Annotated in this window: 51 protein-coding genes (1 of these 51 only partly in view); 24 read left to right on the top strand and 27 right to left on the bottom strand. The window is 64.1% G+C overall.

Annotation, left to right across the window (positions count from 1 at the left end; all coding sequences use genetic code 11):
* A protein-coding gene (locus tag DYI42_RS05745) for a helix-turn-helix domain-containing protein (RefSeq protein ID WP_213544971.1) crosses the window boundary here: on the bottom strand, window positions 1–175 show its 5' portion. The gene continues 1,133 nt to the left of window position 1, outside the view; the window shows 175 of its 1,308 coding nt (coding positions 1–175); the start codon lies at window positions 173–175; its stop codon lies beyond the left edge, outside the window.
* Between the two features lie 151 nt (window positions 176–326).
* On the opposite strand from DYI42_RS05745, the gene nqrM reads away from it, so the two are divergent.
* The gene (nqrM, locus tag DYI42_RS24635) at window positions 327–512 is read left to right on the top strand and encodes a (Na+)-NQR maturation NqrM (RefSeq protein ID WP_213544970.1); all 186 of its coding nucleotides are present in this window, start codon (window positions 327–329) and stop codon (window positions 510–512) included.
* Between the two features lie 1,084 nt (window positions 513–1,596).
* Here nqrM and DYI42_RS05735 read toward each other — a convergent pair.
* Window positions 1,597–2,757, bottom strand: a complete 1,161-nt coding sequence (locus tag DYI42_RS05735) for a tyrosine-type recombinase/integrase (protein ID WP_213545008.1) — start codon at window positions 2,755–2,757, stop codon at window positions 1,597–1,599.
* Between the two features lie 437 nt (window positions 2,758–3,194).
* The gene (locus DYI42_RS05730; RefSeq protein ID WP_213544969.1) at window positions 3,195–3,653 is read right to left on the bottom strand and encodes an Lrp/AsnC family transcriptional regulator; all 459 of its coding nucleotides are present in this window, start codon (window positions 3,651–3,653) and stop codon (window positions 3,195–3,197) included.
* 154 nt (window positions 3,654–3,807) lie between these two features.
* Between DYI42_RS05730 and DYI42_RS05725 the strand changes: the two genes are divergently transcribed.
* Both DYI42_RS05725 and DYI42_RS05720 read left to right on the top strand, forming a co-directional pair.
* Window positions 3,808–4,821, top strand: a complete 1,014-nt coding sequence (locus tag DYI42_RS05725) for a 1-aminocyclopropane-1-carboxylate deaminase (protein ID WP_213544968.1) — start codon at window positions 3,808–3,810, stop codon at window positions 4,819–4,821.
* Between the two features lie 60 nt (window positions 4,822–4,881).
* A complete protein-coding gene (locus DYI42_RS05720; protein WP_213544967.1) occupies window positions 4,882–7,278 on the top strand; it encodes a transketolase-like TK C-terminal-containing protein in 2,397 nt (798 codons plus the stop codon).
* 53 nt (window positions 7,279–7,331) lie between these two features.
* Here the strand turns inward: DYI42_RS05720 and DYI42_RS05715 are convergent, their stop codons facing one another.
* Window positions 7,332–8,093: an IclR family transcriptional regulator gene (locus DYI42_RS05715; protein WP_213544966.1), complete on the bottom strand. Its 762-nt coding sequence runs from the start codon at window positions 8,091–8,093 to the stop codon at window positions 7,332–7,334.
* Window positions 8,094–8,235: 142 nt separating this feature from the next.
* Here DYI42_RS05715 and DYI42_RS05710 point away from each other — a divergent pair, with 142 nt between their 5' ends.
* The 10 genes from DYI42_RS05710 (at window position 8,236) to DYI42_RS05665 (ending at window position 20,505) form a co-directional block, all read left to right on the top strand.
* Complete coding sequence (locus DYI42_RS05710; protein ID WP_213544965.1) at window positions 8,236–9,753, top strand: ABC transporter substrate-binding protein; 1,518 nt, start codon at window positions 8,236–8,238, stop codon at window positions 9,751–9,753.
* Window positions 9,754–9,853: 100 nt separating this feature from the next.
* A complete protein-coding gene (locus tag DYI42_RS05705; RefSeq protein WP_213544964.1) occupies window positions 9,854–10,771 on the top strand; it encodes an ABC transporter permease in 918 nt (305 codons plus the stop codon).
* Between the two features lies 1 nt (window position 10,772).
* Window positions 10,773–11,669, top strand: a complete 897-nt coding sequence (locus DYI42_RS05700; RefSeq protein ID WP_213544963.1) for an ABC transporter permease — start codon at window positions 10,773–10,775, stop codon at window positions 11,667–11,669.
* A gap of 3 nt (window positions 11,670–11,672) precedes the next feature.
* Window positions 11,673–12,668: an ABC transporter ATP-binding protein gene (locus DYI42_RS05695; RefSeq protein ID WP_213544962.1), complete on the top strand. Its 996-nt coding sequence runs from the start codon at window positions 11,673–11,675 to the stop codon at window positions 12,666–12,668.
* Window positions 12,665–13,648, top strand: coding sequence for an ABC transporter ATP-binding protein (locus tag DYI42_RS05690; protein WP_213544961.1), 984 nt, complete (start codon window positions 12,665–12,667; stop codon window positions 13,646–13,648). The genes DYI42_RS05695 and DYI42_RS05690 overlap by 4 nt, the downstream gene beginning before the upstream one ends.
* On the top strand, window positions 13,645–15,210 hold the full coding sequence (locus DYI42_RS05685; protein WP_213544960.1) for a gamma-glutamyltransferase: 1,566 nt from the start codon (window positions 13,645–13,647) through the stop codon (window positions 15,208–15,210). Before DYI42_RS05690 ends, DYI42_RS05685 begins: the two co-directional genes overlap by 4 nt.
* Entirely contained in the window at window positions 15,207–16,598 is a 1,392-nt protein-coding gene (locus DYI42_RS05680) for a M20 family metallopeptidase (protein ID WP_213544959.1), read from the top strand. The genes DYI42_RS05685 and DYI42_RS05680 overlap by 4 nt, the downstream gene beginning before the upstream one ends.
* A gap of 955 nt (window positions 16,599–17,553) precedes the next feature.
* The gene (locus DYI42_RS05675) at window positions 17,554–18,609 is read left to right on the top strand and encodes a pyridoxal-phosphate dependent enzyme (protein ID WP_213544958.1); all 1,056 of its coding nucleotides are present in this window, start codon (window positions 17,554–17,556) and stop codon (window positions 18,607–18,609) included.
* On the top strand, window positions 18,602–19,768 hold the full coding sequence (locus DYI42_RS05670) for a M24 family metallopeptidase (protein ID WP_213544957.1): 1,167 nt from the start codon (window positions 18,602–18,604) through the stop codon (window positions 19,766–19,768). Before DYI42_RS05675 ends, DYI42_RS05670 begins: the two co-directional genes overlap by 8 nt.
* A complete protein-coding gene (locus DYI42_RS05665) occupies window positions 19,765–20,505 on the top strand; it encodes a maleate cis-trans isomerase family protein (RefSeq protein WP_213544956.1) in 741 nt (246 codons plus the stop codon). The genes DYI42_RS05670 and DYI42_RS05665 overlap by 4 nt, the downstream gene beginning before the upstream one ends.
* Window positions 20,506–20,517: 12 nt before the next feature.
* Here DYI42_RS05665 and DYI42_RS05660 read toward each other — a convergent pair whose 3' ends face one another.
* Together DYI42_RS05660 and uxuA are read right to left on the bottom strand one after the other, a co-directional pair.
* Window positions 20,518–21,990, bottom strand: a complete 1,473-nt coding sequence (locus DYI42_RS05660) for a mannitol dehydrogenase family protein (protein ID WP_213544955.1) — start codon at window positions 21,988–21,990, stop codon at window positions 20,518–20,520.
* A complete protein-coding gene (gene uxuA / locus DYI42_RS05655) occupies window positions 21,987–23,198 on the bottom strand; it encodes a mannonate dehydratase (RefSeq protein WP_213544954.1) in 1,212 nt (403 codons plus the stop codon). The genes DYI42_RS05660 and uxuA overlap by 4 nt, the downstream gene beginning before the upstream one ends.
* 63 nt (window positions 23,199–23,261) lie before the next feature.
* Between uxuA and DYI42_RS05650 the strand changes: the two genes are divergently transcribed.
* The 4 genes from DYI42_RS05650 to DYI42_RS05635 all read left to right on the top strand — a co-directional run bounded on the left by DYI42_RS05650 (window position 23,262) and on the right by DYI42_RS05635 (window position 26,894).
* Complete coding sequence (locus tag DYI42_RS05650) at window positions 23,262–24,056, top strand: GntR family transcriptional regulator (protein WP_244867593.1); 795 nt, start codon at window positions 23,262–23,264, stop codon at window positions 24,054–24,056.
* On the top strand, window positions 24,053–25,024 hold the full coding sequence (locus DYI42_RS05645; RefSeq protein ID WP_213544953.1) for a TRAP transporter substrate-binding protein: 972 nt from the start codon (window positions 24,053–24,055) through the stop codon (window positions 25,022–25,024). Before DYI42_RS05650 ends, DYI42_RS05645 begins: the two co-directional genes overlap by 4 nt.
* Window positions 25,025–25,105: 81 nt before the next feature.
* Entirely contained in the window at window positions 25,106–25,612 is a 507-nt protein-coding gene (locus tag DYI42_RS05640) for a TRAP transporter small permease (RefSeq protein ID WP_213544952.1), read from the top strand.
* Between the two features lie 4 nt (window positions 25,613–25,616).
* Window positions 25,617–26,894 carry a TRAP transporter large permease gene (locus tag DYI42_RS05635; protein WP_213544951.1) on the top strand — a complete coding sequence of 426 codons (1,278 nt, stop codon included), beginning with the start codon at window positions 25,617–25,619 and terminating at the stop codon, window positions 26,892–26,894.
* Window positions 26,895–26,999: 105 nt separating this feature from the next.
* On the opposite strand, the gene DYI42_RS05630 is transcribed toward DYI42_RS05635, so the two are convergent.
* The 11 genes from DYI42_RS05630 to xylF all read right to left on the bottom strand — a co-directional run bounded on the left by DYI42_RS05630 (window position 27,000) and on the right by xylF (window position 38,185).
* Window positions 27,000–28,223 carry an NAD(P)/FAD-dependent oxidoreductase gene (locus DYI42_RS05630; protein WP_213544950.1) on the bottom strand — a complete coding sequence of 408 codons (1,224 nt, stop codon included), beginning with the start codon at window positions 28,221–28,223 and terminating at the stop codon, window positions 27,000–27,002.
* A 71-nt stretch (window positions 28,224–28,294) separates the two neighbouring features.
* Window positions 28,295–28,465, bottom strand: coding sequence for a hypothetical protein (locus DYI42_RS05625; protein ID WP_213544949.1), 171 nt, complete (start codon window positions 28,463–28,465; stop codon window positions 28,295–28,297).
* Between the two features lie 64 nt (window positions 28,466–28,529).
* Window positions 28,530–29,243 carry a GntR family transcriptional regulator gene (locus tag DYI42_RS05620; protein ID WP_213544948.1) on the bottom strand — a complete coding sequence of 238 codons (714 nt, stop codon included), beginning with the start codon at window positions 29,241–29,243 and terminating at the stop codon, window positions 28,530–28,532.
* A gap of 46 nt (window positions 29,244–29,289) precedes the next feature.
* The gene (locus DYI42_RS05615) at window positions 29,290–30,573 is read right to left on the bottom strand and encodes a TRAP transporter large permease (RefSeq protein WP_213544947.1); all 1,284 of its coding nucleotides are present in this window, start codon (window positions 30,571–30,573) and stop codon (window positions 29,290–29,292) included.
* On the bottom strand, window positions 30,573–31,016 hold the full coding sequence (locus DYI42_RS05610) for a TRAP transporter small permease (protein WP_213544946.1): 444 nt from the start codon (window positions 31,014–31,016) through the stop codon (window positions 30,573–30,575). The genes DYI42_RS05615 and DYI42_RS05610 overlap by 1 nt, the downstream gene beginning before the upstream one ends.
* A 72-nt stretch (window positions 31,017–31,088) precedes the next feature.
* Window positions 31,089–32,063 (bottom strand): C4-dicarboxylate TRAP transporter substrate-binding protein, encoded by a 975-nt coding sequence (locus DYI42_RS05605; protein ID WP_213544945.1) that lies wholly within the window; start codon window positions 32,061–32,063, stop codon window positions 31,089–31,091.
* A gap of 188 nt (window positions 32,064–32,251) precedes the next feature.
* A complete protein-coding gene (gene xylA / locus DYI42_RS05600) occupies window positions 32,252–33,556 on the bottom strand; it encodes a xylose isomerase (RefSeq protein ID WP_213545006.1) in 1,305 nt (434 codons plus the stop codon).
* Window positions 33,553–34,992, bottom strand: a complete 1,440-nt coding sequence (xylB, locus tag DYI42_RS05595) for a xylulokinase (RefSeq protein WP_213544944.1) — start codon at window positions 34,990–34,992, stop codon at window positions 33,553–33,555. Before xylB ends, xylA begins: the two co-directional genes overlap by 4 nt.
* Window positions 34,993–35,754 carry an ATP-binding cassette domain-containing protein gene (locus DYI42_RS05590; protein WP_213544943.1) on the bottom strand — a complete coding sequence of 254 codons (762 nt, stop codon included), beginning with the start codon at window positions 35,752–35,754 and terminating at the stop codon, window positions 34,993–34,995. It lies immediately after the preceding gene.
* Entirely contained in the window at window positions 35,754–37,049 is a 1,296-nt protein-coding gene (locus tag DYI42_RS05585; protein WP_440870626.1) for a sugar ABC transporter permease, read from the bottom strand. The genes DYI42_RS05590 and DYI42_RS05585 overlap by 1 nt, the downstream gene beginning before the upstream one ends.
* A gap of 104 nt (window positions 37,050–37,153) precedes the next feature.
* Window positions 37,154–38,185 carry a D-xylose ABC transporter substrate-binding protein gene (gene xylF, locus DYI42_RS05580; protein WP_213544942.1) on the bottom strand — a complete coding sequence of 344 codons (1,032 nt, stop codon included), beginning with the start codon at window positions 38,183–38,185 and terminating at the stop codon, window positions 37,154–37,156.
* A gap of 235 nt (window positions 38,186–38,420) precedes the next feature.
* Between xylF and DYI42_RS05575 the strand changes: the two genes are divergently transcribed.
* Both DYI42_RS05575 and DYI42_RS05570 read left to right on the top strand, forming a co-directional pair.
* On the top strand, window positions 38,421–39,692 hold the full coding sequence (locus DYI42_RS05575; RefSeq protein WP_213544941.1) for an ROK family protein: 1,272 nt from the start codon (window positions 38,421–38,423) through the stop codon (window positions 39,690–39,692).
* 77 nt (window positions 39,693–39,769) lie between these two features.
* Complete coding sequence (locus DYI42_RS05570; RefSeq protein WP_342344614.1) at window positions 39,770–41,194, top strand: CRTAC1 family protein; 1,425 nt, start codon at window positions 39,770–39,772, stop codon at window positions 41,192–41,194.
* A gap of 29 nt (window positions 41,195–41,223) precedes the next feature.
* Here the strand turns inward: DYI42_RS05570 and DYI42_RS05565 are convergent, their stop codons facing one another.
* From DYI42_RS05565 to paaG, 4 genes are read right to left on the bottom strand one after another with little or no spacing between them, the layout of a single operon-like run.
* Window positions 41,224–41,832, bottom strand: coding sequence for a TetR/AcrR family transcriptional regulator (locus tag DYI42_RS05565; protein ID WP_213544939.1), 609 nt, complete (start codon window positions 41,830–41,832; stop codon window positions 41,224–41,226).
* A 3-nt stretch (window positions 41,833–41,835) separates the two neighbouring features.
* Window positions 41,836–43,140 carry a phenylacetate--CoA ligase PaaK gene (gene paaK, locus DYI42_RS05560; RefSeq protein WP_213544938.1) on the bottom strand — a complete coding sequence of 435 codons (1,305 nt, stop codon included), beginning with the start codon at window positions 43,138–43,140 and terminating at the stop codon, window positions 41,836–41,838.
* The gene (paaI, locus tag DYI42_RS05555; protein ID WP_213544937.1) at window positions 43,137–43,574 is read right to left on the bottom strand and encodes a hydroxyphenylacetyl-CoA thioesterase PaaI; all 438 of its coding nucleotides are present in this window, start codon (window positions 43,572–43,574) and stop codon (window positions 43,137–43,139) included. The genes paaK and paaI overlap by 4 nt, the downstream gene beginning before the upstream one ends.
* Window positions 43,571–44,353, bottom strand: a complete 783-nt coding sequence (gene paaG, locus DYI42_RS05550; RefSeq protein ID WP_213544936.1) for a 2-(1,2-epoxy-1,2-dihydrophenyl)acetyl-CoA isomerase PaaG — start codon at window positions 44,351–44,353, stop codon at window positions 43,571–43,573. Before paaG ends, paaI begins: the two co-directional genes overlap by 4 nt.
* A gap of 79 nt (window positions 44,354–44,432) precedes the next feature.
* Between paaG and paaZ the strand changes: the two genes are divergently transcribed.
* Window positions 44,433–46,454 carry a phenylacetic acid degradation bifunctional protein PaaZ gene (paaZ, locus tag DYI42_RS05545; protein ID WP_213544935.1) on the top strand — a complete coding sequence of 674 codons (2,022 nt, stop codon included), beginning with the start codon at window positions 44,433–44,435 and terminating at the stop codon, window positions 46,452–46,454.
* Between the two features lie 380 nt (window positions 46,455–46,834).
* Here the strand turns inward: paaZ and DYI42_RS05540 are convergent, their stop codons facing one another.
* From DYI42_RS05540 to DYI42_RS05515, 6 genes are all read right to left on the bottom strand, one after another.
* On the bottom strand, window positions 46,835–47,692 hold the full coding sequence (locus DYI42_RS05540; protein ID WP_213544934.1) for a fumarylacetoacetate hydrolase family protein: 858 nt from the start codon (window positions 47,690–47,692) through the stop codon (window positions 46,835–46,837).
* An 85-nt stretch (window positions 47,693–47,777) separates the two neighbouring features.
* Entirely contained in the window at window positions 47,778–49,232 is a 1,455-nt protein-coding gene (locus tag DYI42_RS05535; protein ID WP_274608795.1) for an NAD-dependent succinate-semialdehyde dehydrogenase, read from the bottom strand.
* Between the two features lie 46 nt (window positions 49,233–49,278).
* The gene (hpaD, locus tag DYI42_RS05530) at window positions 49,279–50,259 is read right to left on the bottom strand and encodes a 3,4-dihydroxyphenylacetate 2,3-dioxygenase (protein WP_213544933.1); all 981 of its coding nucleotides are present in this window, start codon (window positions 50,257–50,259) and stop codon (window positions 49,279–49,281) included.
* 14 nt (window positions 50,260–50,273) lie between these two features.
* On the bottom strand, window positions 50,274–51,125 hold the full coding sequence (gene hpaD, locus DYI42_RS05525; RefSeq protein WP_213544932.1) for a 3,4-dihydroxyphenylacetate 2,3-dioxygenase: 852 nt from the start codon (window positions 51,123–51,125) through the stop codon (window positions 50,274–50,276).
* Window positions 51,126–51,164: 39 nt separating this feature from the next.
* The gene (gene hpaE, locus DYI42_RS05520) at window positions 51,165–52,667 is read right to left on the bottom strand and encodes a 5-carboxymethyl-2-hydroxymuconate semialdehyde dehydrogenase (protein WP_213544931.1); all 1,503 of its coding nucleotides are present in this window, start codon (window positions 52,665–52,667) and stop codon (window positions 51,165–51,167) included.
* On the bottom strand, window positions 52,664–53,059 hold the full coding sequence (locus DYI42_RS05515; RefSeq protein ID WP_213544930.1) for a 5-carboxymethyl-2-hydroxymuconate Delta-isomerase: 396 nt from the start codon (window positions 53,057–53,059) through the stop codon (window positions 52,664–52,666). Before DYI42_RS05515 ends, hpaE begins: the two co-directional genes overlap by 4 nt.
* A 129-nt stretch (window positions 53,060–53,188) precedes the next feature.
* On the opposite strand from DYI42_RS05515, the gene hpaR reads away from it, so the two are divergent.
* The 4 genes from hpaR (at window position 53,189) to DYI42_RS05495 (ending at window position 56,332) form a co-directional block, all read left to right on the top strand.
* On the top strand, window positions 53,189–53,665 hold the full coding sequence (gene hpaR, locus DYI42_RS05510; protein WP_213544929.1) for a homoprotocatechuate degradation operon regulator HpaR: 477 nt from the start codon (window positions 53,189–53,191) through the stop codon (window positions 53,663–53,665).
* Window positions 53,666–53,823: 158 nt separating this feature from the next.
* Window positions 53,824–54,459 (top strand): ATP-dependent Clp protease proteolytic subunit, encoded by a 636-nt coding sequence (locus DYI42_RS05505; RefSeq protein ID WP_213544928.1) that lies wholly within the window; start codon window positions 53,824–53,826, stop codon window positions 54,457–54,459.
* A gap of 135 nt (window positions 54,460–54,594) precedes the next feature.
* On the top strand, window positions 54,595–55,860 hold the full coding sequence (clpX, locus tag DYI42_RS05500) for an ATP-dependent Clp protease ATP-binding subunit ClpX (protein ID WP_213544927.1): 1,266 nt from the start codon (window positions 54,595–54,597) through the stop codon (window positions 55,858–55,860).
* A 91-nt stretch (window positions 55,861–55,951) separates the two neighbouring features.
* The gene (locus tag DYI42_RS05495; RefSeq protein ID WP_213544926.1) at window positions 55,952–56,332 is read left to right on the top strand and encodes a RidA family protein; all 381 of its coding nucleotides are present in this window, start codon (window positions 55,952–55,954) and stop codon (window positions 56,330–56,332) included.
* Window positions 56,333–56,388 lie beyond the last annotated feature (56 nt).

Here is a 56,388-nt window from a genome sequence, read left to right as displayed (position 1 = left end):
CTACAGACGATTTCAGCGCCTCGGCTATTTTTGCCACATTGCCGGGCTGCAACCGCTGACCGTTTTTGATGCGACTCAGAGTGCGCTCAGCAACGCCGCTCGTTCTGGCAAGCTTCCGTAGCGAGAGGTTCTCTCGCTTCAGCAGGTTGCGAAATTTATCTTGGATTATGAGCATCCTGTGGCCTCCGATGTGACTAAGCTGCCAAGAAATGTATATATGAATAGCAAGAGTAATAAGTATAGTAAGCTAATTGCCATACTGGAGGATTTCGTGCGCGACGTGATCCTCGTAGTTTGGCCGAGTCGGCAAAATAGTTGCCTGCAAGTTGCTTAGACCCTTCGTTCGGTTAGGAAATCGCCTCACACCGCAACAAAGTTGCCGATTTCTCCAGACGCCGCCGCCCCGAATCAGGCCAGGCTGTGGAGGAGTTTCTGCGTTCGGGCTCGCCAAGCGTTGCGAATGCCAAGACCCGTCGAAGGATGCAGCACAACTCATAGGCGCCTACCGGTGAGGTGAACGTCAAGCTTTCTGAGTTGCTGCGGCGGTGGAACCTCGGGTGTCGGAGCTGCCTGGCTATGAGGGTGGAGCGCTGGCACATGCTATGGCTTAATCAGCCCCGATTGTACGACAAGGAGTGAAACCGATGGGGACCATTGTCGCCGCACGCTGCGAGCAGTGTAATTTCCACCGGAACCTTGCGGTAGGGGCTGGCATGACGAACCACGGCAAGGTCGCGAAATGGCCTGTTTGGTGTACAAGGTGCAAAGCCCTGAGCCTGGCCAATCACAAGGCGGAAGAACTGAATTGCTCCGAGTGTGGATCCAGAGAGGTGAAGCGCGCCAGCGATCCAGCGGTCTGGTCGGGTGAAGGCAGGGTAACGGTCAAATGGCGCCTTCGGGTCGAGCGCGGAGAGCCTCGGGAAAGGACATGGCTGGAGCGGTTGCGTGGAAAAACACCTGAAGTGCCAACCAGAAGCGTAGATCTGGAGCTTACGGATGGCGATTACCTGTGCTCGGTTTGCGGCCAGTTCGGATTGAAGTTTTCCCCCATAGGGCTCTTCGACTAGGTTCGCCTTGAGGGCAATGTTGGTCTGACAAGGTTCGGTGCCGAAAAGTAAGGGGGCTGATTGAAAGCTGCACTACCCTAGTGGCTAATCTGGATTGCGGCCTTCCAGGCTCACGCGGCTGATATCTCAGGTCGTGCCTAGGTTCGCGACGCTGACGCAATCGTGGTCGCCGGGACGCTAGTGCGGCTCAACGGGATAGATGCGCCAGAAACTTCCAACCGTGCACTCGATTGCGCGCGTTTCTCGGGTGGCAGGCACCAATCGCTTGAGCCTGCGGGCACGCGCTCTCGCTTGCGGCAGGCGTCCTGTTGTTGGTAGCCCGTTATTGATCCTTCCCTCTGAAGCTGCCCGCCGAATTGTTCAGAGAAGGGACGATCAGAATAGCTACGAAGCGGCACTAGGTGGAGTGATCAGGAGTGCTTGGGAGTCTTCTTTTTTCCAAGATCCGAAAGTCTCGAAAATGCCCTTCTTGCAACATCAACCCGGACAACCGCTTGGGCGAAGCTGCAAAATGGGTCGTCAAAACAGCTCACTGGTCTACGTTTCTGGTACAGAACTGAGCCCAAGCGCTAAGTAGATCCCGCCGCTGATCTAGAAAATCTGTCTGGCGGTAGGTTCGCACAACCTTACTGTCGGACACATGCGCGAGCACGGCTTCGGCGACTTCGTGCGGCGCGTCGGTTTTTTCGGCAATCCAAGTGCGTAAGCTCGATCGGAATCCGTGTGGGCGGGCTGCGAGGCTTCGCCGCTCCATCAGTCGGGCCATCGTGGCGTCGCTGATCACACCCTTTCGAACAGATGGAAAGAGGTAGCCTTCGCGTTCAAAACGACTTGCGAGGTCGATCACTCGTTTGGCCTCATCTGAGAGAGGGATTCGGAAGTCACTCTCCGCGCCGACGCGCGCCTTCATATTGGCTGCCGGTATCGTCCATACATCGTCTTCGATTTCCTCAAAGCGGGCGAACCGCACGGGCTTGGAGCGCGCCCCGGTTAGGATAAGTAGGCGAAGCGCAAGGTGCGTCACCGTCGGTTCTTCGAGCGAGGCGTAGAACGCCGGCACATCGTGCCAGGGCATGCTTGGTATCGACGTCACTTCGTGGCGTTGGCGCCCCAGGAGCCGTTTGGCTTTGGCCACGGCCTGCAAATCAACGTCGAGGCCAAGTGCGGCTGCATGATCGATCACAAGCTTGAGGCGATCCGCGGCCTTTCTCGCTGTCGACGCTTTGGAATGCCATATCGGTTCGAGCGTCCGGCGAATGTCTTGCTGGTTGATCTCCATGATGGGCAGTTTGCCGAGTTCGGGTAGAATATGCAGTTCCAGAGGGCTAAACCAGCGACCGGCCACACCATCACCTTTCAGGCTAGCTTTTCGACTTTCGAAGGCATCTTGCGCGACATCCTTAAGGAGATGTTCGCTCTTCGCGGCTTCCCGTCTCAACTGATCGCGATGCTTGATTGGGTCGATCCCCTTGGCCACAAGAGTTCGATTCGATGCGGCCATCTCCCTTGCGTCTTTCAGGGAGATCGCTCCAAGGCCGCCGAGACCCATCTCCCTACGCCGACCACGCAGCATATAGCGATATACCCATTGACCACCGCCATCTGGGCGTTTGATCAATCGTAGGCCGTTGCCATCCTCGTGCTTCCCAGGCGGAGCGGTCCGCACGAACATCGAACTAAGCTTGGACATGTCATCCCCCAAAATATCCCCCAAAGTGTACGGGATATGATGGGACACGGCAAGACGCTCTGAAACTGAAAAATTGGCTAACACATTGCCATGCATAAGGATTTGGGTCGCGGTGGGACGCCTTGGAACAAGGCTGCCTTGCTTCTCGACCGCACCATAAACTCCCAGTACTTCATCGTTATGTGAGTAGGCCTCTCGGCGGACGTAGGATCTTTGAGACGTCAGCTTTCAAGCAGGCTTCACTGCGTTCGGTCAGGGCTACACTTCCTCAGGATGATTTGGCTCGCGGGCTGAGCGCTTTTGAAGTGACCTGTTCACTCGGCCTATCGCGGGATTTCACGCGCCAGCGTGCCTGTTCCTGCTCCAGATCGAACTGACCGAGAATGCGAAGTTGCGGTTTCCATACCACGCGTCAGCCCCAAGATCGCGCGGTGCCTTCAGAAGTTGAGGGCTGCCCCATCCTTCACTTCTTTCATCACGAAGAAGGTGCGCGCCTGTCTGACTTCGGGGAGGGCGATCAGAACCCCTCCGTGGAGCCGGCTGAAGTCGGCCATGTCGGCCACACGGATTTTCAGGAGATAGTCGAAGTCACCGGCGACCAGGTGGCAGTCGAGGATCATCGGCAAGGCAAGGATCGCGGCCTCGAACTTGGCGAAACTCTCCGGCGTCGAGCGGTCGAGCACGACTCCTACCATCGCAATCGCACCCAGGCCAACGCTTTGCGGGTTCACCACCGCGCGCACCGTTTCGATATGGCCCTCGTCAAACAGTCTCTGGGTGCGCCGGTGGCAGGTGGCGGGGCTGACATTCACTTTGGAAGCGAGGTCTGCATTGCTGATCCTGCCGTCCGTTTGCAGATGGCGGAGCATCAGCCTGTCGATTCGGTCCAGTGTCATTGGTGAAAGATTCTTCCGAAATTATTCAAAATTATGAAATCATCTTGGATGTATCTCAGTCAAGAACATCCGTTTAGCGCAAAAAGTCCTTAGCATTTGAAAGCACCCATCGCCTTGTTGTTGCTACCCTGCGCGCTAGCAAAAGGAACACGACATGCTGGAAAAATTCGAACGCTACCCGCTCACCTTCGGCAAGACGCCGATCGAGCATCTTCCCCGCCTGACCGAGACCCTTGGTGGCAAAGTCGAGATCTACGCCAAGCGCGAAGACTGCAACTCCGGCCTCGCCCAGGGTGGCAACAAGCTGCGCAAGCTCGAGTACATTGTGCCCGATGCGATTGCCTCGGGGGCCGATACGCTGGTCTCCATCGGCGGCGTGCAGTCCAACCACACCCGCATGGTTGCGGCGACGGCGGCGAAGATCGGCATGAAGTGCCGGCTGGTGCAGGAGGCCTGGGTGCCGCATGACGATGCGGTGTATGACCGCGTCGGCAACATCCTGATGACCCGCCTCATGGGCGCTGACAGCCGCCTGGTCGACGACGGCTTCGATATCGGCATTCGCACCAGCTATGAAGAGGCGATCAAGGATGTCGAAAAGGAGGGCGGCAAGCCCTATGGCATCCCCGCCGGGGCCTCGGTTCATCCCTATGGCTGCCTCGGCTACGTGGGCTTTGCCGAGGAAGTCCGTGAGCAGGAGGCCGAGCTGGGCTTCAAGTTCGATTACATTGTCGTCTGCGTCGTCACCGGCTCCACCCAGGGCGGCATGATCGTGGGCTTCAAGAAGGATGGCCGCGCCGACCGGGTGATCGGCATTGATGCCTCCGGCACCGTCGAGCAGACCCGCGCGCAGGTGAAGGAGATCGCCAACAAGACCTGCGACCTCATCGAATGCGGTTATTCCATCGAGGACGCGGACATCCACATCAACCCTGATTACGCCTACCCGGCCTATGGCGTGCCCAGCGCCGAGACCAACGAGGCGATCCGGTTGGCTGCGCGGACCGAGGCGATGATCACCGACCCGGTCTATGAGGGCAAATCCATGCAGGGCATGATCGACCTGGTGAAGAAGGGCTTCTTCCCGGAGGGTTCCAAGGTGCTTTACGCGCACCTGGGCGGCCAGCCTGCACTGAACGGTTACAGCTACACTTACCGCAACGGCTGACCCGACCCGCTGCGCAGCTTTCGGGCTGCGCAGCCCGCATCATTGTAGGAGGCACGCTACATGACCGACGAGAACACGCATCTAAAAACCGTGGAACAACGGCTCCTTTGGCTGTCGCACTGGATGATCCACAACGCCAACCATCTGCGGCCCAAGGTGGATGGGATCAAGGTGGGTGGGCATCAGGCGTCTTCGGCCTCGATGGTCTCGATCATGACCGCGCTTTATTACTCGGTGCTCCGGCCCGAGGATCGGGTGGCGGTCAAACCCCATGCCTCGCCGATCTTTCACGCGATGCAGTATCTCATGGGCCACATGCCGCGCGAGAAGATGGAAAACTTCCGCGGCTACGGCGGCGTGCAAAGCTACCCGTCGCGCACCAAGGACCTGGACGATGTCGATTTCTCCACCGGTTCTGTCGGGCTCGGGGTGGCGATCACCTCCTTTGCCTCAATGGTGCAGGATTACGTGCAGGCCAAGAGCTGGGGCAAGGCGCTGCCGTTGGGGCGGATGATTGCCCTGATGGGTGATGCTGAGCTGGACGAGGGCAACATTTACGAATGCCTGCAAGAGGGCTGGAAGAACGACCTGCGCAACACCTGGTGGGTGATCGACTACAACCGCCAGTCGCTCGACGGGATCGTGCGCGAGGGGCTTTTCGAGCGTGCCGAGAAGGTCTTCGACGCCTTCGGCTGGGATGTGGTGCGGGTCAAATACGGTGCCCTGCAACGCGCCACCTTTGCCGAGCCCGGCGGCGAGAAGCTGCGCGCCTGGATCAATGGTTGTCCAAACCAGCTTTATTCCGCCCTGACCTACATGGGCGGTGCCGTTTGGCGCAAACACCTGATGGACGATCTCGGCGATCAGGGCGATGTGAGTGCGCTTTTGGAGGCGCGCAACGATGCCGAGCTGGCCGCGCTGATGGAAAACCTCGGCGGCAACTGTGTGCAGACGATGGCAGAGACCTTCGCCGCCATAGATCACGACCGCCCGGTTTGCTTTCTGGCCTATACGATCAAAGGCTGGGGCACGCCGATTGCCGGCCATAAAGACAATCACGGCGGGCTGATGACCAAGGCCCAGATGGCCGAGTGGCAGGCGGCTATGGGTGTGCCCGAGGGGCAGGAGTGGGAGCCGCTCGCGACGGTGAAAGACCCCGCCGCCTTCCGCGCCTTCCTCGAGAGCGTCCCCTTCTTCGCCAAGGGTCCGCGTCGTTTGACGGACGATGCGATCCCGGTGCCGCAGATCGAGGTTGCGAGCGACCGCGAGATCTCCACCCAGATGGGCTTCGGCAAGATCCTCGATGATCTCTCCAAGGGCGACAGCGATCTGGCGGCCCGCATCGTAACCACCTCGCCCGACGTGACCGGCACCACCAACCTCGGCCCCTGGGTAAACCGCCGCAAGCTCTTTGCCCGCAAGGGGCAGGCGGACACCTTCAGGGATCACAAGATTCCCTCCACCGCCAAGTGGGAGTTTGCTCCCGAAGGCCAGCACATCGAGCTGGGCATCGCCGAGATGAACCTGATGCTGCTGCTCGGGGCGGCGGGCCTCAGCCATTCTCTCTTCGGCAAGCGCCTGATCCCCATCGGCACCGTCTACGACCCCTTCGTCTCTCGCGGACTCGATGCGTTGAACTACGCCTGTTACCAGGATGCGCGGTTCCTGCTGGTCGGCACGCCCTCCGGGGTGACGCTGGCGCCCGAAGGCGGTGCCCACCAATCCATCGCCTCGCCGCTGATCGGCATGTCGCAGGACGGGCTGGCCGCTTTCGAGCCTGCCTTCGTGGACGAGCTGGCGGTGATCATGGAATGGGCCTTCGACTACATGCAGCGCAGCGGCGAGGGCGACCCGGACGAACGCACATGGCTGCGCGATGAAACCGGCGGGTCGGTCTATCTGCGCCTGACGACAAACCCGATCGAACAGCCGGGCAAACGCGTTGATGACGACTTCCGCCAAGGGGCCATCGATGGCGCCTATTGGTTGCGAAAGCCGGGCCCCAACTGCGACGTGGTGATTGCCTACCAGGGTGCGGTCGCGCCCGAGGCCATCGCCGCCGCCGGCATTCTCGGTGAGCACCGCCGTGACGTAAGCGTGCTCGCCGTCACCTCCTCCGACCGCCTGAACGCGGGCTGGACGGCGGCCCAACGGGAACGCGCGCGGGGCAACGCGGGGGCGAAGAGCCACGTCGAGGCGCTGATGGCGGGGCTGCCGCCCGCCTGCACCATCGTCACCGTCATCGACGGGCACCCGGCAACCCTCGCCTGGCTGGGCGCGGTCGGCGGGCACAAGACCATTCCTCACGGTGTCGAGCACTTTGGCCAGACCGGCACCATCGGCGACCTCTACCGCCACTTCGGGATCGACAGGCACTCCATCGTCAACTCCGTCAGCGAACTGACGGTCGGCGACAGGGCGGCCTCGGCGGCCTGGAAAACGCTCATCTCGTCTTGAGCGCGCAGCCGGTAGAGCGACCGATCAGGCGCCAGACACATCAACCGGCTGGCTCAGCCCAGAATGCCCGCCGACGTGTCGAGCAGCGCGCGCAGGAACTTCCGAACCACCTGCTCCTCGTCCGCGTCGATGGAGGAAATCGAAACCTGGACGGCGGCATGGGCCACGCCGTCCGGCCCCTTCACCGGCGCCGCGAGGCTGATCTCGTTCAGCAGCATCTGGCCCCGGGTGATGCAAAACCCGTCCTGCCCGGCGATCCGCACCGATCGGGCGATCTCGGCCCGGTCGGTGACCGTCTTGTGTGTCCAGGCTGCCACCGGCCAGCTGGCGCAGGCCTCGTCGATCTCCGCTTCGCTTCGGGTCGAAAGCATCACCCGCCCCGCCGCCGTGGTGAGCGCGGGCAGGCGACGGCCCACGATGCTGGCCCCGAAGTGGATGCGCTGGGTCGGCAGCCGGAGCGAATAGATGATGTGGTCGCCCGACATCTGCGCAAGGTTCACCGTCTCCCGGTTGGCCTGGCTGAACTCGATCAGCTTGGGTAGGGCGCGGGCGATGAGCGGGTCCGACCAGTAATAGGTATAGGCCAGCTCCAGCCAGGCGTGGCTCGGCCGAAACCGGCGGGTCTTCGGATCGCGCTCCAGCATCCCCTCCAGATGCAGCGTGTGTGCCATCCGCTGCACGGCGCTTTTCTCCAGCCCGGTGCGCTCCACCAGGTCGGTGAGCGAGAGCGACACATTCGATTCGTCGAAGGCGCGCAGGATTTTCAGGCCCCGCGCGAGGGTGCTGACATAGAGACTGTCCTGCCGCTTTTTCATTCGTTTCCTCCACTTGCGGCCTTCCGAGGGAGCGTGCTGCGCCACGGGCCTTGACGGATGCCCAAATCATTTTGCTAGACTGGTTAAATAACGATGGAAAGTATCAAATAATGATACAAGCAAAAGACAACAAGGGAAAGTCATGCACGTCAAATTACCCGTCGCGACCCTCGCAGCCGCCACCCTGATGGCCAGCAGCGCCATGCCTGTTGTGGCCGACAAGGCCTCGGGCACGCTCAACGTTGCCTTCACCAAGGAGCTCGAGAATGTCGACAGCTACTTCAACTCGGCGCGCGAAGGCGTCGTGTTGCAGCGCGCCATCTGGGACGGGTTGATCTATCGCGATCCGGAAACCAACGAATACATCGGCAACCTTGCGACAAGCTGGGAGTGGATCGACGACACCACGCTGGAGTTCAAGCTGCGCGAGGGCGTCACCTTCCACAACGGCGAAGCGTTCAACGCCGATGACGTGGTGTTCACTGTCGATTTCGTCGCCAAGGAAGAGAACGGCGTGAAGACCCAGCGCAACGTCAACTGGATGGAGTCCGCCGAAAAGATCGACGACTACACCGTGCGCATCCACCTGAAGGACAAGTTTCCGGCGGCCATCGAGTTTCTGTCCGGCCCCGTTTCGATCTATCCCAACGAGTATTACGCAGAGGTCGGCCCCTCCGGCATGGGCCTCAAGCCCGTGGGCACCGGCCCTTACAAGGTAAGCGAGGTCGTGCCGGGCCAGCACTTCGTGCTCGAGGCCAACGAAAACTACTACGACAGCCCCAAGGGCCAGCCCGAGATCGCGAAGATCGACATCCGCACCATTCCGGACGTGAACACCCAGATGGCCGAGCTGTTTTCCGGCTCGCTCGACCTGATCTGGCAGGTGCCCGCCGACCAGGCCAACAAGCTGGCGGAGATGGGGCAGTTCACGGTGGCGAATGAATCCACCATGCGCGTGGGCTATGTGCAGATGGACGCCGCTGGCCGCTCCGGTGACAACCCCTTCACCAACAAGCTGGTGCGTCAGGCGGTGAACCACGCGATCAACCGCCAAGAGCTGGTCGACGCGCTGCTGCAGGGCAAATCCAAGGTTGTCTACACCCCCTGTTTCCCCAGCCAGTTCGGCTGTGTGCAGGACGTGACCGAGTATGAGTATGATCCGGAGAAGGCCAAGGCCCTGCTGGCCGAGGCCGGCTATCCCGATGGCTTCACCGTGGACTTCTACGCCTACCGCGACCGTCAGTATGCCGAGGCGATCACATCGTATCTCAACGCGGTGGGCATCCAGACCAACTTCAACATGTTGCAATACTCCGCCCTGCGCGAGCTGAACATGAAGGGCGAAGTGCCCATCGCCTTCCAGACCTGGGGCAGCTACTCGATCAACGATGCCTCGGCCATGGTCAGCCAGTTCTTCAAGCACGGCTCGCTGGACAACGCGCAAGACGATCAGGTGCTCGAATGGCTCAACGTGGCCGACAGCTCGACCGACCCGGACGAGCGGATCGAGTATTACACCAAGGCGTTGCAACGCATAAGCGAAGAGGCCTTCTGGGCACCGATGTTCACCTATAACACCAACTACGTGTTCAAGGATGAAGTCGCCTACACGCCCACGCCCGACGAGGTGCTGCGCTTCGTCGACATGAGCTGGAAGTAACAGCGACGGGCGGGGGGCGCCTTGCCCCTCGCCAGCCCTCTCTTCGCCACAGAAATCCGCCCCGGCAACGCCCGCTCATCGCGCCAGCGAAAGGTCCGCCATGCTTGCTTTCATCCTAAAACGCCTCGGCCTGGCGCTTTTGGTCGCCTTTACCGTCAGTTTCATCAGCTTCTCGCTCCTGTTCCTGTCCGGTGACCCGGCCGCCGCCCTAGCCGGGGAGACCGCCAGCGGCGAGGATGTCGAGGCGCTGCGTCGTCTCTACGGGTTCGACAGGCCGATGCTGGTGCAATACGGCGAATGGCTGTTCGCGGCGCTGCGCGGCGATTTCGGCGAGAGCTATTATTTCAAGCTCCCCGTCGCGAGCCTGATCGCGGAGCGGCTGCAGGTGACGATGACGCTCGGCGTCTGCGGCATTCTCTTCGCGCTGGTCACAGCGGTGCCGCTTGGCGTCGCTGCCGCGATCCGACCGAACTCGCTGATCGACCGGCTGGCGCTGTTCCTGTCGGTCGCCGGGCAGGCCATGCCCTCCTTCTGGTTCGGCCTGATCCTGATCGTCGTCTTCGCGATCCAACTTGGCTGGCTGCCTCCCTCCGGCGCCGAAAGCTGGCGGCACTTCATCATGCCCACAATTGTTCTGGGCTACTACGCCATGCCCGCGATCATGCGGCTGACGCGCGCCGGCATGCTCGATGTGCTCAACTCCGATTACATCCGCACCGCAAGGGCCAAGGGGGCGGGCGAAACCCGGGTGCTGTTCAAGCACGGGCTGCGCAACGCAATCATCCCCGTGGTCAGCCTTGCCGCGGTGCAGATGGGCTTCATGCTGGGCGGCTCCATCGTGGTCGAAAGCGTCTTTGCCCTGCACGGCGCAGGCTATCTCGCCTGGGAGAGCATCGCCCGCAACGACCTGCCCACGGTTCAAGCGCTGATCCTCGTCTTCTCGATGTTCTACATCGTCTTCACCTTCCTCGCCGACGTTATGAACGCCTGGCTCGACCCCAGAATGCGGAGCGCCTGAGATGACCGACGCCACCGATCCGCTCTCTGCAGAACTTCAGGGCCCGTCACCGCGCCAGATGCTCAAGTCGCGCGCCTTCTCCCACAAGGGCCTGATGTTCGGCGTCATCGTCGTGGGCCTGCTGGTGCTGGTCGCGCTCCTCGCGCCGCTCCTCGCGCCCCACGATCCCTACGCCCAGAGCCTGATGAAGCGCATGGTGCCGCCCGTCTTCATGGGTGGAACGTGGGAGCATCCCCTCGGCACCGATCACCTCGGGCGCGACTACCTCTCGCGTTTGCTCTACGGCGCCCGCGTCTCGCTGCTGATCGGCACCGTCGCCGCGCTGATCTCCGGCGTGATCGGCACCGCCATGGGGGTTGCGGCGGGCTATTTCGGCGGCAAGGTTGATGCCGTCGTGACCTTCCTCATCAACGTGCGGCTCGCAATGCCGGTGGTGCTGGTCGCCTTGGCCGTGGTGGCCATCCTCGGGGGCTCGCTCACGGTGGTGATCTGCGTGCTGGGCCTGCTGCTTTGGGATCGCTTCGCCGTGGTGATGCGCGCCTCGACCCTGCAAATCAGCCGCCGCGACTACGTGGCTGCCGCGCAGGTCATCGGCGCCTCCACGCCCCGCATCCTGCTGACCGAGATCATGCCGAACGTCTTCAATAACCTGATCGTCATCGTCACGCTGGAAATGGCCCACGCCATCCTTCTCGAAGCGGCGCTGAGCTTTCTCGGCCTCGGGGTCCAGCCGCCAACGCCCTCCTGGGGCCTGATGGTTTCGGAGGGCAAGAACATGATGCTGTTCGAGCCGTGGCTGGTGCTGATCCCCGGCGCGGTGCTGTTCGTGCTGGTGCTGGCGATCAATCTCATGGGCGACGGCCTGCGCGACGTGACCGCCCCCGAAGGACGGAGCTGACCGATGGACGACACCCTGCTTTCCGTGAAAAACCTCACACTCGACATCCCCACCGGCAGCGGCACCCTGCACGCGGTGCGCGGCATCGACTTTGACCTCAAGCGCGGCGAAACCCTCTCGATCGTGGGCGAAAGCGGCTCGGGCAAGTCACTCACCTCGCTCGCGGTGATGGGCCTGCTGGGCAAGTCGATCAAACGCTCGGCGGACGAGATCCGCTTCGACAAGGCCGATCTGCTGAAGGCGAACAACCGGGTGATGCGCGACCTGCGCGGAAACCGGATGGCGATGATCTTTCAGGAGCCGATGACCTCGCTCAACCCGGCCTACACCATCGGCGACCAGTTGATGGAGACTCTGCTGCTGCACCGCAAAGTCAGCCGCGAGAAGGCTCGCGCCCGCGCGGTGGAGCTGCTGGAGAAGGTCGGCATCACCGCCGCCGCCAGCCGGTTGTCGCAATATCCGCACCAGCTTTCGGGCGGGCTGCGTCAGCGGGTGATGATCGCCATGGCCTTGATGTGCGAGCCCGACCTGCTGATCGCCGACGAGCCGACCACGGCGCTGGACGTGACGATTCAGGCGCAGATCCTGCGGCTTCTGGTGGAGCTGACGCGCGAGATGAACATGGCCATGATCCTCATCACCCATGACCTCGGGGTGGTGGCGCGGGTCGCCGACAAGGTGGCGGTGATGTATGCGGGCGAACTGGTCGAAACCGGCCCGGCCCACGATGTCTTCGCCACGCCGAGCCATCCCTACACGCGCGGTCTTCTGCGCTGCATCCCGCAACCGGGCAAGACGGCACGCGGGGCGCCGCTGGGCACCATTGCGGGCATCGTGCCCTCGCTGGTGGGGGAGGTCACCGGCTGCGCCTTCCGTACCCGCTGCCCCCACGCGCAACCCGCCTGCCGCGCGGCGATCCCGATGCAGGGCGGTGCCGGCCATCGCTTCCGCTGTGTCTTTGCCGATGGGGCGCTGTCCGAAGAAGGAGAGGTTGCATGAACGACATCCTCACGCTCGATCATGTGAGAAAGACCTACAGCGTCAAGCAGGGCCTCTTCGGAAAGCGCAAGCCACTGACGGCGGTGAATGACGTCACCCTGTCGATGCGCAAGGGCGAGGTGCTGGGGCTGGTCGGTGAATCCGGCTGTGGCAAATCCACCCTCGCCAAGCTTCTGCTTGGCCTCGAAGCCCCGACCGACGGCCACGTGCTGGTCGAGGGCGACCGGATGCAGGAACTCGACCGGCGCGCGCTGGCCGGGCGGCTCCAGCCGATCTTTCAGGACCCGTACTCCTCGCTGAACCCGCGCAAGTCCATCTATGATCTGGTCTCGTTGCCCCTGCGGGTGCATCGCATCGGCGATGCGGCCAGCCAGCGCAAGGCGGTGCTCGAGATTCTCGATATCGTCGGCCTTCCGGCGCGGGTCATCAACACCTACCCAAGCCAGATGTCGGGCGGCCAGCGCCAACGCGTCGCCATCGCACGCGCGCTGGTGATGAAGCCCGAGATCGTCATTTGCGACGAGCCGACATCGGCGCTGGATGTCTCGGTGCAAAGCCAGATTCTCAACCTGCTCGGCGATCTGCGCAAGGAGTTCGGGCTCACTTACCTGTTCATCTCCCACGATCTGGCGGTGGTTGAGCACCTGGCGACGCGCGTGGCGGTGATGTATCTCGGCCGGATCGTGGAGGAGGCTCCTGTGGCCGACCTCTTCGAGCGCCCGCGCCATCCTTACACCCGTGCCCTTCTCAATTCGGTGCTCACGCCGGACCCGGGGCTGGGGGTGCCGGAAACCTCCCTCGGTTCGGCCTATCCCAACCCGATCGCGCCGCCCTCCGGCTGTGCCTTCCACCCCCGCTGCCCCCATGCCACCGAGCTCTGCGCCGCAAAGGCGCCGCGCCCGCTCGAAACCGAGGCAGGCCGAGTGGAGTGCCACCTGCACGACCCCGAAAGCCCGATGTTCGAGGGCAGTGCGACGTGAGTGCCCTGTCCAGAACCCAGGAGGTCCGCAAGCACGTGATCGAAACGCCCGGCGGCGTGGTCGCCTCCCAGCACCGGCTCGCCGCCGAAGCCGGGGCCGAGGTGCTGCGCGCAGGCGGCGACGCGGTGGATGCGGCGGTGGCCACTTCCTTCGTGCTTGGCGTGCTGGAGCCCTGGATGAGCGGCCCGGCCGGGGGCGGGGCGGCGGTGCACTGGCGCGCCGACACCGGCGAGGCCGTGGCGATCAACTTCGGCATGCGCTCGCCCAAGGCGCTGAACGTGGCCGACTATCCGCTGTCGGGCGAAGGTCAGGCGGGCGATCTCTTCCCATGGGAACGGGTGGTGGAGGATCGCAACGTCGAAGGCGCAACCGCCATCGCCGTGCCGGGCGCGGTGGAGGGCGTCGCTCAGGCCCACGCCCGCTGGGGCTGCCTGCCCTGGGCTGATTTGTTGGCCCCGGCCATTGCCCATGCCCGCGAGGGCCTGCTGGTGGACTGGTATGCCGCACTGCTGATTGCCTCGGTCGCACGCAACCTCGCAGAAGATCCGGATGCAGCCGCCCTGTTCCTTGACGACGGCACTTGGCCCAAAGCCTCGGGCTGGACGGCGATCCCCGACAACCGGCTGGACCAAAGCGCGATGGCCGACATGCTGGAGGTTCTGGCCAAGGGCGGGCCGCGCGCGTTTTATGAAGGCGACATCGCAGAGGCGCTGGCCGGGGATGTTCAGGCCAAGGGCGGCAGCCTCTCGGCGGACGATCTGCGCGGCTATCGCGCCTGGATCGGCGCGGCGCAGCCGGTGCCTTACCGCGACGCCCTCTTTAACGTCGTCCCGGGGCTAACCGCCGGGCCCACCTTCGCGCGGGTGATGGAGCAACTGGCCGAGGCCGATCTCTCCACCCCCGCCCGCGCCTTCCCCGCCTATGCCCGCGCCCTCAGCCGGGCCTATGCCGAGCGGCTCGGCACCATGGGCGACACCGGCGAGGTGGCCGAGGCGCCCGGTTGCACCACCCATTTTTCGATCGTCGACCGCGCGGGCAACATGGTCGCGCATACGCAAACGCTGCTCTCCATCTTCGGCAGCCGCGTGGTCTCTCGCGCCACCGGCCTGCTGATGAACAACGGCATCATGTGGTTCGACCCCGAACAGGGCAGACCCAACTCCCTCGCGCCCGACAAGGCCTGCCTGATGAACGTCTGCCCCATCGTGGGCCAGCAGGGCGCGCGCAGCTTCGCCCTCGGGGCCTCCGGCGGGCGCAAGATCGTATCCGCAGTTGCCCAACTGGCGTCCTTTGTCACCGACAACGGCATGGGCCTCGCCACAGCCTTCCACGCGCCGCGCATTGACGTGTCGGGCGGGGCGGGGGCCATCGCGGATGAAACCTTGCCAGCCGAAGTTCTGACGGCCATCGAGGCTGTCATGCCCGTCCAAACCACGCGACGCACCGTGCTGCCTTACGCCTTCGCTTGCCCCGCCGGGGTGATGCGCGAGGGAGCGGTCAACACCGGATGCACCGAAATCATGTCACCCTGGGGTGACGCAGCCCTTGAAGAGACAGAATGACCAGAGACACCGCCCTTGCCAAAGCGACCGAGTATTTTGAAACTGGCGCGTTCCAGGCCGACCTTGCCCGCCTTGTCTCTTACCGCAGCGAAAGCCAGAACCCGGCCCCCGAAGCCCGCGCGGAGTCGCAGCGCTACCTGATCGAGGCGATGCAGCCCCGGCTCGAGGCCTTGGGATTTACCTGCGAGACCATCGACAACCCCGACCCCAAGGGCGGCCCGTTGCTGCTTGGAGAGCGCCACGAAGGCGAGGGCTTGCCAACGATCCTGACCTATGGGCACGGCGATACAGTGCTGGGCCAGGAAGGCATGTGGCGCGAGGGCCTGGAGCCCTGGCAGATCACCGAAGAGGGCGACCGGCTCTATGGGCGCGGCACGGCAGACAACAAATGCCAGCATCTGGTCAATCTCGCAGCGCTCGAGGCCGTTCTGGCGGCACGCGGCAGCCTGGGCTTCAACACGCGGATCGTTCTGGAAATGAGTGAAGAGGTCGGCTCCGTCGGCCTGCCGGAGGTATTCCGGACCTACAAGGACCGGCTGAGCGCGGATGTGCTGATCGCGTCGGACGGGCCGCGCCTGCAACCCGACGTGCCGACCATGTTCATGGGCTCGCGCGGCGGGACAACCTTTGACCTCGTCGTAGAGACCCATGAAGGCGCGCATCACTCCGGCAACTGGGGCGGGCTGCTCGCAGATCCGGCGATGATCCTCGCCCATGCGCTGGCCTGCATCACCGACGTGCGCGGCCAGATCAAGGTGCCAGAGTGGCGCCCCGATAGCCTGACAGACAGCGTGCGCGACGCGCTGCGCGACCTGCCAGTCGCAGGAGGCGAAGGCCCGGCGGTTGACCCCGATTGGGGCGAGGAAAGCCTGACCCCCGCCGAACGCGCCTTCGGCTGGAACAGCTTTGCCGTACTGGCCATGGTCTCCGGCGTGCCCGAGGCCCCGGTCAACGCAATTTCCGGATGGGCGCGGGCCACCTGCCAGCTGCGCTTTGTCATCGGCACCGACCCCGAGGAGGTTGTGCCCGCGCTGCGCCGTCATCTCGACGCCCACGGCTTTGCGCGCGTGCAAATCCAGCAGCATGACCGTGGATTCTTCTCCGCCACCCGGCTGGACCCAACCCACCCCTGGGCGCAATTCGTAGGCGAGTCGATCCGGGCCACCGCGGGCGATTTGCACGTGCTGCCCAACCTCGCCGGGTCGCTGCCAAATGACAGCTTCACCGAAATCCTCGGCCTGCCGACGATCTGGGTGCCCCATTCCTATCGCGGCTGCTCGCAACATGCGCCAAACGAACACGTTCTCAAGCCTGTCTGTCGCGATGCGTTGCGGGTGATGGCGGGCGTGTTCTGGGACATCGGAGAAAGCGGGTTTCGAGGGGGCTAGTGGCGGACGCAGGCCCGAAAAGCCGGGGTTTAAAGCCGGGGTTTCTCGCTCTCCCATGAGCCCGCGCCCTATATCCGCGCCCCTCGCACAGGCCGCAGCCAGTCCGCCACGCGGCTCGGTGCCATGATAACAAGGCACCGGGTCATAAAGAGACAAAAACAGGAACGGTATGCCTCAGTTGGCCATTCGGGCATCCTATTTTCCCCGGCCGAATCTGATCTCTGGATGGTTTGCGAGTGAAGGGATGGCATGCCGGATCGCCACAAGCTGCCCTGGGCCGAGGATCACGTCGACCTCTGTTCCGACAGCGCGATCTTCGATGCCTGTAGGAACCACGATCAAAACGGCAGCCCTGCGTCAGCCGCCTGGCTGCCGCCACTCGATCTCCGGGCGAGCGGGCGGCATGCCAGTGAAACAGGAAAGCAACGCCGATGCTGACCTCCTTTCAAGTGCCAGGAAGCCGTTCCAATGGTATTCTCTACCTGCTGCATGAGGTCGGGGCGTTTTTGAGTGCAGGCTGAAGTCCACCAACGATCAAACCGGACCACCCGATGAAGGCTGCTCAAGGGGACCGTCAAGCGAACCCTTATAGAGCACCTGTTTGCAGCTCTAGCCTGGCTTCAGGCCGCTGGGTCTTGGGGGGCAAATGTCACGGACCATGCCCAGAGCCCAGCGTTCGACCGCCGAGCCGTCGGCCGTGATGCCGTGTCGGAGATAAGCAAGCTTGTGGCGCAAGGACACAAGGACAGCGCAGCGAGTGGCGATGGCGGAAGCCGAAGGCGGAGGAGCGGCTGACGAGGCGACATTCTTTCTTTCGTGACGCTCGTTGCTGGAATTCAGATACTCCAAGTTCGCCTTCGGCACGTCGCAGGACCAGATGCGCGGAAATGCGTGAGAGGGCATTGCACGGCCAGCGGGGCTGGGTCCCTATAGTGCATGTGCCAATGCAGGGAGAATGCGTGTGCCAAAGATTATCAAGAACCCCTGGCGTGGCACCGGGCTCGATCTCGGCGTGGTGATGCCGATTGCCGATGCCTCCGATGTGGCCGGGCTGCTGGCGCGCTGCCCGGCTCACGAAGTGACGCCGCTTCGGAGTTGTTCGGAGATTGCCCGGCGTGCCGGGGTGGAGGCCGTCTGGATAAAGGATGAGCGGGAACGGATGGGCCTTGGCAGCTTCAAGGCCCTGGGCGCGGCGCATGCGATTGCGCGCGAGGCCGCTGCCGCGGCCCCGGAGGGGGCGGCTCTGACGGCGGCGCTGGCTGGGCAGACATTTGTTGCAGCGAGCGCCGGGAACCACGGACTTTCGGTGGCGGCAGGTGCCGGGATCTTCGGAGCGCGCGCGGTGATCTACCTTGCGCAGACAGTGCCCGCGGCCTTTGCCGCCCGGTTGGAGGCGCATGGAGCCGAGGTAGTCCGGGCCGGGGCGGATTACGCGGCCAGCATGGCGGCGGCGGAACACGCGGCAGAGGAGCGGGGCTGGCGGCTGCTTTCCGACAGTTCCTGGGAGGGATATTTCGAGCTGCCGCTCCGCGTGATGGAAGGCTACACCCAGCTTGCCGCTGAGGCGGTGGATCAGCTGGAAGAGGCCCCGACACATATCCTGCTTCAGGCCGGGGTAGGCGGGTTGGCGGCAGCGGTGGCCGCCCATGCGCGCCTGGCCTGGGGCGATGGGCCGGAGATCATCGTGGTGGAGCCGGAGGTTGCGCCCGCGCTCATCGAGAGCATTCGTGCAGGCCGCGCCGTGACCACGGATGGGCCGGTTTCCTGCATGGGGCGGCTCGATTGCAAGGCACCTTCGCTGATCGCGTTGGCTGGGCTCGCACGTGACGCCGACCGCTTCGTGACGATGACCGAGGCGGAGGTTGAGGCGGGCGTGGCTGTGCTCGCCGAGGCAGGGATAGGGACCACTCCGTCGGGTGGGGCCGGGCTTGCGGCGCTGTTGGCGGGGCTCGAAACAGGGCCCGAAGCGCGTGTGCTGGCCATAGTGAGCGAGGGACCGGAGGATGGCTGAGGCTCCGTCGCTGTTCCCGGTGGCCGAATTCGAGGGCCGGGTCGGGCGGCTGCAGACCGAGATGGCGGAGCGCGGGATTGACGCTCTGTTGCTGACGACGCCGGCGGATTTTTTTTATGTCACAGGGTTTCTCACCCGGTTCTGGGAGAGTCCGGCGCGCCCGTGGTTTGTGGTGGTTCCTATCGCGGGGACGCCGATTGCGGTCATCCCGTCGATCGGGGCGGAGCTGATGTCCCGCACCTGGCTGAGGCAGGTGCGCACCTGGGATGCGCCGCACCCGGAGGACGACGGTGTGAGCCTGCTGATCGACACGCTGTGCGGCCTGGTGCCGGAGACGGGCCGACTCGGCGTGCCGATGGGGCTTGAGACGCATCTGCGCATGCCTTTGGCGGATTTCACCCGGATGGCCGAGGGCATCGTGCCCCGGGAAATTGTGGATGGAACAGCGACAGTGCAGCGCGTGCGCGAGATCAAGAGCGAGGCGGAGATCGAGAAGATCCGTGCCACATGCGGTGTCGCCGGGCGGGCATTTGCGCGCGTTCCGGAGCTGGCCGCCCAGGGACGGCCCCTCAGCGAGGTCTTCCGCGCCTTTCAATGCGCGATTCTGGAAGAGGGGGCGGACTGGGTGAGCTATGTTGCTGGTGCGGCGGGTGCCGACGGCTACACCGATGTGATCTCGCCCGCAGGCCCGGCGCCTCTGGAGGCTGGCGACGTGCTCATGCTGGACACCGGTGCGGTGTGTGACGGTTACTATTGTGACTTCGACAGAAACTACGCGGTGGGGCCCGCCTCGGCGGCGGTCCGGACAGTCCAGGCGGCTCTGTGGGAGGTGACGGAGGAGGCGTTGGCGATCTTGAAGCCGGGGATGCTGGCCTGTGATGTGCACTGGATTCTCTCGGACGGCCTTGCAAGGCGCGGCGTGCAGCCCGGCGCCGGTCGCTTGGGGCATGGTCTGGGGGTGTCGCTCACCGAGTGGCCCTCGTTCACGCCTCTGGACAGGTCGGAACTGCGCGAGGGCATGGTGCTCACGTTGGAACCCGGTGCTTGGGTGGCGCCTGGGCGGATGCTGGTGCATGAAGAGAACCTGGTTTTGCGGGCGGGCGGGGCCGAACTGCTCTCACCTCGTGCGCCGGAACAGATGCCGGAGCTGCCAACGTGACACACTTCCCGTATCGGCTGATCGAGCACGCCCTGCCTGGGTTGGGGCTGATTGTGTTGCGGGTAGACGAGACCATCGAGGAGGAGCTTCGCCGTTACCTGCCGCTCGGCACGGCCCGGCTTCATGTGAGCCGCGTGCCATCAGGCGACGATCTGACACCCGAGAGCATTGCCGGGATGGCGCTGCGCCTGACCGAGGCCGCGGCGCTGCTGCCTCCGAGTGCGGAGTTCGACGTAGTGGGCTATGCCTGCACCTCGGGAACCGCGCTGATCGGGGCTGAGAGGGTACAGGCGCTTGTGGATGCGGGCACCAAGACAGGGGCGGTAACCAATCCGCTGACGGCGGCTCTTTTCGCGTTTGAGCACGTGGGTTTGCGCCGGGTGGGAGTCGTCTCGCCCTATGTTCCGTCGGTGGCAGAGCCGCTGCGGGCCGTTTTCATGGCACAGGGCATTGAGGTGCCCGATATGCTCTCATTCGGCGAGGAGGTGGAAGCGCGAGTGGCGCGGATCGACCCGCACTCCATTGCCGAGGCGGCGCGGGCATTGGCCGCGCGCAACCGGATCGACGGCCTCTTCCTGTCGTGCACCAACTTGCAGACCTTCGGGATATTGCCCGCACTCGAGGCGGAGCTTGGGATCCCGGTGCTCAGCTCGAACCAGGTGCTGGCGTGGCACATGATTGCGCTGGCGGGTGTTCAACTTAATGGGCGCCCTCAAGGCAAGCTTTGGCGTTGGTAAACGATCGCTCTCTCAGGTTGCCTCAGCAGCGTGGCGCACGGCGGCCACCATGCCTTCGTTGAGCATGCGTGCCAGGTCGCGTTCTACAGCATCGCTCCATTCGAGGGCGTCTTGCAGGGCGTATGGCACCAGGCCATCGATGCTGTGAAGCTGATCGATGATGGCGCGCGCCGAGAGCTGATGTGCAGGGTCGGGGCGCAGCCGCGCTTCAAGCGGATCGCGCAGCGCGTAGGGCGTGCCGTCATCATGGCGGCCAATCGTGTAGCGCAGCCAGGCGGCGGTGGCGAAGGCAAAGGGGGCAAGCGGTGAGCCATGCGCATGTGCGTCGAGGGCTGGCGTGAAGATACGTTGTGGCATCTTCTCGGAGCCATCCATGGCGATCTGGTAGGTTTCATGCGCGAGGTGCGGGTTGGTGAATCGGTGGGCGAGGTCCTCGGCGTAAGAGCCCAGATCCACCGATTCCAGCCCGTGCAAGGTGGCGGCGGCGGCCTTGAGGTGCCGACGGACGAGGGTGGCCAGCAGTGGATCTGCCATCACGTCACGCACATATCTGTGCCCGGAGAGGAAGCCTGCGTACGCCAGCATCGAGTGGGTGCCGTTCAGCATGCGAAGCTTCATCTCCTCGAACGGTCTGACGTTATCCACGAATACCGCGCCACCGGCCTCCCACGCGGGGCGTCCGGTGGGAAAGCTGTCTTCGATCACCCATTGGCGAAAGGCCTCGCACTCGATTACGGCCTCATCGACATGCCCGGTCAGCTCTTTGGCGAGGGCCAGCGTGGCTGCGCTTGTCGCCGGTGTGATCCTGTCCACCATGGTTGCGGGGAAGGCGACTTCACTGGCGATATGATCTGCCATCTCAGGCATGGCCCGGCGTGCGAAGTCGATCAGCAGGCCGCGCAGCATGGGGCCGTTTTCCGGCAGGTTGTCGCAACAGAGAACCGTGAAGGGCGGCACGCCTGTAGCCCTGCGCCGTGCCAAGGCCCAAACCAGTAGCCCGGCCACCCCTTGCGGGTTGTCCGGCGCGGCGAGATCGGCGGCGATGGCGGGGTGTGAGAGGTCGACTCCCCCGGTCTTGCGGTCGATCCCGTAGCCCTTTTCCGTCACGGTCAGGCTGACGATGCGGGTCTCGCGGGCACACAGCGCCTCCAGCACCGCCACGCGGTCCTCACCGAGGTTCAGGGCTGCGGCAAGAGAGCCAACGACGCGCGCCTTCGTGCCCTTGGCGCTGCGCTCGATGGTGGTGTAGAGGCCGGTTTGAGGCGTTAGCTGCCTTGAGGGCGTGGCGCTGCGAAGGCTAACGCCGATGATCCGCCAGTCGCCGCCCTGTGCTGCCAAGGCATCATCTGTATAGACAGCCTGATGCGCCTTGTGGAAAGCGCCGATTCCTATGTGAACAATGCCCGGGCCATGGGCAGCGCGGGTGTAGCCCGGAGCGGCGACAGTGTTCGGCAGGTCCTCCGCCGAGGTCAGACGTTCGGTCATGCCCTGCTGACCCTCGGCTCCAGCGCCGCAATGATGCCGCGCAGCTCGGCCAGCCCTTTGAGCCGCCCGATGGCGGGATAGCCCGGCTGGGCTGAGCGCTTCAGGTCGTCAAGAATGTCTTGCCCATGATCGGGGCGGAAAGGGATGGAGCAGTCGGCCCGGCCCGCGGCGCGGCGCCTCGCTTCCTCCTGAAGTGCGGCTTCCACAAGCGCCACCATGTCGGTATCGCCGCCAAGATGCTCGGCCTCGTGAAAGTCGCCACGGATCTCGCCGGTCTCACGCTTCACGTTGCGCAGGTGAAGAAAATGGACCCGGTCGCCCAGCCGCTCCATCATGCCCGGCAGATCATTGTCAGGCCGGGCGCCAAGCGAGCCAGAGCATAGGGTGATGCCGTTGGCGGGGCTGTCGACGCCCTCTACCAGCGCGCGATACTGCGCTTCGGTAGACATGATCCGTGGCAAGCCCAGAAGAGGCACGGGCGGGTCATCGGGGTGGCAGCAGAGCCGCAAGCCAAGCCGCTCGGCGGTGGGCACGACCTCGGCAAGGAAATCGAGCAGGTGCTTGCGCAGCCTGTCTTCGCTTATCGCGGCGTATTCGGCGAGGTGAGCGCGGACGTCGTCGAGCGAAAAGGTCTCTGCCGCCCCGGGCAGGCCGAAGACGACGTTCTTGGCCAGTTGGGCGCGGCGGGCCTCGTCCATCTCGGCAAAGCGTCGGGCGGCGGCGTCGCGCAAGGCGTCGTCGTAGTCTTCCGCAGCAGCGGTGCGGGCAAGGATGTGCAGATCGAAGGCGGCAAAATCGGTGAGGTCGAAACGCATGCAGGTGCCGCCAGTGGGCAGCCGCCATGCGAGGTCAGTGCGGGTCCAGTCCAGCACCGGCATGAAGTTGTAGCAGACCACCTCGATCCCGGCGGCGGCGAGGTTTTCGAGGCTGGTGCGGTAGGCCGTGATATGCGCGCGCCAGTCGCCCTGTTGCTTCTTGATGTCTTCGGAGACCGGCAGGCTTTCGACCACGTCCCAACCGAGGCCGGAGGCGCTGCCATCCTTCATGGTGGCGATCTCGCGCTGGCGCCGCGCGATCTCTTCGCGGGTCCACACGGCGCCCGTGGGCATGTGGTGCAGTGCCGAAACGATGCCTTGAACGCCAGCTTGCAAGGTGTCGTCGATCGACACCATGTCTCGCGGGCCAAACCACCGCCAGGTCTGTTTCATGTGAGAGGCCTCCCGAGTCGTCGTTGCCGGACAAGCTATCAGCTTCGATCAAACCTGACTAGTATGGAAGTATGGAAGTATGTAAGCTCTGTGGCGGGAGGAAGACGAATCATGCAAGCAGAACGCATCACATCCGTTGCGCTTGATCCGGCGGCACCAATTACGCCGCAGATCTACGCCCAACTGCGTGACGCCATAATTCGCAACCGTCTTGCCCCCGGTGATCGCATCTCGGAAACCGAGATTGCCCGCACTTGGAGCGTGAGCCGCCAACCCGTGCGCGAAGCCTTCATCCGCCTCGCAAGTGAAGGGCTGCTGGCCGTCTTGCCTCAGCGCGGCACGATCGTGAGCCGGATCAGCTATTCCGCCGTTCTCAACGCGCGTTTTCTTCGCGAGGCCATAGAGGCCGACATCGCAAAGATCCTCGCACAGGATCCGGATCCGGACTTGGTGCGCGAGCTGCGGGATCAGCTTGAAGCACAAGAAAAGCTCGCTGCAACCAGCCCGAAGGACTTCATCGCGCTCGACGAGCAGTTTCACCGCACCCTCGCCGATGGCGCTGCCAAGCGCGGCGCCTGGAAGCTGATCGAGGGGCTGAAATCGCAGATGGATCGGGTGCGCTTTTTGTCCCTCGGCCATTTCCCGGTCGGCAAGCTGATCGAACAACACAGGGCCGTGGTCGACGCCGTCGAGCAGGGCGACATCAATGCCACCGAGACGGCAATTCGCAGTCATTTGCGCGAGGTCCTGATCGACCTGCCGCAGATCCACGCGGCCCAGCCAGATTTCTTTGACGTGCCGGAGGGGGGAGTTCCCGAACCGGTCAATGCACCCACCCAAGGAGGAAACGACCCATGACACTCAACTGGAAAAAGCCGGTTCTCGCCGCCGCGCTGGCTGCGCTGATGGCCGCGCCTGCCGCCGCGCAGGAGATGACCCTCAAACTCGGCCACCTCGCCAACGAAGAAAATCCCTGGCACCTCGCGTCGGTGAAGTTCGGTGAAGAGCTGGCCGCGCTGACCGACGGGCGGATCGTGGTGGAGGTGTTCCCCAACGAGTCGCTCGGCAAGGAGGTCGACCTGATCAACGGGATGCAGCTCGGCACCGTCGACATGACGATCACCGGCGAGACGCTCCAGAACTGGGCGCCGATGGCCTCGCTGCTGGCGGTTCCCTATGCCTACAAGTCGATCGAGCACATGGACGAGGTCGCTTCGGGTGACATCGGTAACCAGATCGAGGCGCAAATCATTTCTGCCGCCCAGATCCGCCCGATTGCCTACTTCGCCCGTGGGCCGCGCAACCTGACTTCGAATCGTCCGATCACCACGCCCGCCGACCTGAACGGGTTGAAGATGCGCGTGCCGAACGTGCCGCTCTTCATCGACGTCTGGTCCGCGCTCGGCGCGGCCCCCGGCCCGATGGCCTTCTCCGAGGTGTTCACCTCGCTGCAGAACGGCACCATCGAGGCGCAGGAGAACCCGCTGGCGCTGATCCGGTCGGCGAGCTTCAACGAGGTGCAGAGCCACGTGAACCTGACCGAGCACGTGCGCTCGTGGATCTACCTGACCATCGCCGAGAGCACCTGGCAGAAGCTTTCCGAGGCCGACCAGACCGCGGTTCTCGAGGCTGCGGCCAAGGCGCAGGCCTACGAGCGGGAACTGTTTGAGCAGAGCGTGGCAGATGACCGCGCCTACCTCGAGGCCAACGGCATGACCTTCGTCGAGGTCGACGGTGCCGCCTTTGCCGCCGCGGCCAAGGATGCGGTGCTGGCCAATGTCAGCGATGAGGTCCGCCCGATCGTCGAAGGGCTGTTCGCCGAGTAATCCGGGGCATCTGACCCCCAACGCACCCGACCGGCGCGGCCCATGCTGCGCCGGTTTTCTGCCTCCCGCCGGAGACGCGCCATGCGATACGCCAGACCGATCATCCGCCTGTTCACCCTGCTGGCCCGCTTGGGGGCGGGGCTGGCCTTCGCGGTGCTCATCTCGGCCGTACTGGTGCAGGTGGTTGGGCGCACCGTCGGGTCCTCCCCGGTCTGGACCGAGGAACTGACACGCTTTGCCCTGCTCTACCTCGTGGCCTTTGGTGCAGGGTTGTCGCTGCGCACCGGTGACCTCGTGAATGTTGATGCCATCAGCGAGTCGCTGCCGGGCAAATTGCCGTGGCTGCTGCGCCTGATCTCCGCCCTCGCCACCGCCGGGCTTGCGCTCTACCTCCTGCCCCACGCTTGGAAATACGTTTCCATCGGCAAGATGCAGACGGCCCCCGCACTCGGTGTGCGGATGGATGTCGCGCATCTCACAGTCTTCATCCTGTTGACCGGACTCGCGCTTTTTGCCGTGCTCCGCTGCTTAGCCATGCTCTCAGGGGCCGAAGATGGCACCCCGGAAAAGCCGGACGAGGAGGCCTGAGGCGATGGATGTCACCATCCTCCTTACCGTCTTCGTCCTTGGCCTTGCGCTGGGTATCCCGGTGGCCATCACGCTGGGCCTGTCGTCATTGGCCTATCTGCTTTACGCGGGCATCCCGCCCGTAGTCATGCCGCAGAAGATGTATGCGGGCATGGACGTGTTCGTGCTGCTCTCGATCCCCGGCTTCATCCTCGCGGGCAACCTGATGAACCGTGGCGGCATCACCCAGCGCATCATCCGCTTCGCCAACGCGCTGGTTGGCTGGATACGGGGCGGCCTCGGCCTTACCAATATTGCCGCATCCATGCTCTTCGGCGGCATCACCGGCACTGCCGTGGCCGATGCCGCCTCTATCGGCGGCGTGATGATCCCGGGCATGAAGAAAGCAGGCTACCCGGCAGACTTTTCCGCCGCCGTCACCGCTGCCTCCTCCACCGTCGGCCCGATCATCCCGCCCTCGGTCCCGATGATCATCGTCGGCGCGCTCTCGGGCATCTCGGTGGGCAAGATGTTCCTTGCTGGCGCGATCCCCGGCATCCTGATGGGCCTCGCGATGATGGTCACCTGCTACGTCATCTCGGTGCGCAAGGGCTTCCCCCACCAGCCGTGGCAGGGTTTCCGCGAGGTGGTGCGTAGCTTTGGAGGGGCGATCTGGGCGCTGGCGATGACCTTCCTCATCATCTACGGCCTGCTTTCCGGCCTTGCCACGCCGACCGAAACTGCGGTGGTAGCCTCGGTCTATGCCTTCGTGGTCGGGGCCTTCATCTACCGAGAACTGCCGCTGAAGGTGGTTCCGGGCATCGTGGTCGACAGCGCCGTGGGCGCCGCCGGCATCCTCGCGCTTGTCGGCTTTGCCAATGTCTTCGGGTGGATCCTCGTCTCCGAGCGCATCCCGCAGGCCATTGCTGATGGCGTGCTCTCGCTCACCGACAACAAGTTTCTCGTGCTGCTGATGATCAACCTGCTGCTGCTCTTCGTCGGCATGTTCCTTGAAACCATCGCCGCGCTGATCATCCTGTTCGTGCCCTTGCTGGCGTTGTCGAACGCGGTGGGGATCGACCCGATCCACTTTGCCACGGTAGCGGTGCTCAACCTGATGATCGGCCTCACCACCCCACCCGTGGGCGTTTGCCTTTTTGTCTGCGCCAACATCGCCCGACTGCCGTTGGCACCGGTGGTGGTGGCGATTCTGCCTTTCCTGCTCACCAATATCCTCGTGCTGCTCGCGGTCACCTACATCCCGCCGCTCGCCACCTGGTTGCCCTCCGTTCTCGCGCCCTAGGAGCCTCCTTGGAAGCACGCGCGGCCGACTTCCGGGCCGATATGCCCGGCCAGGTGGCAGTGCCCTGACCGGGGGCGGTCATCGTGCTTTCAGGGTGGCGACCGCTCAGATAATGGCGGTTTCGACTTCGCCCGTGGCAGCGAGGATGCGGCCCCAGCCCATTGGGCCAAGATCCAGCGTTGTATAGCGCCCGTGGGTGATGAGCTCTGATAGACCGCGCCCCACTGCCGGGGCCTGTTGCAGGCCGTGGCCGGAGAAGCCGTTGGCGAAGTGGAAATTTTCCACCTCGGGGTGTGGCCCGACGATGAGGTTATGATCCAGCGTGTTCATTGCATAATGGCCGGCCCATGCGTTGACCATCTTGATCGCCTCGAAGGCGGGGGAGCGGGCGGCAAGGATCGGCCAGATGATCTCTTCGAAATCCTGGTAACGCGGCTCGAAATCATGGAAGTCCGCTGCCGTATCGACGGGCGGGGCGCAGCCGGTGAGAAAGTAACGCCCCTCAGGGCGGACATAGATGCCCGACGGGTCGATCATCAGTGGCAGGCGCCCTGCGTTGACCGTGGCGGTGCCCTCGGGGCTTTGGGCACAGTCAAAGACGAAGGAGGTGCGCTTGCGCGGTTCCACCGGGATGTGGAGTCCGGCCATGCGGGCCGTAAGTGCGGCGCGCGGGCCAGAGGCGTTGACAACGCAGCCGCAGGCGACGGTCTCGCCGCTTGCGAGGGTGACATGGGTGAGCCGGGCACCTTCGCGGATGAGGCCGGTGACTTCGTTCGTCAACAGTTCGGCGCCATGATCGCGCGCGCGGGCGCGGTAACCTTGCATCATCATAGCGCTGTCGAACCAGCCTTCGCCGACGTTGCCGTAAGAGGCAAGGCGGAGGTCTTCGGTGGCAAGGTGCGGGAAGGCGGCGGCCAGATCAGCGGGCGACCACAGCGACACATCCGCCCCTGCGGCGCGCTGGGTGGCCTGGTTTGCCCGCAGCGTCGCCTCCTGCGCTTCGGTCGCGGCGAGAAAGAGGTACCCGCCCGGATGGTAGCCCAGGCTCGGCCTTTCGGATGGCGAGCCCATCTCGTCGGGCCAGCGGGCAATGACCTCGCCGGCGTGCAGCGACATGGCAACGTTGGTGGGGTGCGAGAACTGCACCCGGATCGACGAGCTGGAGAGTGCTGTGGATGCTTGGGTAAAGCGCGGGTCGCGCTCGACAACCAGGATAGAGCCGTTGAAATCTGTGGAGGTGGCGAGGTGCCAGGCGACTGACGCACCAATGACTGCGCCGCCGACAATGACAACGTCGTAGGTGGGTTTCGCGGGGCGCTGGTGGGGCAATGGAGGCTCCGGGCAGACTATGCCCGGAGACCTTCAGCGAAACCGCAGAAGTTTCAAGAGCCCTTTGTGCCTCAGGCCGTGTGGCCGCGTTCGATGCGGGCGTATTGATCGTTCCGCGCAGCGTCGGGCGCCGTGGGGCGGCGTAGAGAGGCCTTGGTGGCCGGGTGCGTCCCCTCTTGGGGCTGGCGCTTGGCGGCCTCGGTCATGTGCTTGAGCGTGGTGTCGGGGGTCTTATCGGTCATGATACGGTCCTCCTTGGACTCACAAGGTAGGGCCGGAGCGGACCTATATCAACCCGTATGGCGCTCAGGTGAAGTAGTCGCGGTGGGCCGCCATGATGTCGGGGAGTCGCCCGATGGTGCCGGAGAGATGGGCGCGCATGGCGTCCGTCGCTGCCTGCCTGTCGCCTGCCTCGATGCAGGCGATCACCTTGGCATGGGCCTCGATCACCGAGTGCATCTTGTCGCTCCGGGGCAGATCCAGCGTGCGCAGGCGCGCCATCTGGCTGGAGTGCTCTATCTGGAGCCGGTGCATCGCCTCGTAGCCAGCGGCGATAAAGAGCGACTCGTGAAAGCTCTCGTCCAGCTCGCGGAACAGCTCGATCTGGCTGGGGTCGTCCACGAGCGCTTCCTGGATCTTGAGGTAGCCCTTGGCCTTGGTGAGGTCGGCGTCGCCACACAGGCGGCAGAGCCGGTCGACCACTTCGCATTCCAGCCCGGTGCGCAGGAAATTCTCGTTGCGCAGCCGCTCACGGTTGATCCGTGTAACCTCGGTGCGGGACTGGCGATAGGACACGACGAGCGAAATGTCTTCGAGCCGCTGGATCGCCTCGCGAATGGGCGACTGGCTGACGCCGAAGGCCTCGGCCAGTTCGGCGCGATTGAGGATGGTGCCGGGGGGCAGCTTGAGGGCGACGATACGGGTGCGCAGCTCTTCGAAGACCCGGGTGGATGCGGGGACGTTGGCATTGAGCGAAAGGCTCTCTGCTGCATCGAAACCGGGCAGGCTTGCAGTGCTCATTGGCAGTTCCGGGGGGCGCTGGGGCAAAAGGGCAGGGCGATCTCCTTCATCGCATGATCGCGTTGGGTAGTGCCAGTGAGAGCCATGGGAATGCAAGCAGGATGGCGAAGAACGCGGCGAAGGCGAGGAAGAACGGAATGGCGGCGCGGGCATAGGCGCTGGTCTTGACGTCGAGGATGCCGCAGACGGTGAACATGATGACCCCGACGGGCGGGGTGAGCCCGCCGAAGTTGATCAGCAGCACGATGACGATGCCCATGTGCACCGGGTCAAACCCGGCGTGGTTCAGGATGGGCATGACGATGGGGGTGACGAGCAGGATATTGGCTGCCCCTTCGAGAAACATGCCCGTCACGACGAGGATGCCACAGACGATGAGCAGCAGGCCCAAAGGGTTTTCTGTCAGCGAGGTCATGAAGGAGGTGATCTCCTGCGGGGCACGTTCGATTGTCATGGCATAGCCGAGCACGGCCGCCATCATGATGAGCAGCATGACCATGCCCAGATCGGACATGGTGTTATGGAAGGCGGTGATGATGCGGCGCAGGGTGAGTTCGCGGTAGGCGAAGAGGCCGACGGCGATGGCGTAGAGCACGAGGAACACCCCGGCTTCGGTCGCGGTGAAGAAGCCGAAGCGGAACCCGATCACGAGGAAAACCGGGAACATCAGCGCCCAGACACTGTCCACGAAGCTTTGGCCGAGGTCGCGCAGGGAAGGAGGTTTGGGCAGGTCGGGCGCGTAACCGTGGTGGCGGGACACCAGCAGGGCGGCGAGCATCAGCGTTGCCGTGAGCAGAAGCCCGGGCAGCAGGCCGCCCACGAAGAGCCGCCCGATGGAGACTTCGTTGATGTAGCCGAAGAGGATGAGCCCGATGGAGGGCGGTATGGTAGCGGTGATGATCGAGCCGAAGGCCAGCACCGCCGAGATGAAAGCGGGCGCATAGCCCTGCTCGCGCATCGAAGGGCCGAGCAGCCGCGCCTCCATCGAGGCGTCGGCCACCGCCGAGCCCGAGATGCCGCCCATCAGCATGGAAAGCACAATGGAGACCTGCGCCAGCCCGCCCGCCATCCAGCCGGTGAGCAGGCGTGAGAAGCGCACCAGACGCTCGGTGATGCCCGCCTCGTTCATCAGGTTGCCAGCGAGGATGAAGAAGGGCACGGCGAGCAGGGGGACTTTTTCGAGCGCGGTTACCATCTTCTGGATGGCGATGGTGGTGGGCATGGTGCCTGTGAGCACAAAAACCGGGATCGCCGAGAGCATCAGCGAGAAGGCGACGGGCAGGCCGATCATCAGGAACAGGATGAAAAGGAAGGCGATGAGCAGCAGCATCAGGGCGCCTTCCAGCGTGTGACTAGTTGTGCCCCGAGCGTGCGTAGCCAGAGCAGGATGCCGACGGGCATGGCGAGGTGGATGTAGGACTTGGGGATCTGCAACGCACCGAGCATGCGCTTTTGCATCAGCGGCACGTTGATGGCGGCGTAATAGAGCAGGTAGCAGAGCAGGCCCATCACCACGGCGACATTGGCCAGTTCGATCCAGCGGCGCGCGGTGGGCGGCACGTTGTCGAGCACGACAGAGAGGCCGAAGTGGCGTTGCTGTTGCATGGCAATGTCGATGGCCAGCACCACCAGCCAGACGAAGAGCGCGGTGGAGACCTCAAGTGACCAGATGATTGGCGTGCCCATCTTTCGTGACACCGCGGCGGTGGCGACGAGCAGGACGATGGCGGCCAGCAGCGTGGACGCGAGGGTGATTTCGATGCGTTTGAACATGGGGTCAATGCCGGCGCGGCAAGGACCGGGCTGCTGGAAAGACGGCCCGGACTAGCTGCAAGCAGGGCAGGATCACTCGCTCAGCACGTCCTGAACCATCTGCGCTTCGGCGGTCAGGTTCAGCAGTTCATAGACCGGCTGCACCGCCGTTTTGAACGGCTCCAGATCGACCTCGGAAATGGTGACGCCGCTGGCGGCCACGTCTTCGAGCGCCTTGTCGCCCATCTCGATGGTGAGGCCGGAGGCATAGCGTCCGTTTTCGACCGCGAGATCGCGCACGATCGTTTTGTGTTCGTCAGACAGCGCGTTCCACGAGTCCGCGGAGATCACCAGCGCGGTGACGAGTTGGATGTGGCCGGTCTTGGTGACATTCTTGATCACCTCGTAGAGTTTGGCGCCCTTGATCGCGGTGGGCTGAGCCTCGGCGGCGTCGATGGTGCCGAGTTGCAAGGCCGAATAGACTTCGCCCCAGGCGATGGGCGTGGGCTCGGCGCCCATGGCGCGGATGGTTTCGATCCAGACCGGGGCGCCGATGGTGCGCATCCGCACGCCGGCGAGATCGGCGGGCGAGGTGATGGGCTTCTGCGTCAGCGCATGGCGTGCGCCCTGATACCAGTTGGAGGCCAGCATCACGAGTCCGGCCTCTTCGGCCAGTTCCTCACCCCAGCCCAGGTAGGCCTCGGAGAGTGCAAACTTGTCTGCGTCCTCATAGGTGTCGAAGAGGAAGGGAGCCGACATGATGGCGAGCGAGGGCACGAATTCGGACAGGCGGGCCACGTCAGTTACGGTGCCCACACCGCCGCCCGCGCGGGCCTGATCGAGCATCTCGGTCGTGTCGCCGAGCTGGCTGTTGTGGAAGACCTCCACGACAACCTCGCCATCGGTGGCTTCAAGCACTTCGCTGGCGAACTTCTCAAGCCCCTGGCCCATCGGGTCGTCGGGGGCGAGCACGGTGCCGATACGAATGGTGGTCTCGGCGAGCGCAGCCGAGGTCAGGCCAGCCGAAAGGATGGCCGCGAGGCACGCGGTCTTGGTGAAGATGGTCATCTGGTTTCCTCCCACGGAAATTTACTGAAATTGAAATATCAATTGCATAGGTATCTTAAAAATGGTCGGGGAAGCGTCAACGGGTGCAAGTGGGCGAAACTGAAGAGATGTGGCCGTCACAGGCCCAAAAATACAGACGCCCGCGCCGAGGGCGCGGGCGATACCAGGGCGAGGGACCGGCGGGCCGGTCAGGCGACGAATCGGCTGACGAGGTTTTCGAGCTTTTCCTGCTTGCCAGAACGGGGCTCAGGGTTGATCTCCTCCTTGGCCACCCGCTCTGCGATAGTGGCCAGGTCGGAGGTCAACATGGCCTTGTTGGCGGGGGCGTTCCAGCCAGCATAGCGCTCGTCCAGCGCCGCTTGTAGCGAGCCTTCCTCGATCATCGCATGGGCCTTTTTCAGACCAAGGGCGCAGATGTCCATGCCGCCGATATGGGCGGCAACCAGGTCTTCCGGGTCCAGCGATTGGCGGCGAAGCTTGGCGTCGAAGTTGGTGCCGCCGGTGGTGAAGCCGCCTGCCTTGAGGATTTCGTAGTAGGCGAGGGTGGTTTCGCGCAGGGACACCGGGAACTGGTCCGTATCCCAGCCGGATTGATAGTCGTTCCGGTTCATGTCGATGGAGCCGAGGATGCCGAGAGAGGCCGCCAGTGCCAGCTCGTGCTCGAAGCTGTGACCGGCGAGGATGGCATGGCCCTGCTCGATGTTCACCTTCACCTCGCCTTCGAGGCCGAAGTCCTTGAGGAAGCCGTAGACGGTGGCGACGTCGTAATCATACTGGTGCTTGGTGGGTTCCTGCGGCTTGGGCTCGATCAGGATGGTGCCACCAAAGCCGATCTTCTTGGCGTAGTCCACGACCATCGAGAGCATCCGCCCAGCCTGCTCGCGCTCGCGCTTGAGGTCGGTGTTCAGCAGGGTCTCATAGCCCTCGCGGCCGCCCCAGAGCACGTAGTTCTCACCGCCGAGCTTGGCTGTGGCGTCGATGCAGGTTTTCAGCGTCGCTGCAGAGAAGGCGAAGACATCCGGGTCGGGGTTGGTGGCAGCGCCCGACATGAAGCGGCGGTGCGAGAAGAGGTTGGCGGTGCCCCAGAGCAGCTTGGTCTTCGCGCTCTCCATCCTGGTGCCGATGTAGTCGACCATCTCTTCGAGGTTCGCCGTGTTCTCGGCAAAGCCCGCGCCCTCGGGGCGGATATCGACATCGTGGAAGCAGAAGTAGGGCTGGCCGAGGATGGCGAAGAGATCGAACGCCGCGTCGGCTTTGGCCTTCGCCTTATCCATCTCGTTGCCGAACCACGGCCGCTCGAAAGTGCGCCCGCCAAACGGGTCGCCGCCCTCCCAGGCGAAGCTGTGCCACCATGCGACGGCGAAGCGCAGGTGCTCTTCGAGGGTTTTGTCGCCCAGCATCTCGGTCGGGTCGTAGTGGCGGAAGGCGAGCGGGTTGAGGCTTTCGGGGCCTTCGTATTTTGCGGCTTCGATACCGGCGAAGTAGGACATCAGCTCAGGCCTTTCAGGGCTTTGTAGGTTTTCTGGTAGCGGGTGTGCGCCTCGGTGAAGGCGTCTTGCAGCGCCGCCTCGGGCTGGATCACGCGGGCGATCTCGGGGCGCTTGGCGGCCTCTGGCCCGGCGCCGGTGGCGGCCATGAGGGCGAGGCGGGCGGCACCATAGGCGCCGCCGAAGTCGCCTGCGACCGGGATCTCGACCGGCACGCCGAGAGATGTGGCGATGGCCGAGAGCCAGTAGTCGGAGCGGGAGCCGCCGCCGACGGCGAGGATGCTGTCGTAATGCGTGCCGGTGGCGGCGAGGGCATCATGGCAGTCGCGGATGGCGTGGGTGACGCCTTCGAGCACGGCGCGGGTGCCGGCATCCAGATCGGTTACATGCTCAATGCCGGTGAGCGAGCCGCGGATCTGCGCATCGTTGTGCGGGGTCCGCTCGCCGCCGAGATAGGGAAGGAAGAGCGCGCGGCCAGGGGCCTTCAGCGGGCCAAGCTCGGAGGTGAGCTGCGCGGCGGGGGAGCCGGTGAGGCGGGCATACCATTCGAGCGCATCGGTCGCGGCAAGGATCACGCCCATCTGGTGCCAGATGCCCGGGAGCGAGTGGCAGAAGGTGTGCACCGAGGTTTCGGGCGCAGGGGCGTAGCTTTCGGTTGCCGCCAGCAACACGCCCGAGGTGCCGAGGCTGACAAAGGCCTGCGCCTTGCCCACGACGCCAACGCCCACGGCGGAACAGGCGTTGTCGCCCCCGCCGCCAGCGACGATCACGTTCGGCCCCATGCCCCAACGCTTGGCCAGTGCGGGCCGCAGGGTGCCGGAAGGGGCGGAGCCTTCCACGAGGCTCGGCATCTGGTCACGGGTGAGACCGGAGGCATTCAGCAGGGTATCTGACCAGTCGCGCGCGCCGGTATCGAGCCAGCTGGTGCCGGAAGCGTCGGACATCTCGGAGACGGCCTCGCCGGTGAGCCAGTAGCGGAGGTAGTCCTTTGGAAGAAAGACGCGTGCGATCCGGTCTCGCAGCTCGGGCTCATGCGCGGCCATCCAATGTATCTTGGGCGCGGTGAAGCCAGGGAAGACGATGTTGCCGGAGATTGCGCGGAAGCTCGGATCTGCGTCCAGCGCTGCGGCTTCATCTGCCGAGCGCGTATCGTTCCACAGGATGGCGGGGCGCAGGACTTCGTCGGCGGCATCGACACAAACCGCGCCGTGCATCTGACCTGAGAGGCCGATTCCCTGGACCTTTGCCAGCGAGTGACGGGCGGCGAGCGCATCAAGCGCGGCCTCGGTGGCCGAGAGCCAGTCTGCCGGGCATTGTTCGGACCAACCAGGATGGGGGCGCTGGACGGTGAGGGGCGCGTGGGCCTCGCCGACAACGGCTTGCGCATCGTCGATGAGAACGGCCTTCAGGCCCGAGGTTCCGAGATCGACGCCGAGGAACATCTAGGCGGCCTCCCTCGGATTCTTTCCGAGGATGATCATCGACAGAATGTCATCCTCCGTCACGTCTTCGACCCGCTCGGTACCGACAAGCTGGCCGTTCTTCATGACGGACACGCGATCACACAGCTCCAGCATCTCGCGGGTGTCATGGGAGATGAGGAAGATGCCGAGGCCCTGGGCCTTCAGCTCCTGGATCAGGTCGGCGACCATCTTGGTTTCATGAACGCCGAGCGCGGCGGTGGGCTCGTCCATGATCAGGATTTGCGCGTTGAAATAGACTGCGCGGGCGATGGCGACGGATTGGCGCTGGCCGCCGGAGAGGGCCGAGACGGGCTCCTTGATCTTTTTGAAGTTGGGGTTGAGGCGCGCCATGATCTTGCGGGTCTCGGCCTCCATCTTATCATCATCCACGAAGCCCAGCGGCGTCACCAGCTCGCGTCCGAGGAAGAGGTTGGCGGGGGCATCGAGATTGTCGGCAAGTGCGAGCGTTTGGTAAATCGTCTCTATGTTGTAGTCGCGGGCATCGCGGGGCGAGGTGATCGTGGCCTTCTCGCCGTTGATGCGGATTTCACCCGAGTCCATCTGGTAGGCACCCGAGAGAATCTTGATGAGGGTGGATTTGCCCGCGCCGTTGTGGCCGAGCAGGCCCACGACTTCGCCTGCATGCAGGTTGATCGACACGCCGTCGACGGCCTGCACGCCACCGAAGGCGATGCGGATATCCTTCATCTCGACGAGGGGTGTTCCGGTTGTGTCAGACATCACTTCACCCCCATGCGTTTGCGGTAGACCTGGTCGATCCAGACGGCGAAGACGAGGACCGAGCCGACGACGATGTTCTGCAGCGGGGCATCGACCCCGACCATGCCCATGCCGGAGGTGATGGACTGCATGATGAGCGCACCGAGGATGGCGCCGTAGATGGTGCCCGAGCCGCCCGAAAGGGCGGTGCCGCCGATCACGGCTGCCGCGATCACCCGCAGCTCGTCGAGTGTGCCGATGTCGTTGGCGTGGTTTTGCAGGCGGGCCTGGGCCACCAGCGCGGACAGCGCGCAGAGGGTGCCCATGATGGCGAAGACCTTGACCGTCAGCTTGCGGGTGTTGATGCCCGAAAGCTCGGCGGCATCGGGGTTGCCGCCGGTGGCGAAGATGTAGCGCCCCAGGCGCGTCTTGCGGGCCACCACCGTCATCGTAATGGCGACGCCGATCAGGATGAGCACAGAGATTGGCAGGCCATGGCCGGTGGTGAAGCCATCGGGCAGCTCCTGACCCTGCGCCTCGAACATCCGGCGCAGTTTGCCGCGCGGAATGTCGTAGCTGTTAAGGAGCCATGTGAAGCCGAGGATCGACCCGGCGGCCAGCGCAGCCATGACCGCCTCAGCCCAGGCGGGCTTCACGGGGAAGTCGTGGCGCACCTTGTTGCGGCGGGCTGCGTAGATCGCGAGTACAGAGAGCGCGGCCAGCAGCCCCCCCACGATCCAGCTCCAGGTTTCGCCGAGGATGCCTTCGGAGCCACCGAAGAGCAGCACCGTCTGGTCGAGTGGGCCGATGGTTTGCCCGGAGGTCAGATACCAGGCTGCAAAGCGCCAGACGAGAAAACCGCCGAGGGTCACGATGAACGCGGGAATTGCCTGGTATCCGATGAGCCAGCCGTTGAAACAGCCGATGATCGCGCCGGTGGCAAGACCGGCAACAATGGCAAGGGGCGCAATGAGCGGGGAGCCGAGCTCAAGCCCCAGGCCTGGCAACCAGCGGGCTTGCAGCATGGCCATGATGGCGGAACAGAAGGCCAACAGCGCGCCCACGGAAAGGTCGATGTGGCGGGTCACGATGACGAAGACCATTCCCGTTGCCATGATGGCGACCGAGACCGTCTGGATCGTGAGGTTGAAGATGTTGCGGGCCGAAAGGAAACGCCCGTCGGTGTAGAAGTTGAAAACGAGGCAGATGGCCAGAAATGCGCCGATCATGCCGAGCAGGCGCGTATCGATTTCCAGCGTCTGCATCAGGCTGCGGCGCGGCGGGGCCGTGGTTTTGGAAGTGGCGGCGTCGCTCAAGGCTCGATCTCCCCCCGGAAATATCGGTGTGCTTGGTGGCCCCTATGGGAAGAGGCGGTGCGGGCCCGGCCGCGCGCAAGTGGCGGCCGGACTCGCGTACAGTATCAGTTACAGGGCGCGGGGCCGTCGGTAACGCCCTGGCAGAGCGCGTCGACCTCGATCCAGCCTGCGTCCGTCACGGTGGTCAGGTTGTCCTGGGTAACGGGGACGGGCTCGAGGAACTGCGCGGTCAGCGTGGTGCCGCCGGGCGAGGTCCATTCCGCGGCGCCTTCGATGTCGGCCATGGCGGTGCCGCTGGCCAGCTCGACGGCGATTTCACCGGCACGCTTGCCGAGTTCACGGGCATCCTTCCAGACCGAGACGGTTTGAGTGCCTTGGGCGATACGGTTCAGCGCTGCATGGTCGCCATCCTGACCCGAAACCGGGATGCCCTGCATGCCCTGCGCGGTGAGCGCGGCCACAACGCCGCCGGCGGTGCCGTCGTTGGAGGCCACGACGGCATCGACGTTGTTGTCGTTCTCGGTCAGGATCTGCTCCATGTTGCGCTGGGCGTTGGCCGGGAGCCAGCCATCGGTGTAGGCCTCGCCGACGATGGTAATGTCACCGGCGTCGATCGCGGCTTGCAGCACCTCCTGCTGACCGCCGCGCAGGAAATCGGCGTTCGGATCGGTGGGCGAGCCCTTGATCATGACGTAGTTGCCGCTCGGGGCCTGCTCCAGCACGGCGCGGGCCTGCATGCGCCCGACTTCGACGTTATCGAAAGTCAGGTAGAAGGCGCGCGGGTCCTCGATCAGCCGGTCATACCCCACCACCGGGATTTCCTCGTCGGCGGCGGCCTGCACGGCGGGGCCGATGGCCTGTGCGTCCTGCGCGAGGATGATAAGCGCGTCGACACCCTGGCTGATCAGGTTCTCGACGTCGGTGAGCTGCTTGGAGGCCGAGCTTTGTGCGTCGGTCGACACATAGGTGGCCCCTGCGGCTTCGAGCGCCGACTTGATTGCGGCCTCATCGGTCTTCCAGCGCTCTTCCTGGAAGTTGGACCACGAAACGCCAACGGTGACACCGTGGCTTTCGGCGAATGCGGATGTGGTGAAGGCTGCCGACGCCAGCGCGGCGGCGAGGATTGTCTTCTTCATGATGTCCTCCCATGGGTTCAGCCTGCCCCGCCCGGAGGCGCGGTGAGGCACCCGACTCTTTCGTTCAGGCAGGGCAAGCGTGCAGATGTTTCATTCGGTTGTCAAAATAAATGTTTCGCGGGTCGAGCTGTTCACAAGCTAAGAATTTGATTTCCGATTAAATCCTTGCGTTTCTTGCTCGAAACATGCCTAGCTGAACGACAAGGCGCGATCATTAACTTGATAAGTTGAAGTAATGCAGCTCAATCTAACCCACCAGACTGCAGATGCGAGCCATCGCCTCGCCGGGTGTGGGCCAATCCGAAGCCGAACGGACGGAGAAAACGCCGCGCCGCTGCGACTGTCGGCCTATGAGCGCATCCGAAGCGCCGGAAAGATTGCCCGTGTGGACCTCGCCCGCGCTCTGGACGTCAGCCCTGCGACGGTTACGGCGGTGGTGACCGAGCTCATTGGAGCGGCGCTTGTTGAAGAGGTCGAGGGCACCGCCAGGACCAGCGCGCGCGGACGCCCTCCGGTGGCGCTCAGGGTGCGCGGCGGGGCAGGCTATGTCATCGGGCTTAAATTGGCAGAGTTCAAGCACACCGCAGTGCTCACGGACATGGCGGGCAAGACGATGGCCTCGGCCACTCTGGATCGGGAAGCTCACGCAAGATCCTTGAAAGTGGTATTGCGCGAAACCGAGGCGCTCGTTGCCGACGTGATCGAAAAGGCTGGCGTCGACCCTGCTGCTGTCATTGCGCTGGGCGCCGGGCTGCCGGGGCTCGTGGACCATCCGGCGGGGCTGGTGCATTGGTCGTCGGTGCTGGAGGGCGAGGCTGTGCCACTCGCACGGCTTCTTTCGGAAACGCTTGGTATCCCGACCTGGATCGACAATGACACCAATCTGCTCACCCTCGCCGAGCTCTGGTTCGGCCGTGGACGGATGGCGCGGGATTTCGCCGTCGTCTCCATCGAACAGGGTGTTGGCATGGGGCTGGTGCTGCGGCAGGGCCTGTTTCGGGGGGCGCATTCGTTGGCGCTGGAGTTGGGGCACACAAAGGTTCAGCTCGACGGTGCTCTGTGCCGCTGCGGCCAACGCGGGTGCCTTGAAGCCTACACATCCGATTACGCGTTGGTGCGGGAGGCACACACTGCCCTGGAGCTCGACAGCCGCTTGCAACTTTCGCCGCAGATGGTGCTGGAGAGCCTGCATGACCGGGCCAAGGCAGGGAACGAGGGCGCGCGCAGTATCTTCCGCCGCGCCGGGCGTTACATGGCGGCGGGGCTGGCGAATGTTATCAACCTCTTCGACCCCTCTCTCATCATCCTGTCCGGCGAGCGCATGCAGTATCAGTACCTCTACGCCGAGGAAGTGATGCGCGAGATGGAGGAATTGATCGTGGGAAAGGGGCGCAAGGCGCCGGAGGTAACGGTGAATGCCTGGGGTGATCTGGTCTGGGCGAGGGGCGCGGCGGCATTGGCGCTGGAAGTCGCGGCCGAAACACTGGTGGGGCGAGAGGCGGCGTGATCCGATCTGCTTTGGTGGCTGCACTGGCGGCAGGGCCGACTTTTGCCGAGCCTCGTTTCGAGTCTGTGACCTTGCCGGTGGAGCATGTTTACACGGGGGGGTGGGAGCATTTTGTCGGTGGTGGCGTGGCGGTTTTCGACTGTTCGGGCGATGGCCTGCCGGAGATCGTGGCGGCAGGAGGAGATGCGCCCGTCGTGCTGTTGCGCAACGGCGGCGATATGGCGTTCACCAAGGGCGCATTCCCGGAGATCACCCGGGTCACCGGGGTGTTTCCTCTCGATATTGACAGCGACGGGCTGACCGACCTTGCTTTGACACGAGTGGGTGCGAACACGCTGCTGCGGGGGACGGGTGGTTGCGGCTTCGCACCGGCAGGCTGGGGTTTTGACGGCGGAGACCGCTGGTCCACTGCTTTCTCGGCCACATGGGAGACAGGCGCAGCCTGGCCCACGCTTGCCTTTGGCAACTACGTGGATCGCGACAACCCGGACGGCCCATTCGAGGCCTGTGATGTGAATCATCTCTATCGCCCCGCCCCTGAAGGGTACGGGCCGCCCGAGGTGCTCACCCCGGGCTTTTGCGCGCTCTCGATCCTGTTTTCGGACTGGGCGCGGCGCGGGCAGCAGGATTTGCGGATCTCGAATGATCGGCATTACTACGTGTCTGGCGGGACGGAACAGATGTGGCGGCTCGCGCCGGTGCCGCGCCTGCTGGGGGACGCCGAGGGGTTCGAGCCGGTGTCGATCTGGGGCATGGGGATTGCCAGCCGCGATCTGACCGGAGACGGGCGGCCCGAGGTCATGCTCACCTCGATGGGCGACCAGGTGCTGATGGAGTGGGATGGCGCGGGCTATGTGCGCGCGCCCTATGGCAGCGGCACCACGGCCACCAGGCCCCACACCGGTGAGGATGGCCGGCCTTCCACTGGATGGCATGCCGAGTTTGGTGATGTGAACAACGACGGGTTGGCCGATCTGTTTATTGCCAAGGGCAATGTCGACCAGATGCCGGGAATGGCAATGGAGGATCCGAACAACCTGCTGATGCAGGGGGCGGACGGGGTTTTTGATGAAGCCGGAGTGGTGGCAGGGGTGGCGTCGCCCGCGCGCTCACGCGGTGCGGCGCTGGCCGATCTGGATGGCGACGGGCGGCTCGACCTTGTGGTGGTGAACCGCCGCGCACCCTTGGAAGTCTATCGCAACGTGACGGAGGGCACCGGCAACTGGCTTGCGGTCGCCCCGGCGTTGCCGGGCGCAAACCGTGATGCGGTCGGCGCTTGGGTGGAAGTGCGGGCGAACGGGCGGACCGATGCGCAGGAACGTACCATCGGCGGGGGCCATGCCGGATCGCAGCTGATGCCACTGCACTTTGGGCTGGGGCAGGCTGACACTGCCGAGGTGCGCGTCATCTGGCCCGATGGGCAGGCAAGCCCATGGACGGTGCTGGACGCAGGCCGGAGTTACAGCGTTGCCTATCCCGGTACGGAGTGGCGGGCACAGTAGGCCAAACCGCGCCGACATTTTCCCAAGGCTCAGGGGACGATCCGCACACCGTTTAGCCCGTCGAGGGCGAGCCCCGCCACCAGCGCGGCATAGTCGTCGCGCTCGCCCGGCGAGGCGTGGGGCTGCCACATGTGAAACCAGTTCAACATTCCGAAGACAGACATCGTGACATCGCGCATCCGGGCGTTGTTTTGCGCAAGCGCTTCCGGGGCGAGTGCCGCAAGTGCAGAGGAAACCCGGTGCACCATATCGCGCTGGTAGTCTTTAAGCACGGCCTGGCTTTCTGCCGGCAGGGTGGCGAGCGCGTTCATCTGGAGCTGGTGCTTGTGGTCGGCGCCCTCATAGTCGCGCAGGATCACCCGGAGCATGGCGACAAGGCGGGGCCGCGCCTCGGCCTCCGCTGCCTCCACCGTGCGGATCCGATCGCGCAGGCGCTTGAGGTGGACATCGAGAATGTCGAAAAGCAGCGCCTCCTTGCCCTCGTAGTAGTGGTAGATCAGCGCCTTGGAGATGCCGCATGCTCGCGCGACCGAAGCCATCGAAGCGCGGTCATAGCCGCCCTCAGCAAAGACGCGGGCGGCGGTGAGCAGGATGTGCTCTCGCTTTTCCTCGTGGTCGGCGGCAATGGGGCGGGCCATGGCTTAATCTTTCGGGCGGCTGTCGACCACCCGTTGCGCCTTGCCCTGCGAGCGGGCCACGCCCTCCGGGTCATGCACTTCGATCCGCGCGGTGATGCCGATGACCGACTTGATGTGATGTGCCAGTTCCTTTGCCGAAGCCTCTCGCGCGGCGCTGCCCTCGACGGTGCACTCGCAATGCACGGTGAGCGCATCCATCCGTCCGGCACGGGTCAGCTCGATCTGGAAATGCGGCGCGAGGCCGGGGCACTTCAGCAGTTGCTCCTCGATCTGGGTGGGGAAGACGTTTACACCGCGCAGGATGATCATGTCATCGCTGCGGCCTGTCACCTTCTCCATCCGCCGCATGGAGCGGGCGGTGCCCGGCAGCAGGCGGGTGAGGTCGCGGGTGCGGTAGCGGACGATCGGCATGCCCTCCTTGGTGAGCGTGGTGAACACAAGCTCACCCATCTCGCCGTCTTCCACCGGCTCGCCGGTTTCGGGGTTGATGATCTCGGGGTAGAAGTGATCTTCCCAGATGTGCAGCCCGTCCTTGGATTCGACGCACTCGTTCGCCACGCCGGGGCCCATTACCTCTGAAAGGCCGTAGATATCAACCGCATGCATGTTGAAGGCCTGTTCGATCTCTTCCCGCATCGCGTTTGTCCATGGCTCGGCGCCGAAGATGCCGACCTTCAGCGGCGAGGCGGCCGGATCGAGCCCGGCGGCGCGATACTGGTCAAGGATCGACAGCATGTAGGAGGGGGTGACCATGATAATGGAGGCACCGAAGTCCTCGATCAGCGTGACCTGCCGCTCGGTCATGCCGCCTGACACGGGCACCACGGTGCAGCCCAGCTTTTCGGCGCCGTAATGCGCGCCAAGGCCGCCAGTGAATAGGCCATAGCCATAGGCCACGTGGATCACGTCGCCCGGCTTGCCACCAGAGGCGCGGATGGAGCGGGCGACGAGCGTGGCCCAGGTGTCGATGTCCTTCGCGGTGTAGCCAACGACAGTTGGCTTGCCAGTGGTGCCGGAGGAGGCGTGCAGGCGATTGATGCGCTCGCGGGGGACGGCGAAGAGGCCGAATGGGTAGTTGTCGCGCAGGTCCGACTTCACGGTGAAGGGGAACTTGGCGAGGTCTTTCAGGCTCTTCAGGTCGCTCGGGTGCACGCCGGCTGCATCGAAGCTGGCCCGGTAGAACGGCACGTTCTCGTAGGCGTGGGCGAGCGACCATTTCAGGCGCTCCAGTTGCAGCGCCTCTATTTCGTCGCGCGAGGCGATTTCGATAGGCTCGAGGGTGTCACGGGGGGGCGTGAGGTCGATCATTGTTCGTTCCCTTCGTCGAAGAGGGTGCCGGGGATGGCGCGGGAGAGGCCGCGGAACAGGGCGATCACGCGCCCGTCGTCGCCGGTGACGGTGACGTCCGTCAGACCGGTGCGGCCCTGCAGGTTGGCTTCCTGCGCCTCGGCTTTCAGGGTCTCGCCAAGGCGGCCCGGGGCGAGATAGGTGATCTGGTTCTGCTGGGCCACGGTGGACTGGTTGCGGCTGTTGCAAGCGAAGGCGAAGGCTGAATCGGCCAGCGCGAAGATCACCCCGCCGTGGCAGATGCCATGGCCGTTGCAATGGTGGGGAGCGACGGTCAGCGTGAGGCTCGCCGTGCCTTCGGTGACCTTGCCCAGTTCCATGCCGAACCATTTGGAGGCGGCATCACTCGCCCACATGACGGCGGCGGAATGTGCGGCACGTTCTTGCGGGGTCATTCCTTGACACCGAAGTTCGGGGTACGTTTTTGCAGGAAGGCGGCGACGCCCTCGGCATAGTCCGGATGCGCGCCGCAAATCTTTTGGGTTTGAGCTTCGAGATCGAGCTGCTCTTCCATTGTGTTGGCCATGGAAGCGTGCAGCGCCTGCTTGATCTGGCCGAGGCCGTGGGTGGGGCCTTGGCTGAGCTTTTTAGCAAGGGCGCGGGCTTCGGGCATGAGTGCGTCGTCGGGCAGGGCCTTCCAGATCAGGCCCCAGTCGGCGGCGGTTTCGGCGGGCAGCGGCTCGGCCGTGAGCGCGAGAGCCTTGGCACGGGCCATGCCGATGAGATGGGGCAGGGTCCAGGTTCCGCCTGCATCCGGCACGAGGCCGATCTTGCCGAAACTCTGGATGAACCTGGCGCTCGTCGCGGCCAGCACGATGTCGCAAGCGAGCGCGACGTTCGCCCCGGCCCCTGCGGCCACGCCGTTGACGGCGCAGATCACCGGGCAGGGCAGGGCCCGGATCTGGCGGATCAGCGGGTTGTAGAACTTTGTTAGGGTTTGGGAGAGATCTGGGGTGCCGTCCATTTTCGCGGGGTCTCGATCACCCAGATCCTGCCCGGCGCAGAATCCCCGGCCTGCGCCGGTGAGGAGGATGGCGCGCGCCTCTGCCGCGGCATCGAAAGCGGCGCGCAGCGCCAGATGCATTTCCTCGTTGAAACTGTTGAGCTTTTCCGGCCGGTTCAGGGTGAGTTCCACCCAATCAGCATGGCGCTCCACGCGTATTGTTTCGCTCATTTCGCTGTCCTCCCAAGGGAATCGTTTGCATAAACCGTCCGGTTGGTCAATTAATTCCGACAACAGGGAGGATCTTAGCATGATCGAAGTTGGCAGCTATGTGGGCGGCGCGTGGATGGCCCCGGGCGCGGGTGCGCGAGACATTCATGATGCGATTACCGGTGAGCGTATTGGCCGCGCAGGCAATGCGGCGTTGGATGCGGGCGCGATGCTGGAGCATGGCCGCAGGGTTGGCGGGCCGGTGCTGCGGGCGATGGGCTTCAAGGCGCGGGCAAAGATGCTGAAGGCGCTGGCGCTGCATCTCAGCGGGCAGAAGGAGGCGCTCTACGATCTGTCCTATACCACCGGCGGCACGGCGGCTGACCACATGATCGACGTGGACGGCGGCATCGGAACGCTCTTCGTCTACGCTTCCAAGGGCGTGAAGGAGCTGCCCGAGGAGGGTCCTTTGCTGGACGGCGATGTGGAGTTCTTCGGCAAAGCGGGCAGCTTTGGGGGGCGGCATATCTGCGTGCCGCTTCAAGGCGTTGCGGTGCATATCAACGCCTTCAACTTCCCGGTCTGGGGGATGCTGGAGAAGATCGCGCCCTGCCTGTTGGCGGGGATGCCTGCAGTGGTGAAGCCGGCGACGGCAACTGCCCATGTCACCGAGGCCTGCGTACGGATGATGCTTGATGCCGGCGTGCTGCCGGAGGGCGCGTTGCAGCTTGTCACCGGCGGCCTGGGCGACACGCTGGAGCGGCTTGGCCCACAGGATGTGGTGACCTTCACCGGCTCCGCCGACACGGCGCTGAAGCTGCGGGGCACGCCAGCGATCCTGCGCAACTCGGTGCGCTTCACGGCGGAGCAGGACTCGCTCAATGCCTCGATCCTCGGGCCGGATGCGGGGCCGGACAGCCCGGAATTTGACCTGTTTGTCAAAGAGGTTCACCGCGAGATGACGGCCAAGGCCGGGCAAAAGTGCACGGCGATCCGGCGCATGCTGGTGCCGGAGGCACAGGTTGACGCGGTGATCGAGGCCATCTCGGCGCGGCTGGCCAAGACCGTGGTGGGAGACCCGCGCGAAGAGGGCGTGCGGATGGGGGCCCTTGTCAGTGCATCGCAAGCGGCAGATGTGCTGAAGAAGGCTGCGATTATCGGCTCTGAGGCAGAGCTGGTGCATGGTGGAATGGAAGGCTTCGCGCCGGTCGGAGAGCGGGCGAAGGGCGGGGCTTTTGTGGCGCCCCATCTCTTCCGGGCCGACCCGGACAGCGCGAGCCGCGTGCATGACACCGAGGCTTTCGGGCCGGTGAGCACGGTGATGGGCTACCGCGACATGGCCCACGCCTGCGAGATCGCGGCGCGGGGGCAGGGTTCGCTGGTGGCCTCGGTCATCACCCATGATCCGGCGGTGGCGCAGCAGGCGGTGATGGGCCTCGCGGCCTGGCACGGGCGGGTTTACCTTAACGACCGGATGTCGATGAAGGAGAGCACCGGCCATGGCGCACCGATGCCGCACATGGTCCATGGCGGGCCGGGACGTGCCGGTGGCGGTGAGGAGCTGGGTGGCATCCGGGCCGTGACCCACTACATGCAGCGCACGGCGGTGCAGGGATCACCCGAGATGCTGCGGGCGGTGAGCGGGGTGCAGGTGAAGGGCGCGCCGGAGGTGGAGGCCGAGGGCCATCCGTTCCGCCGCAAGTTCGGTGAGCTGGAGGTGGGGCAGGTTCTGGAGACGAAAGCCCGCGAGATCACGCTTGAAGATATCGAACATTTTGCAGAATTCACGGGTGATACCTTTTATGCGCATATGGACGAGGAGGCGGCGGCGCGAAACCCGTTCTTCCCGGGCCGTGTGGCGCATGGATACTTGCTGTTGAGCTTCGCTGCCGGGCTGTTCGTTGATCCGGAGGAGGGGCCCGTGCTGGCAAACACCGGGCTAGAGAGCCTTGCATTTATGCAACCTGTGGTGCCGGGTGACAGCATTTCGGTGCGACTGACAGTGGCGAGCAAGAAGCGGCGCACGGCAGAGCATGGCGAGGTGCGCTGGGCGGTGGAGATCATAAGGCAGGACGGCGAGACGGTGGCGGAGTATGAGCTGCTGACCATGGTGGCGGTCTAAGTGGTGCAGCGCTGCGCCTTAGGCGTGGGCGCCGCCCCAGGAACCCTCTGAGTTTTCGCCTGAATGACTGCCACCGCCGCGCCACGCGGAGCAGGTACGGTTCTCTTATCGTTGGACGTGATCGTCTTGCTGAACTTGGTTCGCCCCTATGACCACGTCACTACTTGCGCGTCGCTCGGGCCGATCAAGGCGGCAATACCCGAGGCGGCGGATGTGCCATTGCACGAGGAGGGTTGATTGGAGCGCCGCAACTTCGGGCGACTGCGTTTCACGCGTCGACCGTGTCAGTCCGAGCCCTCCTTGCCGGCCTGTTTGTGGCGGTTCCGAGGCCGTAAGCTAGGAAATCTAGAGAATGGTATGGCGGGACAACAAGTCCCGCCCTAGGCGTCTCGCACCGTGTTGCGCAGGGTTCCGAGGGTGGGGGAGGTGACTTCGACCACGTCGCCGGGCTTCAGGAACTTCGGCGGATCGAAGCGGGCGCCGGCGCCGGTGGGGGTGCCGGATACGATGATGTCGCCGGGCACCAGCGTTGTGAAGGTGCTGATGTAGGCGATCTGGAAGGCGACGGGAAAGAGCATTCGGGCGGTGTTGTCCTTCTGGCGCGACTCGCCGTTCACCCGGGTTTCGATCTCGGCTTCGGTGATCTGTTTCGGATCGGTGAAGGGCACCAGCCACGGCCCCATTGACCCGCTCGCGTCCCAGTTCTTGCCTTGCGTCACGTTGAACTTGGCGTGGCGGACCCAGTCGCGCAGGGTGCCCTCGTTGCAGAGGGTCAGAGCTGCGATGTGGTCGAGCGCCTCAGCTTCGGGGATGCGGCGGCCACCCTTCCCGATGATCACGGCGATCTCGCCCTCGTAGTCGAGTTGCGGCGTTTCCGGCGGGCGTATGAGCGCCTGTTCGTGGCCGGTAAAGCTGCGTGGAAAGCGGATGAAGAGCGAGGGGTTGGGCGGGGCTTCCTTGCCGTCCTTGTACTCGGCGTTCCGGTCGGGGAAGTTGACACCAACACAGATGATTTTCTCGGGCGAAGGCACTGGAATCTGGTAAGAAAATTCGCCCGGTCCGTGGGTGATCGGTCCGGTCTGCGCCGCCATCTTTTCCAGCGCGCCTGCTTCGATCACCTCGCGCAGCGTGGGAAAGCCCAAGTGGTGCGGCGAGAGGGCGGAGAAGCCTTCTTCGGTGACGATGCCCCAGAGAGTGTCTCCGGTGGCGTGGCAGGTGACGGTGGCGAGGCGGGTCATTTGAGGTCCTTTCGAGGGTGCGCCATAAATGCGCACCCTACGGGTTGTCGCGAAGACGCCTCGAAGGGCGGATGAGCGGGTTCGGTCAGACGTCCATGCAGAGGTATTTCAGCTCCATGAACTCCTCCATGCCGTGGGACGAGCCTTCGCGGCCGAGGCCCGAGTGCTTGACCCCGCCAAAGGGGGCGACGGCGGTGGAGATGAGGCCGGTGTTGATGCCGACCATGCCGTAATCGAGCGCCTCCGATACCCGCCAGACGCGGGAGAGGTCGCGGGCATAGAAATAGGAGGCAAGGCCGAACTCGGTGGCATTGGCGGCCTCCACCGCCTCTTCCTCGGTTTCGAACTTGAAGAGCGGTGCGACGGGGCCGAAGGTTTCCTCGGTTGTCACCTTCATCGAGGTGTCGACTCCGGTGAGCACGGTGGGCTGCCAGAAGGTGCCGCCCTTCTCGTGGGCCTCGCCACCGAGGATCACCTTGGCGCCCTTGGACTTGGCATCCTCGACATGCTCACGGACCTTCTCCAGGCCCGCATCGTCGATCAGCGGCCCGAAGTTGACGCCCTCATCGAAGCCGTCGCCGGTTTTCATCTCGCCAACCTTCTTCGCCAGCTTCTCGGCGAATTCGTCATAGACGCCGGATTGCACATAGATCCGGTTGGCGCAGACGCAGGTCTGGCCGTTGTTGCGGAACTTGGCGATCACCGCGCCTTCCACGGCGGCATCCACATCGGCGTCATCGAAGACGAGGAAGGGGGCGTTGCCTCCGAGCTCGAGCCCCAGCTTCTTGATGGTGGGCGCGCATTGCTCATAGAGCTTGGCGCCAACCTCGGTGGAGCCGGTGAAGGTGAGGGCGCGGACGGTCTCGCTTGCCGTCATGGCACTGCCGATTTCGGAAGCAGAACCGGTGAGGATCGAGAACAGCTCCAGCGGCAGGCCCGCACGTTCGGCCAGCACACCCAGCGCGAGGGCTGAGAAGGGGGTTTGCGACGCGGGCTTCAGGACCATGGCGCAGCCAGCGCCAAGGGCGGGGCCGGCCTTGCGGGTGATCATCGCGTTGGGAAAGTTCCAGGGCGTGATCGCGGCCACGACGCCGACGGGCTGCTTGAGCACCACGATCCGCTTGTCGGGTTGGTGGCCGGGGATCACCTCGCCGTAGGTGCGGCGCGCCTCTTCGGCAAACCACTTGATGAAGCTGGCACCATAGGCGATTTCGCCCTTGGCCTCGGCCAGCGGCTTGCCCTGTTCGGCAGTCATGATGGCGCCGAGGTCGTCCTGGGCTGCCATCATCAGGTCATGCCACTTCATCAGTACGTTGGCGCGGTCTTCGGCTGTGCGTTTGGCCCAGTCTTTCTGCGCCACGCGGGCGGCCTCGATGGCCGCGTCGGTTTCCACTTTGCCGAGCTTGGGCACGCGGCCGATGATCTCCCCCGTAGAGGGGTTGGTCACGTCGATGGCGTTGTCCCCTGCAGGGATCCATTTGCCCGCAACAAGGCAGGCTTCTTTCAGGAGCGATGGGTCGTTCAGCTTGGGCATGGGCATGGCGGGGCCTCCTAGTGGTCCGGTTGATGCGGACTGTAGCGCCGGATCAAGGGGCGACAATGGGTTGAGCCGCCAGTGTGGCAGGAACCGGCTCTGCGCCCTCGAAGAGCGAGCCTTCCTCGAACCAGCTTCGGGGGGCGGGCGCGCCCCAGAGCGTCTGGCGTTGTGGATCCTTCAGATCCCATTTGATCGGCTCGAGGTCGGGGTCGACCGTCTGGTAATCGGAGCAGTAAATCTCGATCCGGTGGCCATCGGGGTCGCGGATGTAGAGGAAGAAGGCGTTGGAGATGCCATGGCGGCCTGGGCCGCGCTCTATGTTCTTGACCCAGCCGGTGGTGGCCATCAGGTCCAGCAGGTCGATGATGTTGAGCGGGGTGGGCACCCAGAAGGCGGTGTGGTGCAGGCGCGGGCCGGTGCCGTTTGTGAAGGCCATGTCGTGCACGCCGCCCTTGCGGTGGCACCATGCAGCCCAAAGGCGGCCGCTTTCTTCATCCTCGGTGTACTCTGTCACCCGGAAACCCAGTTCGTTGTAGAAGGCCACCGAGGCGTCGACGTTGGGGGAGAAGCAGTTGAAGTGGTCGATCCGCAGTGGTTTGACCCCGTGGTAAAGCTTGTACTGCTGGTGGATGGGCGGGAGCCTGTCCATCCGGGCGTAGAATTCAAGCGGTATACCGTGCGGGTCACGCGTTCGGAACGTGCGGGACTGGTAGGGGCGCTCGACCCATTCGGTGGCGTGGCCCTTGGCGCGGAAGAAATGCTCGGCGCGGTCGAGGTGCTCGTCGTCGAAGACCTTGAAGGACAGGTCGCGGGCTTCGGCCTTCTCGCCTTGCTTGAGCACAATGCAGTGGTGGCCGCGCTCTTCCATGGCGCGCAGGTAGATCGTGCCGCTGTCCTCGTCGGTAACCTGGAGTCCCAGCGTGTCGACGTAGAAGGCGCGGCTCTTGGCCAGATCGGTGACGATCAGCTCAACGTGGCTGAGCCGCAAGATGTTGAACTCGGGTGTGAGGTTGGGGGCGGGAATGGGCATGGGGACTCCGTGGGTTAAACGGGAAAGATCACGTTGGTCTGGCCGGTGCCGGAAGACGGAAAGTACGGTGTGACAACCTCGCAGGGCTTGTCGTAGGCGTCCCATCCGAGCGCGCCGTAGAGCATCGCGGTGTCGTGCATGGAGCCTTCGCCGCAGCAGTGGGCTGCGTATTCGGGCAGCATCTTGAGAAAGCTGGCGTGGTCGCCCGCTTTCCACATTTCCAGCACGTGGAGATCCATCTGGCGGTTGAACTCCGAGGAGATGGTGAAGGTGCCGTTGTTGGCGGCATAGTCCTTGTTCGGCCAGATCTTGTGCGAGAGCGAGCCGGAGGCGACCAGCATCACGTTGCGGTCGGAGGCCTCGACGGCGGCGCGGATGGCCTCTCCCACGATTCGGCTTTCATCGTGGTCGTGCACGGTACACCAGGCGGCGATACTCACGACCTTCATCTCGTAAGCCCGGCTCATGAAGCGCATGGGCACGAGTGTGCCGTACTCCAGCTCGAGGCTGTTGAGGTGGTGCGCAAGCGTGTAGGCGCCACGCTTGGAAGCTTCGGCGGCGATGGCGTCGCCTAACTCGGGGTCACCGTCATAATCGTAGGGTAGATCCTGGATGAACTGCGGGAACTCGTTGGAGGTGAAGAGTCCTTCGAAGCGGCTGTTTGCGTTGATGTGGAAGCCTGCGTTTATGACCCAGTGCGTATCACAGATCACCACGGTATCGGCGCCGAGCGACTTGGCGCGGCGCGCGATTTCGGCGTGGCCGTCGATGGCGGCCTGACGCGTGCCTTTCACCGGTCCCTCCTGCTCGGACATGAGCATGGTGGGCACGTGGGTCATCTTGGCGGCAAGAACGATCTTTCCCATGGTTACTCCTCCCTAGGATGCTGCGCGTTTCCTTGGGTGTCAGGCGCCTAGGCGCGGGATCTTATGGGTGCCGGTGGCGAAGCCGATGTGCTTTTGCTCCATGTAGAACTCGAACGACCAGTCGCCGCCATCGCGGCCGATGCCGCTGGCCTTGACCCCGCCGAAGGGGGTGGGCAGGTGGCGGACGTTCTCGGAGTTCACCCAGATCATTCCGGCCTCAAGCTTGTCAGTGAAGCGCATGGCGCGGGTGATGTCTTGCGTCCAGACATAGGCCGTCAGGCCGTAGGGGATGTCATTGGCGATCCTGAGCGCCTCGTCCTCATCCTTGAAGCGGATGGTCGTGAGGACAGGGCCGAAGATTTCTTCCTGGGCAATGGCCATCGCATTGGAGGCACCGGTAAAAAGGGTGGGGGCCACGAAGTGCCCCGCCTCGCCCACGCGGGTGCCGCCCGCAGCGATCGTGGCGCCCTCGGCCCTGGCCTTGTCGAAGTAGCTCGACACCTTGTCAAAATGTGTCTTGTGAATCAGCGGGCCAACCTCGGTGGCCGGGTCGAGCGGATGGCCGACTTTTATGTTCTTTACCCGCGCGGTCAGCTCGGCCTCGAACTTGTCGGCAATGCTCTCCTGCACCAGCAGGCGCGAGGAGGAGGTGCAGCGCTCGCCGTTGAGCGAGTAGATCATGAAGATGGCGGCATCGAGCGCCCGTGGCAGGTCTGCGTCGTCGAAAACCACCACCGGGTTCTTGCCGCCGAGCTCGAAATGGACGCGTTTGAGCGTGGGCGCCCCCTGCGCCTGGATCATGGAGCCGGTCCTGCTCTCACCGACGAAGGCGATGGCCTTGATCGCCGGGTGTTCCGTGAGGGCCTTGCCAGCCTCTTCGCCGAAACCGTTCACCATGTTCCAGACGCCGGGCGGCAACCCGGCCTCTTCAGCGATCTCCACCAGCAGGCGGGCGGTCACGGGTGAGAACTCGGCCGGTTTGTGGACGATCGTGCAGCCCGCCGCGAGCGCCGGTGCGATCTTCCATGTGCTCAGCATGAACGGGGTGTTCCACGGGGTGATCACTCCGACCGGGCCGATGGGCACGCGGGTTGTCACGTTCATCAAGGTGGCGGACGGAAGGTGTTGACCATCGCGCGCTGCGGGTGCGCGATCTGCAAAGAAGCGGAAGTTCTCGGCACCGCGCAGCGCTGCCTTGGCCATGAAGCGAATCGGTTGCCCAGTGTCCCACGCTTCGCAGAGCGCGATCTTTTCGGCGTTGGCCTCGATGGCGTCGGCCACGGCGTGGAGCAGCTTCTTGCGGGCAGAGCCTGGCATATCGCGCCACTCGGGAAAGGCATCCTTGGCGGCTTGGGCTGCTGCGTCGATGTCGGCAGCGGTGCCGCGCGCGACTTCGCAGATTACGCTTTCGTCAACCGGGGAATGGTTGGTGAAGGTGGCGCCTGTTACATCTTTCCCGGCGATGCGGTGTGCGATGCCTGTCTCCTTCAGGCGGGCAAGAGGAGTGCCAAGCGTGTCGAGGTTGGTTGCGAGGTCTGTCATTTTGCCTCCTTAGCAGCGAGGTGGTCGCGCACGGTGTTGAGCTTGGGTGAAAGGGCGGGGTCGATATCGCGCATTTCCAGCGAGAGCATGATCGGCTGGCTTTCGATGACGGGCGCAAGGAAGCTGCGGGCCGCTGCGAAGACGTGGGCCGTTGCGGCCTCCTTCGCTTCCTGCGGCCGTCCACCGCGCAGCCGGATGGAGATGTCGACGAAGATGTTGGCTGGGTCGCCGTCGGCGATCGCATAGGCGTCACAACGCGCGGCGCGGACGCGGAGGCCGGCGAGGGGGAAAACGCCGGTTTCCATCCCCGCCACACGCAGGGCCTCGCACAGCCCGGCCATGTCTGCGTAAGCCTCGAGGTTGGCCGAATACTCGACTCGGATGTGTGGCACGAATCTCCTCCCGAAACTTATTAACGAGTTAAATAAATATCCTCCCGCGGTCAAGTGTAGGGCGCAAATTCTTCGCGGGCCCCGGTAGGTTTGCTTGATGAACCGTTTGGCATCGGCCATACATAGCATATGCCGGATGATAGCCCGAACTCTTCTGGCGGGGCTCGGGATGGTAATGGTTCACTGCGCCATACATCACGCTCCTTGCCAATTGCGCTCCTGCGTGCCCGCGAAGTGGTTATGGCCCCGCTCCGTGAAATGCTGGCTTCGACCGGTGTGACCGAGCAGCAGTGGCGCGTTCTCAGGGTGCTCGACGAGAACCGCACCATGGAGCCCAAGGCACTGGCGGAGCAGGCGTGCCTGCTGCTGCCCAGCCTGACGCGGATCATGCAATCTCTGGAGGAGCGCGGCCTCATGTCGCGTGCGAAGGATCCGAATGACGGCCGCAAGCTTCAGCTCACAATCACGGATGAGGGGCGCGCGCTGCTTGAGCGTCACAAGGGAGAGAGCAACCGCATCTTCGATGCGCTGGAGGCACGGTTCGGGGAGGAGCGGCTGGACCAGCTTCTGGACCTGCTTAACGAGCTCGCCAGCCGGAAGGGGTGAACCGGATCGCGCGCCAGTCGCCGCGCCCTCAACCAATTGTTCACGCTTATGAGGTCTTTGGGCGCGGTACTCTTGCAGCCCCCCCATGCCAGCACTAAGACAAGGGGACGCGAAGCACGGCCCCGTTTTCGGGGCTCCATAAAGCCGAGGCCCGAGCGATGAGTGACCCAGTCGAAACCTACATGAACCTCGTTCCCATGGTGGTCGAGCAGACCAGCCGCGGCGAGCGGGCCTATGACATTTTCTCGCGCCTGCTGAAGGAGCGGATCGTCTTCGTGAACGGCCCGGTGCATGACGGGATGAGCCAACTCGTGGTGGCACAGCTGCTGCACCTCGAGGCCGAGAACCCGAAGAAAGAGATCAGCATGTACATCAACAGCCCAGGCGGCGTGGTGACGAGCGGTCTCTCGATTTACGATACGATGCAGTATATCCGGCCCAAGGTCAGTACTCTGGTCATCGGCCAGGCGGCCTCCATGGGGTCGCTCCTGCTGACGGCAGGGGCCGAGGGCATGCGCTTTTCCCTGCCCAACAGCCGCATCATGGTGCACCAGCCCTCGGGCGGCTACCAGGGCCAGGCGACGGACATCATGATCCACGCCCAGGAAACCCAGAAGCTGAAAGACCGGCTTAACCAGATCTATGTTAAGCACACCGGCCAGAGCCTGAAGAAGGTGGAGGCTGCGCTGGAGCGGGACAACTTCATGAGCCCTGAGGAAGCCAAGGACTGGGGCCTGATCGACGAGATCGTGGAGAACCGCGACAAGGGCGGCGACGAGGGCGGCAGCAAGTAAGCTGCGGCCACGCGCGCGTCGTTCACTTTAATTTGGCGTTGTGTCCCGCAGGGTGCTGCCATAGGATTCCTCAAATCCGGGGCGCAAACGGGGCAGAACGCAAGACAACGGGCAAGGCAGCCCGAGGGGTTATGAATGGCGACGAATTCAGGTGGTGACAGCAAGAACACGCTCTACTGCTCTTTTTGCGGAAAGAGCCAGCATGAGGTGCGCAAGCTGATTGCAGGGCCAACGGTATTCATCTGTGATGAATGCGTCGAGCTTTGCATGGACATCATCCGCGAGGAAACCAAGAGTTCGGGCCTGAAGTCCTCCGACGGCGTGCCCACGCCGAAGGAGATTTGCGAAGTTCTCGATGACTACGTGATCGGCCAGTTCCACGCCAAGCGCGTGCTCTCCGTGGCGGTCCACAACCACTACAAGCGGCTCAACCACGCCGGCAAGACCGGCGATATCGAGCTGGCCAAATCCAACATCCTGCTGATCGGCCCCACCGGCTGCGGCAAGACCCTGCTGGCGCAGACGCTGGCGCGCATCCTCGATGTGCCCTTCACCATGGCCGACGCCACCACGCTGACCGAGGCCGGTTACGTGGGTGAAGACGTGGAGAACATCATCCTCAAGCTGCTGCAGGCATCCGAGTACAACGTGGAGCGGGCGCAGCGCGGCATCGTCTACATCGACGAGGTCGACAAGATTACTCGCAAGTCCGACAATCCCTCGATCACCCGTGATGTAAGCGGCGAGGGCGTGCAGCAGGCGCTGCTGAAGATCATGGAGGGCACCGTGGCCTCCGTGCCACCGCAGGGCGGGCGCAAGCATCCGCAGCAGGAGTTCCTGCAGGTCGACACCACGAACATCCTGTTCATCTGTGGCGGCGCCTTCGCGGGGCTCGACAAGATCATCTCCCAGCGGGGCAAGGGCTCGGCCATCGGCTTCGGTGCCGATGTGAAGGACAATGACGACCGGGGTGTGGGTGAGGTGTTCACCGAGCTTGAGCCGGAAGACCTGCTGAAGTTCGGCCTCATCCCGGAATTCGTTGGCCGACTGCCGGTGCTGGCCACGCTGGAAGACCTCGACGAGGATGCGCTGGTGACGATCCTCACCGCGCCCAAAAACGCGCTGGTAAAGCAGTACCAGCGGCTGTTCGAGCTGGAAGACACCGAGTTGACCTTCACCGACGATGCGCTTCGCGCCATCGCCAAGCGGGCGATCGAGCGGAAGACCGGGGCCCGAGGCCTACGCTCGATCATGGAAGACATTTTGCTGGATACCATGTTCGACCTGCCGGGCATGGAGGAGGTGGACGAAGTGGTTGTGAACGAAGAGGCCGTGACCTCTGATGCCCAACCGCTTTTCATCTACTCCGAAGAGAGCAAAGCCGAGAACGCTTCGGCCTGAGGCAGAACGGCTAGACGATTATGAAGGCCTCGCGAACGCGGGGCCTTTTTGCATGGTGCCACGAAGGCGCACCCAACCGAAGGAGACGGGTATGAAACGGAGGTTGATCAGCTCGGGCGGGCCGTATGAAGAGAAGATCGGTTACAGCCGCGCGGTGGTGTGTGACGGCTGGGTCTTTGTCGCAGGCAGCACCGGGGCTGACCCGGAGACGGGCGAAATGCCGGATGGCGTGGTGGAGCAGTGCCGGAACACGCTGGAGACGATCCGGCGCGCGCTGGTGAAGGCGGGCGCGACGCTCGATGACGTCGTGCGGGTAAACTACGTGCTGCCGGTCGCAGCAGATTTCGAGCCATGCTGGCCGGTGCTGGCGGATGCGTTCGGCAAAGCGCGACCGGCAGCGATGATGATTGAAGCGGGGCTCATCAGCCCGGCGATGAAGATCGAGATCGAGGTGACGGCGCGTCTGCCCTGAGCGTTGTGTTTGGCTGAGCCGTCATGCAGCGGGGGGCCAGCCCCCCGCTGCATGAC

The sequence above is a fragment of the Vannielia litorea genome (assembly GCF_018424695.1).
Lineage (GTDB): Bacteria > Pseudomonadota > Alphaproteobacteria > Rhodobacterales > Rhodobacteraceae > Vannielia > Vannielia litorea_A.
The sequence above is the reverse complement of the archived record's forward strand: the minus strand, read 5'-3'. Positions and strand labels throughout refer to the sequence as shown.

What these genes read in the sequence shown, in the direction of transcription:
- DYI42_RS05735 (WP_213545008.1), bottom strand. Translation starts at nt 2,757, where the DNA reads ATGTCCAAGCTTAGTTCGATGTTCGTGCGGACCGCTCCGCCTGGGAAG.
- xylB (WP_213544944.1), bottom strand. Translation starts at nt 34,992, where the DNA reads ATGTTCCTCGGCGTCGATCTCGGAACCTCGGGCCTGAAGGCCGTTCTC.
- clpX (WP_213544927.1), top strand. Translation starts at nt 54,595, where the DNA reads ATGGCGACGAATTCAGGTGGTGACAGCAAGAACACGCTCTACTGCTCT.
- DYI42_RS05660 (WP_213544955.1), bottom strand. Translation starts at nt 21,990, where the DNA reads ATGACCGAACGTCTGACCTCGGCGGAGGACCTGCCGAACACTGTCGCC.
- uxuA (WP_213544954.1), bottom strand. Translation starts at nt 23,198, where the DNA reads ATGAAACAGACCTGGCGGTGGTTTGGCCCGCGAGACATGGTGTCGATC.
- paaG (WP_213544936.1), bottom strand. Translation starts at nt 44,353, where the DNA reads ATGAGCGAAACAATACGCGTGGAGCGCCATGCTGATTGGGTGGAACTC.
- DYI42_RS05610 (WP_213544946.1), bottom strand. Translation starts at nt 31,016, where the DNA reads ATGTTCAAACGCATCGAAATCACCCTCGCGTCCACGCTGCTGGCCGCC.
- DYI42_RS05620 (WP_213544948.1), bottom strand. Translation starts at nt 29,243, where the DNA reads ATGAGCACTGCAAGCCTGCCCGGTTTCGATGCAGCAGAGAGCCTTTCG.
- DYI42_RS05720 (WP_213544967.1), top strand. Translation starts at nt 4,882, where the DNA reads ATGACCGACGAGAACACGCATCTAAAAACCGTGGAACAACGGCTCCTT.
- DYI42_RS05635 (WP_213544951.1), top strand. Translation starts at nt 25,617, where the DNA reads ATGGATGTCACCATCCTCCTTACCGTCTTCGTCCTTGGCCTTGCGCTG.
- hpaD (WP_213544933.1), bottom strand. Translation starts at nt 50,259, where the DNA reads ATGCCCATTCCCGCCCCCAACCTCACACCCGAGTTCAACATCTTGCGG.
- DYI42_RS05540 (WP_213544934.1), bottom strand. Translation starts at nt 47,692, where the DNA reads ATGACCCGCCTCGCCACCGTCACCTGCCACGCCACCGGAGACACTCTC.
- DYI42_RS05535 (WP_274608795.1), bottom strand. Translation starts at nt 49,232, where the DNA reads ATGCCCATGCCCAAGCTGAACGACCCATCGCTCCTGAAAGAAGCCTGC.
- DYI42_RS05605 (WP_213544945.1), bottom strand. Translation starts at nt 32,063, where the DNA reads ATGACCATCTTCACCAAGACCGCGTGCCTCGCGGCCATCCTTTCGGCT.
- DYI42_RS05565 (WP_213544939.1), bottom strand. Translation starts at nt 41,832, where the DNA reads ATGGCCCGCCCCATTGCCGCCGACCACGAGGAAAAGCGAGAGCACATC.
- DYI42_RS05705 (WP_213544964.1), top strand. Translation starts at nt 9,854, where the DNA reads ATGCTTGCTTTCATCCTAAAACGCCTCGGCCTGGCGCTTTTGGTCGCC.
- DYI42_RS05670 (WP_213544957.1), top strand. Translation starts at nt 18,602, where the DNA reads ATGGCTGAGGCTCCGTCGCTGTTCCCGGTGGCCGAATTCGAGGGCCGG.
- DYI42_RS05675 (WP_213544958.1), top strand. Translation starts at nt 17,554, where the DNA reads ATGCGTGTGCCAAAGATTATCAAGAACCCCTGGCGTGGCACCGGGCTC.
- DYI42_RS05700 (WP_213544963.1), top strand. Translation starts at nt 10,773, where the DNA reads ATGACCGACGCCACCGATCCGCTCTCTGCAGAACTTCAGGGCCCGTCA.
- hpaD (WP_213544932.1), bottom strand. Translation starts at nt 51,125, where the DNA reads ATGGGAAAGATCGTTCTTGCCGCCAAGATGACCCACGTGCCCACCATG.
- hpaE (WP_213544931.1), bottom strand. Translation starts at nt 52,667, where the DNA reads ATGACAGACCTCGCAACCAACCTCGACACGCTTGGCACTCCTCTTGCC.
- DYI42_RS05640 (WP_213544952.1), top strand. Translation starts at nt 25,106, where the DNA reads ATGCGATACGCCAGACCGATCATCCGCCTGTTCACCCTGCTGGCCCGC.
- DYI42_RS05650 (WP_244867593.1), top strand. Translation starts at nt 23,262, where the DNA reads ATGGAAGTATGGAAGTATGTAAGCTCTGTGGCGGGAGGAAGACGAATC.
- hpaR (WP_213544929.1), top strand. Translation starts at nt 53,189, where the DNA reads ATGCCGGATGATAGCCCGAACTCTTCTGGCGGGGCTCGGGATGGTAAT.
- DYI42_RS05625 (WP_213544949.1), bottom strand. Translation starts at nt 28,465, where the DNA reads ATGACCGATAAGACCCCCGACACCACGCTCAAGCACATGACCGAGGCC.
- paaI (WP_213544937.1), bottom strand. Translation starts at nt 43,574, where the DNA reads ATGACCCCGCAAGAACGTGCCGCACATTCCGCCGCCGTCATGTGGGCG.
- DYI42_RS05645 (WP_213544953.1), top strand. Translation starts at nt 24,053, where the DNA reads ATGACACTCAACTGGAAAAAGCCGGTTCTCGCCGCCGCGCTGGCTGCG.
- DYI42_RS05575 (WP_213544941.1), top strand. Translation starts at nt 38,421, where the DNA reads ATGCAGCTCAATCTAACCCACCAGACTGCAGATGCGAGCCATCGCCTC.
- DYI42_RS05495 (WP_213544926.1), top strand. Translation starts at nt 55,952, where the DNA reads ATGAAACGGAGGTTGATCAGCTCGGGCGGGCCGTATGAAGAGAAGATC.
- xylF (WP_213544942.1), bottom strand. Translation starts at nt 38,185, where the DNA reads ATGAAGAAGACAATCCTCGCCGCCGCGCTGGCGTCGGCAGCCTTCACC.
- paaK (WP_213544938.1), bottom strand. Translation starts at nt 43,140, where the DNA reads ATGATCGACCTCACGCCCCCCCGTGACACCCTCGAGCCTATCGAAATC.
- DYI42_RS05725 (WP_213544968.1), top strand. Translation starts at nt 3,808, where the DNA reads ATGCTGGAAAAATTCGAACGCTACCCGCTCACCTTCGGCAAGACGCCG.
- DYI42_RS05715 (WP_213544966.1), bottom strand. Translation starts at nt 8,093, where the DNA reads ATGAAAAAGCGGCAGGACAGTCTCTATGTCAGCACCCTCGCGCGGGGC.
- DYI42_RS05710 (WP_213544965.1), top strand. Translation starts at nt 8,236, where the DNA reads ATGCACGTCAAATTACCCGTCGCGACCCTCGCAGCCGCCACCCTGATG.
- DYI42_RS05615 (WP_213544947.1), bottom strand. Translation starts at nt 30,573, where the DNA reads ATGCTGCTGCTCATCGCCTTCCTTTTCATCCTGTTCCTGATGATCGGC.
- DYI42_RS05505 (WP_213544928.1), top strand. Translation starts at nt 53,824, where the DNA reads ATGAGTGACCCAGTCGAAACCTACATGAACCTCGTTCCCATGGTGGTC.
- DYI42_RS05730 (WP_213544969.1), bottom strand. Translation starts at nt 3,653, where the DNA reads ATGACACTGGACCGAATCGACAGGCTGATGCTCCGCCATCTGCAAACG.
- DYI42_RS05680 (WP_213544959.1), top strand. Translation starts at nt 15,207, where the DNA reads ATGACCAGAGACACCGCCCTTGCCAAAGCGACCGAGTATTTTGAAACT.
- paaZ (WP_213544935.1), top strand. Translation starts at nt 44,433, where the DNA reads ATGATCGAAGTTGGCAGCTATGTGGGCGGCGCGTGGATGGCCCCGGGC.
- DYI42_RS05690 (WP_213544961.1), top strand. Translation starts at nt 12,665, where the DNA reads ATGAACGACATCCTCACGCTCGATCATGTGAGAAAGACCTACAGCGTC.
- DYI42_RS05590 (WP_213544943.1), bottom strand. Translation starts at nt 35,754, where the DNA reads ATGTCTGACACAACCGGAACACCCCTCGTCGAGATGAAGGATATCCGC.
- DYI42_RS05695 (WP_213544962.1), top strand. Translation starts at nt 11,673, where the DNA reads ATGGACGACACCCTGCTTTCCGTGAAAAACCTCACACTCGACATCCCC.